The 55,656-nt window shown below is 72.5% G+C and carries 56 protein-coding genes (1 of these 56 only partly in view); 23 read left to right on the top strand and 33 right to left on the bottom strand.

Going from position 1 to position 55,656, the window contains the following annotated elements; all coding sequences use genetic code 11:
* The first annotated feature begins 363 nt into the window (after positions 1-363).
* The 6 genes from U5C87_RS08960 to U5C87_RS08935 all read left to right on the top strand — a co-directional run bounded on the left by U5C87_RS08960 (position 364) and on the right by U5C87_RS08935 (position 8,642).
* The gene (locus U5C87_RS08960) at positions 364-1,302 is read left to right on the top strand and encodes a DUF559 domain-containing protein (RefSeq protein WP_330476237.1); all 939 of its coding nucleotides are present in this window, start codon (positions 364-366) and stop codon (positions 1,300-1,302) included.
* A gap of 627 nt (positions 1,303-1,929) precedes the next feature.
* A complete protein-coding gene (locus tag U5C87_RS08955) occupies positions 1,930-4,548 on the top strand; it encodes an ATP-dependent Clp protease ATP-binding subunit (RefSeq protein WP_330476236.1) in 2,619 nt (872 codons plus the stop codon).
* A 186-nt stretch (positions 4,549-4,734) separates the two neighbouring features.
* Complete coding sequence (locus tag U5C87_RS08950) at positions 4,735-5,529, top strand: ABC transporter ATP-binding protein (protein WP_443082112.1); 795 nt, start codon at positions 4,735-4,737, stop codon at positions 5,527-5,529.
* Positions 5,526-6,857: an FtsX-like permease family protein gene (locus U5C87_RS08945; protein ID WP_330476235.1), complete on the top strand. Its 1,332-nt coding sequence runs from the start codon at positions 5,526-5,528 to the stop codon at positions 6,855-6,857. Before U5C87_RS08950 ends, U5C87_RS08945 begins: the two co-directional genes overlap by 4 nt.
* Positions 6,858-6,879: 22 nt before the next feature.
* A complete protein-coding gene (locus U5C87_RS08940; protein WP_330476234.1) occupies positions 6,880-8,139 on the top strand; it encodes an LCP family protein in 1,260 nt (419 codons plus the stop codon).
* Entirely contained in the window at positions 8,136-8,642 is a 507-nt protein-coding gene (locus U5C87_RS08935; protein ID WP_030195706.1) for an amino-acid N-acetyltransferase, read from the top strand. Before U5C87_RS08940 ends, U5C87_RS08935 begins: the two co-directional genes overlap by 4 nt.
* 226 nt (positions 8,643-8,868) lie before the next feature.
* Here the strand turns inward: U5C87_RS08935 and U5C87_RS08930 are convergent, their stop codons facing one another.
* Genes U5C87_RS08930 through U5C87_RS08920 form a run of 3 tightly spaced genes read right to left on the bottom strand, consistent with a single transcriptional unit; the run spans position 8,869 to position 11,412 of the window.
* On the bottom strand, positions 8,869-9,810 hold the full coding sequence (locus tag U5C87_RS08930; RefSeq protein WP_330476233.1) for an ABC transporter ATP-binding protein: 942 nt from the start codon (positions 9,808-9,810) through the stop codon (positions 8,869-8,871).
* Positions 9,807-10,610, bottom strand: a complete 804-nt coding sequence (locus U5C87_RS08925) for an ABC transporter permease (RefSeq protein WP_330476675.1) — start codon at positions 10,608-10,610, stop codon at positions 9,807-9,809. The genes U5C87_RS08930 and U5C87_RS08925 overlap by 4 nt, the downstream gene beginning before the upstream one ends.
* A 7-nt stretch (positions 10,611-10,617) precedes the next feature.
* The gene (locus U5C87_RS08920; protein WP_330476232.1) at positions 10,618-11,412 is read right to left on the bottom strand and encodes an ABC transporter permease; all 795 of its coding nucleotides are present in this window, start codon (positions 11,410-11,412) and stop codon (positions 10,618-10,620) included.
* 133 nt (positions 11,413-11,545) lie between these two features.
* On the opposite strand from U5C87_RS08920, the gene U5C87_RS08915 reads away from it, so the two are divergent.
* Positions 11,546-11,935: a pyridoxamine 5'-phosphate oxidase family protein gene (locus U5C87_RS08915; protein ID WP_330476231.1), complete on the top strand. Its 390-nt coding sequence runs from the start codon at positions 11,546-11,548 to the stop codon at positions 11,933-11,935.
* 9 nt (positions 11,936-11,944) lie between these two features.
* Here the strand turns inward: U5C87_RS08915 and U5C87_RS08910 are convergent, their stop codons facing one another.
* From U5C87_RS08910 to radA, 3 genes are read right to left on the bottom strand one after another with little or no spacing between them, the layout of a single operon-like run.
* The gene (locus U5C87_RS08910; RefSeq protein ID WP_330476230.1) at positions 11,945-12,838 is read right to left on the bottom strand and encodes an A/G-specific adenine glycosylase; all 894 of its coding nucleotides are present in this window, start codon (positions 12,836-12,838) and stop codon (positions 11,945-11,947) included.
* 26 nt (positions 12,839-12,864) lie between these two features.
* On the bottom strand, positions 12,865-13,941 hold the full coding sequence (gene disA / locus U5C87_RS08905) for a DNA integrity scanning diadenylate cyclase DisA (protein ID WP_188960130.1): 1,077 nt from the start codon (positions 13,939-13,941) through the stop codon (positions 12,865-12,867).
* Positions 13,942-13,996: 55 nt separating this feature from the next.
* A complete protein-coding gene (radA, locus tag U5C87_RS08900) occupies positions 13,997-15,412 on the bottom strand; it encodes a DNA repair protein RadA (protein WP_330476229.1) in 1,416 nt (471 codons plus the stop codon).
* A gap of 72 nt (positions 15,413-15,484) precedes the next feature.
* Here radA and U5C87_RS08895 point away from each other — a divergent pair, with 72 nt between their 5' ends.
* Together U5C87_RS08895 and U5C87_RS08890 are read left to right on the top strand one after the other, a co-directional pair.
* The gene (locus tag U5C87_RS08895; RefSeq protein WP_330476228.1) at positions 15,485-15,706 is read left to right on the top strand and encodes a hypothetical protein; all 222 of its coding nucleotides are present in this window, start codon (positions 15,485-15,487) and stop codon (positions 15,704-15,706) included.
* A gap of 198 nt (positions 15,707-15,904) precedes the next feature.
* Positions 15,905-16,234, top strand: coding sequence for a histone-like nucleoid-structuring protein Lsr2 (locus tag U5C87_RS08890; RefSeq protein ID WP_330476227.1), 330 nt, complete (start codon positions 15,905-15,907; stop codon positions 16,232-16,234).
* A gap of 112 nt (positions 16,235-16,346) precedes the next feature.
* Here U5C87_RS08890 and ligD (U5C87_RS08885) read toward each other — a convergent pair whose 3' ends face one another.
* Together ligD (U5C87_RS08885) and ligD (U5C87_RS08880) are read right to left on the bottom strand one after the other, a co-directional pair.
* The gene (ligD, locus tag U5C87_RS08885) at positions 16,347-17,231 is read right to left on the bottom strand and encodes a non-homologous end-joining DNA ligase (protein WP_330476226.1); all 885 of its coding nucleotides are present in this window, start codon (positions 17,229-17,231) and stop codon (positions 16,347-16,349) included.
* A complete protein-coding gene (gene ligD, locus U5C87_RS08880) occupies positions 17,231-18,178 on the bottom strand; it encodes a non-homologous end-joining DNA ligase (protein WP_330476225.1) in 948 nt (315 codons plus the stop codon). The genes ligD (U5C87_RS08885) and ligD (U5C87_RS08880) overlap by 1 nt, the downstream gene beginning before the upstream one ends.
* 18 nt (positions 18,179-18,196) lie before the next feature.
* Here ligD (U5C87_RS08880) and ku point away from each other — a divergent pair, with 18 nt between their 5' ends.
* The 3 genes from ku (at position 18,197) to U5C87_RS08865 (ending at position 21,440) form a co-directional block, all read left to right on the top strand.
* Positions 18,197-19,162 (top strand): non-homologous end joining protein Ku, encoded by a 966-nt coding sequence (gene ku / locus U5C87_RS08875; protein WP_330476224.1) that lies wholly within the window; start codon positions 18,197-18,199, stop codon positions 19,160-19,162.
* An 85-nt stretch (positions 19,163-19,247) separates the two neighbouring features.
* On the top strand, positions 19,248-20,474 hold the full coding sequence (locus U5C87_RS08870; RefSeq protein ID WP_330476223.1) for an acetyl-CoA hydrolase/transferase family protein: 1,227 nt from the start codon (positions 19,248-19,250) through the stop codon (positions 20,472-20,474).
* Positions 20,475-20,708: 234 nt separating this feature from the next.
* Complete coding sequence (locus U5C87_RS08865) at positions 20,709-21,440, top strand: SDR family oxidoreductase (protein WP_330476222.1); 732 nt, start codon at positions 20,709-20,711, stop codon at positions 21,438-21,440.
* A 12-nt stretch (positions 21,441-21,452) separates the two neighbouring features.
* Here the strand turns inward: U5C87_RS08865 and U5C87_RS08860 are convergent, their stop codons facing one another.
* The 5 genes from U5C87_RS08860 to U5C87_RS08840 all read right to left on the bottom strand — a co-directional run bounded on the left by U5C87_RS08860 (position 21,453) and on the right by U5C87_RS08840 (position 25,444).
* Complete coding sequence (locus U5C87_RS08860) at positions 21,453-22,250, bottom strand: sugar phosphate isomerase/epimerase family protein (RefSeq protein WP_330476221.1); 798 nt, start codon at positions 22,248-22,250, stop codon at positions 21,453-21,455.
* 70 nt (positions 22,251-22,320) lie between these two features.
* A complete protein-coding gene (locus tag U5C87_RS08855; protein ID WP_330476220.1) occupies positions 22,321-23,250 on the bottom strand; it encodes a Ppx/GppA phosphatase family protein in 930 nt (309 codons plus the stop codon).
* Between the two features lie 76 nt (positions 23,251-23,326).
* Positions 23,327-24,061, bottom strand: coding sequence for an ABC transporter permease (locus U5C87_RS08850; RefSeq protein ID WP_330476219.1), 735 nt, complete (start codon positions 24,059-24,061; stop codon positions 23,327-23,329).
* Positions 24,058-24,819, bottom strand: coding sequence for an ABC transporter ATP-binding protein (locus U5C87_RS08845; RefSeq protein WP_330476218.1), 762 nt, complete (start codon positions 24,817-24,819; stop codon positions 24,058-24,060). Before U5C87_RS08845 ends, U5C87_RS08850 begins: the two co-directional genes overlap by 4 nt.
* A gap of 10 nt (positions 24,820-24,829) precedes the next feature.
* Positions 24,830-25,444 (bottom strand): TetR/AcrR family transcriptional regulator, encoded by a 615-nt coding sequence (locus U5C87_RS08840; protein WP_330476217.1) that lies wholly within the window; start codon positions 25,442-25,444, stop codon positions 24,830-24,832.
* 149 nt (positions 25,445-25,593) lie between these two features.
* Between U5C87_RS08840 and U5C87_RS08835 the strand changes: the two genes are divergently transcribed.
* Positions 25,594-25,953 carry an SPW repeat protein gene (locus U5C87_RS08835; RefSeq protein ID WP_030195631.1) on the top strand — a complete coding sequence of 120 codons (360 nt, stop codon included), beginning with the start codon at positions 25,594-25,596 and terminating at the stop codon, positions 25,951-25,953.
* 99 nt (positions 25,954-26,052) lie between these two features.
* On the opposite strand, the gene U5C87_RS08830 is transcribed toward U5C87_RS08835, so the two are convergent.
* Positions 26,053-27,357 carry an ankyrin repeat domain-containing protein gene (locus tag U5C87_RS08830; RefSeq protein ID WP_330476216.1) on the bottom strand — a complete coding sequence of 435 codons (1,305 nt, stop codon included), beginning with the start codon at positions 27,355-27,357 and terminating at the stop codon, positions 26,053-26,055.
* A 261-nt stretch (positions 27,358-27,618) separates the two neighbouring features.
* Here U5C87_RS08830 and U5C87_RS08825 point away from each other — a divergent pair, with 261 nt between their 5' ends.
* The 3 genes from U5C87_RS08825 to U5C87_RS08815 all read left to right on the top strand — a co-directional run bounded on the left by U5C87_RS08825 (position 27,619) and on the right by U5C87_RS08815 (position 30,430).
* Entirely contained in the window at positions 27,619-28,419 is an 801-nt protein-coding gene (locus U5C87_RS08825) for a hypothetical protein (RefSeq protein ID WP_330476215.1), read from the top strand.
* A 7-nt stretch (positions 28,420-28,426) separates the two neighbouring features.
* Positions 28,427-29,116, top strand: coding sequence for a class I SAM-dependent methyltransferase (locus U5C87_RS08820; protein ID WP_330476214.1), 690 nt, complete (start codon positions 28,427-28,429; stop codon positions 29,114-29,116).
* 210 nt (positions 29,117-29,326) lie between these two features.
* Positions 29,327-30,430 (top strand): flavin-containing monooxygenase, encoded by a 1,104-nt coding sequence (locus U5C87_RS08815; protein ID WP_330476213.1) that lies wholly within the window; start codon positions 29,327-29,329, stop codon positions 30,428-30,430.
* 46 nt (positions 30,431-30,476) lie between these two features.
* Here U5C87_RS08815 and U5C87_RS08810 read toward each other — a convergent pair whose 3' ends face one another.
* The 6 genes from U5C87_RS08810 to U5C87_RS08785 all read right to left on the bottom strand — a co-directional run bounded on the left by U5C87_RS08810 (position 30,477) and on the right by U5C87_RS08785 (position 37,363).
* Positions 30,477-32,105, bottom strand: a complete 1,629-nt coding sequence (locus U5C87_RS08810; RefSeq protein WP_330476212.1) for a helix-turn-helix transcriptional regulator — start codon at positions 32,103-32,105, stop codon at positions 30,477-30,479.
* A 146-nt stretch (positions 32,106-32,251) separates the two neighbouring features.
* Entirely contained in the window at positions 32,252-33,136 is an 885-nt protein-coding gene (gene nadC / locus U5C87_RS08805; RefSeq protein ID WP_330476211.1) for a carboxylating nicotinate-nucleotide diphosphorylase, read from the bottom strand.
* Positions 33,133-34,980 (bottom strand): L-aspartate oxidase, encoded by a 1,848-nt coding sequence (locus U5C87_RS08800; protein ID WP_330476210.1) that lies wholly within the window; start codon positions 34,978-34,980, stop codon positions 33,133-33,135. Before U5C87_RS08800 ends, nadC begins: the two co-directional genes overlap by 4 nt.
* Positions 34,981-34,992: 12 nt before the next feature.
* On the bottom strand, positions 34,993-35,451 hold the full coding sequence (panD, locus tag U5C87_RS08795; protein ID WP_330476209.1) for an aspartate 1-decarboxylase: 459 nt from the start codon (positions 35,449-35,451) through the stop codon (positions 34,993-34,995).
* A 65-nt stretch (positions 35,452-35,516) separates the two neighbouring features.
* The gene (panC, locus tag U5C87_RS08790; protein WP_443082111.1) at positions 35,517-36,458 is read right to left on the bottom strand and encodes a pantoate--beta-alanine ligase; all 942 of its coding nucleotides are present in this window, start codon (positions 36,456-36,458) and stop codon (positions 35,517-35,519) included.
* Positions 36,455-37,363 carry a Rossmann-like and DUF2520 domain-containing protein gene (locus U5C87_RS08785; RefSeq protein ID WP_030195589.1) on the bottom strand — a complete coding sequence of 303 codons (909 nt, stop codon included), beginning with the start codon at positions 37,361-37,363 and terminating at the stop codon, positions 36,455-36,457. Before U5C87_RS08785 ends, panC begins: the two co-directional genes overlap by 4 nt.
* Before the next feature lie 23 nt (positions 37,364-37,386).
* On the opposite strand from U5C87_RS08785, the gene U5C87_RS08780 reads away from it, so the two are divergent.
* Both U5C87_RS08780 and U5C87_RS08775 read left to right on the top strand, forming a co-directional pair.
* On the top strand, positions 37,387-38,379 hold the full coding sequence (locus U5C87_RS08780) for an SAM-dependent methyltransferase (RefSeq protein ID WP_330476208.1): 993 nt from the start codon (positions 37,387-37,389) through the stop codon (positions 38,377-38,379).
* A 5-nt stretch (positions 38,380-38,384) separates the two neighbouring features.
* Entirely contained in the window at positions 38,385-38,918 is a 534-nt protein-coding gene (locus U5C87_RS08775; protein WP_330476207.1) for a copper resistance CopC family protein, read from the top strand.
* 10 nt (positions 38,919-38,928) lie between these two features.
* Here the strand turns inward: U5C87_RS08775 and U5C87_RS08770 are convergent, their stop codons facing one another.
* Entirely contained in the window at positions 38,929-39,321 is a 393-nt protein-coding gene (locus U5C87_RS08770) for a VOC family protein (protein WP_330476206.1), read from the bottom strand.
* A gap of 246 nt (positions 39,322-39,567) precedes the next feature.
* Between U5C87_RS08770 and U5C87_RS08765 the strand changes: the two genes are divergently transcribed.
* Positions 39,568-40,671, top strand: coding sequence for an NADH-quinone oxidoreductase subunit D (locus tag U5C87_RS08765; protein WP_330476673.1), 1,104 nt, complete (start codon positions 39,568-39,570; stop codon positions 40,669-40,671).
* A gap of 8 nt (positions 40,672-40,679) precedes the next feature.
* Positions 40,680-40,904, top strand: a complete 225-nt coding sequence (locus U5C87_RS08760; protein ID WP_330476205.1) for a hypothetical protein — start codon at positions 40,680-40,682, stop codon at positions 40,902-40,904.
* 145 nt (positions 40,905-41,049) lie between these two features.
* On the opposite strand, the gene U5C87_RS08755 is transcribed toward U5C87_RS08760, so the two are convergent.
* The 10 genes from U5C87_RS08755 to U5C87_RS08710 all read right to left on the bottom strand — a co-directional run bounded on the left by U5C87_RS08755 (position 41,050) and on the right by U5C87_RS08710 (position 51,712).
* Positions 41,050-41,535, bottom strand: a complete 486-nt coding sequence (locus U5C87_RS08755; RefSeq protein ID WP_330476204.1) for a DUF3180 domain-containing protein — start codon at positions 41,533-41,535, stop codon at positions 41,050-41,052.
* Positions 41,532-42,419: a 2-amino-4-hydroxy-6-hydroxymethyldihydropteridine diphosphokinase gene (gene folK / locus U5C87_RS08750; RefSeq protein WP_330476203.1), complete on the bottom strand. Its 888-nt coding sequence runs from the start codon at positions 42,417-42,419 to the stop codon at positions 41,532-41,534. The genes U5C87_RS08755 and folK overlap by 4 nt, the downstream gene beginning before the upstream one ends.
* 84 nt (positions 42,420-42,503) lie before the next feature.
* Positions 42,504-43,397: a dihydropteroate synthase gene (folP, locus tag U5C87_RS08745; RefSeq protein ID WP_443082110.1), complete on the bottom strand. Its 894-nt coding sequence runs from the start codon at positions 43,395-43,397 to the stop codon at positions 42,504-42,506.
* A gap of 91 nt (positions 43,398-43,488) precedes the next feature.
* Positions 43,489-44,061 carry a GTP cyclohydrolase I FolE gene (gene folE, locus U5C87_RS08740; protein ID WP_030195565.1) on the bottom strand — a complete coding sequence of 191 codons (573 nt, stop codon included), beginning with the start codon at positions 44,059-44,061 and terminating at the stop codon, positions 43,489-43,491.
* Positions 44,062-44,064: 3 nt separating this feature from the next.
* Positions 44,065-46,176 (bottom strand): ATP-dependent zinc metalloprotease FtsH, encoded by a 2,112-nt coding sequence (ftsH, locus tag U5C87_RS08735; protein WP_330476202.1) that lies wholly within the window; start codon positions 46,174-46,176, stop codon positions 44,065-44,067.
* 165 nt (positions 46,177-46,341) lie between these two features.
* Positions 46,342-47,166: a DUF1028 domain-containing protein gene (locus U5C87_RS08730; protein WP_330476201.1), complete on the bottom strand. Its 825-nt coding sequence runs from the start codon at positions 47,164-47,166 to the stop codon at positions 46,342-46,344.
* Positions 47,167-47,180: 14 nt separating this feature from the next.
* On the bottom strand, positions 47,181-47,732 hold the full coding sequence (hpt, locus tag U5C87_RS08725; RefSeq protein WP_030195553.1) for a hypoxanthine phosphoribosyltransferase: 552 nt from the start codon (positions 47,730-47,732) through the stop codon (positions 47,181-47,183).
* Between the two features lie 119 nt (positions 47,733-47,851).
* The gene (tilS, locus tag U5C87_RS08720; protein WP_330476200.1) at positions 47,852-48,850 is read right to left on the bottom strand and encodes a tRNA lysidine(34) synthetase TilS; all 999 of its coding nucleotides are present in this window, start codon (positions 48,848-48,850) and stop codon (positions 47,852-47,854) included.
* 21 nt (positions 48,851-48,871) lie between these two features.
* The gene (locus tag U5C87_RS08715) at positions 48,872-49,978 is read right to left on the bottom strand and encodes a zinc-dependent metalloprotease (RefSeq protein ID WP_030195548.1); all 1,107 of its coding nucleotides are present in this window, start codon (positions 49,976-49,978) and stop codon (positions 48,872-48,874) included.
* 123 nt (positions 49,979-50,101) lie between these two features.
* Positions 50,102-51,712: a D-alanyl-D-alanine carboxypeptidase/D-alanyl-D-alanine-endopeptidase gene (locus U5C87_RS08710; RefSeq protein WP_330476199.1), complete on the bottom strand. Its 1,611-nt coding sequence runs from the start codon at positions 51,710-51,712 to the stop codon at positions 50,102-50,104.
* Positions 51,713-51,866: 154 nt separating this feature from the next.
* On the opposite strand from U5C87_RS08710, the gene U5C87_RS08705 reads away from it, so the two are divergent.
* On the top strand, positions 51,867-52,385 hold the full coding sequence (locus U5C87_RS08705) for an inorganic diphosphatase (RefSeq protein ID WP_020145122.1): 519 nt from the start codon (positions 51,867-51,869) through the stop codon (positions 52,383-52,385).
* Between the two features lie 32 nt (positions 52,386-52,417).
* Here the strand turns inward: U5C87_RS08705 and U5C87_RS08700 are convergent, their stop codons facing one another.
* On the bottom strand, positions 52,418-53,374 hold the full coding sequence (locus U5C87_RS08700) for a serine/threonine-protein kinase (protein ID WP_330476198.1): 957 nt from the start codon (positions 53,372-53,374) through the stop codon (positions 52,418-52,420).
* Between the two features lie 62 nt (positions 53,375-53,436).
* Here U5C87_RS08700 and U5C87_RS08695 point away from each other — a divergent pair, with 62 nt between their 5' ends.
* Together U5C87_RS08695 and U5C87_RS08690 are read left to right on the top strand one after the other, a co-directional pair.
* Positions 53,437-54,003, top strand: coding sequence for an RNA polymerase sigma factor (locus U5C87_RS08695; RefSeq protein WP_330476197.1), 567 nt, complete (start codon positions 53,437-53,439; stop codon positions 54,001-54,003).
* A gap of 209 nt (positions 54,004-54,212) precedes the next feature.
* Positions 54,213-55,055: a hypothetical protein gene (locus U5C87_RS08690; RefSeq protein ID WP_330476196.1), complete on the top strand. Its 843-nt coding sequence runs from the start codon at positions 54,213-54,215 to the stop codon at positions 55,053-55,055.
* A 143-nt stretch (positions 55,056-55,198) separates the two neighbouring features.
* On the opposite strand, the gene U5C87_RS08685 is transcribed toward U5C87_RS08690, so the two are convergent.
* On the bottom strand, positions 55,199-55,656 hold the 3' portion of the coding sequence (locus tag U5C87_RS08685; RefSeq protein ID WP_330476195.1) for an MFS transporter. Its footprint extends 1,009 nt past the window's final position; 458 of the gene's 1,467 nt are visible here — the last part of the coding sequence; the start codon falls outside the window, past its right edge — the gene reads right to left on this strand; the stop codon is at positions 55,199-55,201.

The raw sequence follows: 55,656 nt of genomic DNA, 5'->3' as shown, positions 1-55,656 counted from the left end.
CGCCTGATACGGCGGCGGGCAGGTGGGTCGATACGGGCGAACCGGGCCACACGGCATACGCACGCCGTATGCCGTGTGGCGAGCGCAGGCTCGACGCCCCCCGCCCGCGACCCCGCGCTCCTCCGCCCGGGCGGAGAGATCGAGGCCCGGGCACCCCCAGCCACCTCGGCTTCTCCGCCCGGGCGGACAAATCCGCCCCCTGCACGCGCCCCACCCCGGCTTCTCCGCCGCGGCGCAGTAGTTGAGGCGTGAGCACCCCGAACCACCACGAGAAGTCCGCCCTGGCGTAGAAGGGCAGGCACCAGGACGGCGCACTGTGGATGACCGCGACGCGGAGAGGTCCGCGTGTTCCACAGTGGCGCAATGGAGTTCGACGCCACCAAGCCGAGCGACAGCCCATTCCTACGCGCGGACGAGGCCGGGGACCATCTGAGCGACTGGCGCTTCCGCCGGGCGCATCGGGCGCTCTTCCGCGGGGTCTACGTCGCGGCCCAGACCCCGGTGACCCACCGACTACTCGCGGAGGGAGCGCTGCTGCTGGCCGAACCGGGGAGCTATCTCTCGCACCACACGGCGGCGCGCCTGTGGGGCGGCGTGGTGCCGGATCACCCCGACGTCCACGTGACCTATCCGCGCATGCGAGCCCAATGTTTCGGCATCGCTGCCCATCGGCCCAAGGCGCGACAGCACGTCGTGCGGTGGAGGGGGCTGCCCGTGACCGGCCCGATCCAGACCTTCCTCGACATGAGCCACCTGCTCGGACTCGTCGACCTCGTCATCCTCGGTGACTCCTTGGGCCGGCGCAAACGCTTCACGCCCGACCACCTCGTCACCCTTGCCGAGAAGCACAGCGGTCCGCACTCGAGGCTGGCTCGGCGCGCGGCGCGGCTCGTTCGCGCCGGCGTCGACTCGGCGATGGAGACGAAGCTGCGCCTCCTCATCGTCCTGGCAGGGCTGCCGGAACCGGAGGTCGACCACCGGGTGCACGACAGCGACGGGACACTGCTCCGGCGTTACGACCTCGCCTACCTGGCTCACCGACTGATCATCGAGTACGACGGACGCCACCACGCGGAGTCAGAGGAGCAGTGGCACCACGACATCGACCGCGACGAGGAGCTCGACGACGGTGGCGTGCGGCGTCTGGTGATCGTGTCCAAGGACATCCACAGCACGCCGGCGCGAACGCTCGGACGCATCACCCGCGCCATGCGGCAACGGGGCATGACCGTGCCTCCTCTCAAGGACGAGTGGCGCCGTCATTTCGCCGACCGAGCAGGCGACCTCGCGCTGCCTGCATGACGACGCGCCTCCCCGGTTCAGCCGCCACCTCGACAACTCCGCCCCGGCGAAGAAACCGAGGGCCTCACGAGGCCAGGCACCGCAACAACTCCGCCCCGGCGAAGAATCCGAGGCCTTAGGAAACCAGGCACCGCAACAGCTCCGCCCCGGCGAAGAAACCGAGGCCTTAGGAAACCAGGCACCGCAACAGCTCCGCCCCGGCGAAGAAACCGAGGCCTCAGGAGGCCAGGCACCCCAACAACTCCGCCCCGGCGAAGAAGGTGGGCCCTGCCGTGCGATCCGCAACCGACAACTTCGCCCGGGCGGAGAAACCGAGGTTGGGGAGGCGGAATCACCACGACAACTCCGCCCCGGCGGACGAAGAGCGTCCTGGCGCGAGCAGGCGGCGCGCCCCTGCTCGCGACCCCGCGTCGCCGGTCCGGGGTATGCCTTTGGGTAGGCCCCGCGCCGCCGCCGTCCCCTCGGGACCGGGCAAGATGTCCGCTCACGGCGAACAGAGGCGGAACCTGAGCCGATCACGCTCAGGATGGGGAACAGGACGCGCACGCCTCGCGTTGGTCGGGGTGTGCTCGTCCACAGCGGGCACGGATAGCATCGAGATGTCTCTCGATCAGTCAGGAGAAGAACATGTTCGAACGGTTCACCGACAGGGCCCGAAGGGTGGTTGTCCTCGCGCAGGAGGAAGCACGCCTGCTCAACCACAACTACATCGGGACCGAGCACATCCTCCTGGGTCTGATCCACGAAGGCGAAGGCGTCGCCGCGAAGGCCCTCGAATCGCTCGACATCTCGCTCGAAGCGGTCCGGGCCCAGGTCCAGGAGATCATCGGCCAGGGGCAGCAGGCCCCGACCGGCCACATCCCCTTCACGCCCCGCGCGAAGAAGGTTCTCGAGTACTCGCTCCGCGAGGCACTCCAGCTCGGCCACAGCTACATCGGCACCGAGCACATCCTGCTCGGTCTGATCCGCGAGGGCGAGGGCGTCGCCGCCCAGGTCCTCGTCAAGCTCGGCGCGGAGCTGAACAAGGTCCGCCAGCAGGTCATCCAGCTGCTCTCCGGCTACCAGGGTGGCCAGAGCGGCGAGAAGGCCGGCGCCGGCGTCGGCCAGGGCCAGGCAGAGGGCACGCCCGCGGGCTCCCTCGTGCTCGACCAGTTCGGTCGCAACCTCACGCAGGCGGCCCGCGAGGGCAAGCTCGACCCGGTCATCGGGCGTGAGAAGGAGATCGAGCGGGTCATGCAGGTGCTGTCCCGCCGCACGAAGAACAACCCCGTCCTCATCGGTGAGCCCGGCGTCGGCAAGACCGCCGTCGTCGAGGGCCTCGCCCAGGACATCGTCAAGGGCGAGGTGCCCGAGACGCTCAAGGACAAGCAGCTCTACACCCTCGACCTCGGCTCGCTCGTGGCCGGCAGCCGCTACCGCGGTGACTTCGAGGAGCGGCTGAAGAAGGTCCTCAAGGAGATCCGCACCCGCGGCGACATCATCATCTTCATCGACGAGATCCACACGCTCGTCGGTGCGGGTGCCGCCGAGGGCGCCATCGACGCCGCGTCGATCCTCAAGCCGATGCTCGCCCGCGGTGAGCTGCAGACGATCGGTGCGACGACGCTCGACGAGTACCGCAAGCACATCGAGAAAGACTCGGCCCTCGAGCGGCGCTTCCAGCCGATCCAGGTGCAGGAGCCGACGCTGCCGCACGCCATCGAGATCCTCAAGGGTCTGCGTGACCGCTACGAGGCGCACCACCGCGTGACGATCACCGACGGCGCGCTCGTCGCGGCGGCCAACATGGCCGACCGCTACGTCAACGACCGCTTCCTGCCCGACAAGGCGATCGACCTCATCGACGAGGCGGGCGCGCGACTGCGCATCCGCCGGATGACGGCTCCGCCGGACCTGCGCGAGTTCGACGAGAAGATCGCGGCCCTCGTGCGCGAGAAGGAGTCGGCCATCGACGGCCAGGACTTCGAGCGCGCGGCCCGCGTCCGCGACGACGAGAAGCGCCTCCGCCAGGAGAAGGCTGCCCGTGAGGCCCAGTGGAAGTCGGGCGACATGGACGTCGTGGCCGAGGTCGACGAGGAGCTCATCGCCGAGGTCCTGGCTGCGAGCACCGGCATCCCGGTGTTCAAGCTGACCGAGGAGGAGTCCAGCCGCCTGCTCCACATGGAGGACGAGCTGCACAAGCGCATCGTCGGCATGGACGACGCCGTCAAGGCGCTGTCCCAGGCGATCCGCCGCACCCGTGCCGGCCTGAAGGACCCGCGCCGCCCCGGTGGCTCGTTCATCTTCGCCGGCCCCACCGGTGTCGGTAAGACCGAGCTCGCCAAGACGCTCGCCGAGTTCCTCTTCGGCAGCGAGGACGCGCTGATCCAGCTCGACATGTCCGAGTACTCCGAGAAGCACACGGTGAGCCGCCTGTTCGGTTCGCCTCCCGGCTACGTCGGCTACGAGGAGGGCGGCCAGCTCACCGAGAAGGTGCGCCGCAAGCCGTTCTCCGTCGTGCTCTTCGACGAGGTCGAGAAGGCCCACCCGGAGATCTTCAACTCGCTGCTGCAGGTCCTCGAGGACGGCCGCCTCACCGACTCCCAGGGTCGGATGGTCGACTTCAAGAACACCGTCATCATCATGACGACCAACCTCGGCACGAGGGACATCTCCAAGGCCAACATGGGCTTCTCGGCCGGACCCGACAGCCGCTCGGACTACGAGCGGATGAAGGCGAAGGTCACCGACGAGCTCAAGCAGCACTTCCGGCCCGAGTTCCTCAACCGCGTCGACGACACCATCGTGTTCCCGCACCTCAACAAGGCGGAGATCACGCAGATCGTCGACCTCGAGATCGCCAAGCTCGACAAGCGGCTCAAGGACAAGGACATGGGCATCGAGCTCACGCCCGCGGCCAAGGACCTGCTCGCCAAAAAGGGCTACGACCCCGTGCTCGGTGCGCGCCCGCTGCGCCGCACCATCCAGCGCGAGATCGAGGACGCCCTGTCGGAGAAGATCCTCTTCGCCGAGTTCGGCTCCGGTCAGTACATCAAGATCGACACCGAGGGCGAGGGCAAGGAGGAGAAGTTCACCTTCTCCGACATGGCCCACCCGGACGCCGCGCACCGTCCGGCCGACGACCTCCCGGAGCTTCCCGAGGGCGCTGCCCTCGACGAGGCGCTCGGGGTCAACATCACCACCGGACCGTCCGTGCCCGACGACCAGGTCTACCCCGACGCGGGGCTGACCGGCACGGAGCGCTGAGCGCCGCGGAGCGCATCGACTGAAGGGGTCGGGGACACACGTCCCCGGCCCCTTCGGCGTACGTGGCCGGCCCCCGCCGTCGTAGCGACGTCATGGTGCCGTCATACCGAGGTCGTATGCCGTCCGCTCCGGAGGGCGACCACGGCCCGATGCGGGGCCGCACCCTCCCCGGCGACGCTGGGTGCCATGAGCCACCACGACCCCACGGCGACAGCCGCCCCCGCCCCTGATCCCACCCGCGATCCCGCTCAGGATCCCGCCCGCGACCTCGTCGCCCGCGACCTCGTCATGACCTACGGCCGCTCGGGCCGCTCGAGCGCGGCCGCTCCCCCGGCCCTGGGCGGCGTCGACGTGACGGTGCGCGCCGGGGAGAGCCTGGCCGTCATGGGCCCGTCGGGCTCAGGCAAGACGACCCTGCTGCACGTCCTCGCCGGCATCCTGCGCCCGACGGGTGGCCAGGTGCTGTGGCGCGGCCGCGACATCGCGCGGATGTCGGACCGCGAGCGCACCGTGCTGCGCCGCCGGGACTTCGGCTTCGTCTTCCAGCAGGGCATGCTCCTGCCCGAGCTGCCGGCGATCGAGAACGTCGCGCTGCCGCTCATGCTCGACGGCGTCTCCCGCTCGGAGGCCTCGGGCCGGGCCGCTGCCCTCTTCGCCCCGCTCGGTCTCGCGGGCCTGGAGAAGCGACGCCCCGGTGAGCTCTCGGGCGGCCAGGCGCAGCGCGTCGCCATCGCCCGCGCCCTGGTCGCGCGGCCCGGCGTCGTCTTCGCGGACGAGCCGACGGGCGCCCTCGACCAGACGACGAGCGCCGAGGTCATGCAGCACCTGACCCAGCTCGCGGCCCACACCGGCGCCTCGCTCGTCGTCGTCACGCACGACGAGAACGTCGCCCGGTGGTGCCACGGGGTGCTCCGGGTGCGTGACGGCAGGATCGCGACCGGAACCGTTGCGGCACAGGCGAGCCCAGGCGGCGCTCGATGAGGGCCGCGACCGTTCTGTGGTGGCGCCTGCGACGGGCCGGGGCCGCCGACAACCGCGTGCCGGGCGTCCTCGCCGTCGTCTCTTTCGCCGTCGCGACGGCGGCGCTGCTCGTCTGCGTCGCCGGACTGGCTGCCTTCGAGGCCCGCAACCCGACGCCGCCCGGTGGCCTCGACGGGCCCCTGACCGACGAGGCAGCGCTCGGCAACCTCTACGTGACCCTCGCCTGGGTCGCGACGACGTGCATGGTCATCCCGATCCTCACCCTCGGCGGGGTCGCCGCCCGCCTCGCCATCGCGCGCCGCGACCAGCGGCTCGCGGCGCTGCGCCTGGCCGGCGCCACGTCGGGCCAGGTGACGCTCATGACGCTCGCCGAGGCCGCGGCGCAGGCCCTCGTCGGCGCGCTGTGCGGACTCGTGCTCTACCTCGCCGTCCTGCCGCTCGTGGCGCGCCTGAGCTTCCAGGGGCGGCCGTTCGAGCTGCGTGAGCTCGTGCTCCCGCTGGGGCAGGTCCTCGCCGTCGTCGCGGCCGTCGTCGTGGTCTCGATCCTGTCGGGCGCGTCCAGCCTGGCGCGCGTGGCCATCAGCCCGCTCGGCGTCGCGGCCCGCACGAGCCCGAAGCGGCTCAGCGTCCTGCGCCTGCTCGTCGCCGTGGCCGCCGGTGCGGCGTGGGTGCTCGTCATCACCCCGATGAAGGAGCCGCAGCGGATGACCATCGTCGTCGTGCTCGGCGCGGTGATCCTCGCCGTCAACGCCGTCGGCCCCTGGGTCGTCATGGTGGCCGGTCGCATCGCCGCCCGCCTCGCGCCCACCGCGGCCACGCTGCTCGCCGCCCGCCGCATCGCCGACGACCCGAAGAGCACGTGGCGCGCGGTCGGGGCGCTGGGCCTCGCCGTCGTCGTCGTCGGCTTCACGAGCCTGGCGCAGGTCGACGAGCCGCGGACTCCGCTCGAGGCCTACCTCGCCGACGACCTCGGCACGGGCGCGCTCGTCACGCTCGTCATCATCACCATCGTCGGGGCCACCTCGACGGGGGTCGTGCAGGCCGCCCGCGTGCTCGACCAGCGCGAGCAGTACCGCGCCCTCGCGCTCGCCGGCACGAGTGAGGGCTCGCTGCACCGGGCCCGCGCCCTCGAGGTCGCGCTGCCGCTCGCCATGACGGTCGTGCTGTCGGCGGGGTTCGTCCTCGTGCTCATGCTGCCCTTCACCAACGCCATCGACACCGCGCTCGTCGTGCGCTTCGTCGTCACGTCGATGGTCGCCGGAGCGGTCGTGCTGGCCTCCGTGCTGGCGTCGCGTTCCCTCGTGCGGACGGCCTCCCGCGTCGCCTGAACCGGTCGTCTACGGTGGGGCGGTGACCTCCCAGCACCGCCCCACCGACCCCGTGCAGCAGCGCACGAGCCCGTCCGGCAGGCGCACCGCGCGCCGGACCCGCAGGTCGACGGCAGCGCGCTCCCTGTGCGTGGTCGCGGCCGCCGGCGTCGCCCTCGCCGGGTGCTCGACGGACGCCCCGAGCCCGTCGGGGTCGTCCGGGTCGTCGGGTTCCATCTCCGACGGGGGCGCCCCCGGGTCGGCGACGCCGTCCTCGGGCGTCCGGGTCACGGGAGCGCCTGCACCCCTCGCCACGCTCGTCTCGAAGGTCTATGCCGGGGGCGACCTCACGCATACGTCCTCTCCCTCCGCGGCGGCTGCGCTCAAGGCACGCAAGAGCGTGAGCGGCCCGGTGACGGCCACGGCCAAGGTCGGCTCGTGGATGGGCACGCCGGTGGCCGTCGTCACCACGGGCGACGACGTGACCCTCGCCGTCGGGCCGACGTGGAAGGTCGTCGGCGGTTGGTGGCCCTCGCTCGGAGTCACGAAGCCCAGCCTCGGGGGCGGCCCCCGCTGGGTGCTCGCCATCGGCTCCGACGGCCGAAAGGGCCAGCCCCTCGAGCGCACCCGCGCCGACGTGCTCCAGGTCATCGGCATCGACGGCAAGGGTGGCGGCGGCGTCATGGGCATGGCCCGCGACCTGTGGGTGCCGCTGTCGACCGGGGGCAAGGGCAAGATCAACTCGGCCATGGTCGCCGGGGGCCCCAAGGCGCAGGTCAGCACCGTCAAGCAGGTCACCGGTCTCCCGGTCGAGGGCTACGTCGTCCTCGGCTTCACGGGGTTCAAGAAGATCGTCGACGAGCAGGGCGGCATCCCCATCGTCATCCCCAAGACCGTGGTCGCGTCGCACGCCAAGAACATGGTCATCAAGGCCGGCGCGCAGACCCTGTCCGGGGCCGAGGCGCTCGCCTACGCGCGCGAGCGGAAGACGTTGCCCGACGGGGACTTCGGGCGCTCCCGCCACCAGGGCGAGGTCATCCTCGCCGCCGCGGTCAAGGCCAAGCTCGCCGGGCCGATCGCCATCCCGGCCGCTCTCACCAGCTTCAGCAAGGTCGGCAAGAGCAACCTCACGGCCGAGCAGATCCTCACCTTCACCGCCGGCCTGCACCAGCTGAGCCCGCTCAAGGTCGGGCGCGGTGTCGCCAAGGGCGCGTTCGGGTGGGCCGGCAAGCAGTCGATCGTCATCCTCGGCGCCGAAGCCCGCAGCCTCTTCGCCGAGTTCCGCGACGGGAACCTCTCGTGAGCGACGGGCAGCCGGTCATCCGGCGGGCGCGCACCGCCGACGTCCGCGCGATCCGCGCCCTCGTGGCACCGCTGGCCGAGCGACGGGTGCTCGTCAGCAAGGAGGCGGTGACCTACTTCGAGAGCCTCCAGGAGTTCCGGGTCGCCGATCTTGACGGTCGCGTCGTCGGCTGCGGCGCCCTGCACGTCATGTGGGAGGACCTCGCCGAGATCCGCACTCTCGCCGTCGCCCCCGACCAGCTCGGCACCGGCCTCGGTGGCCGCCTGCTCGAGGCGCTCGTGGAGGACGCGCGCGAGATCGGCGTCGAGCGACTCTTCTGCCTGACCTTCGAGACCGACTTCTTCGTCCGGCACGGGTTCGAGGTCATCGAGGGGCAGGCCGTCCCGATGGACGTCTACGCCGAGCTGCTGCGCTCCTACGACGAGGGCGTCGCCGAGTTCCTCGACCTCGAGCGGGTCAAGCCCAACACCCTCGGCAACACCCGGATGCTCCGCACCCTCTGACCCCTCCCCCCACACTCGAGTGGCCGCCCCGCCCCACCAGCCACACGGCGGACGGCATACGCGTGGGGCGGGTGAGGTCACGCGGCGACTCGACTGCGCCCAACGGCTCCCACCCCACCACTCGAGTGGCCGCCCCGCCCCACCAGCCACACAGCGGACGGCATACGCGTGGGGCGGGTGAGGTCAGGAGGCCACTCGACGGGTCAAGGGGTAGGGGGTCGGCGGGTCAGCCGCGGCCGGAGGCGGCGTAGATGCGCCGGACGACGTCCTCGATGTCGGGCTCCTCGATCGTCAGGTCGCGCACCTCGTGGCGCGACGAGACGTGGGCGAGCACGGCCGCGACCGTCGTCGACTCGGCGTCGAACGAGAGGCGCTGACGCAGGCCGCCCGACTCACTCTCGACGAGGGTCGCACCGGGCACGTCGTGCAGGTCCGGAGTCGGCGTGGCGAGGTCGATGACGAGCATGCGCTGCGCCCCGACGGTGCCGGCGAGACCCGGCAGCGTGCCGTCGAAGGCGAGGCGTCCGCGGTCGACGACGAGCACGCGGTCGCAGAGCCGCTCGATGTCGCCCATGTCGTGCGTCGTGAGCAGCAGCGTCGTGCCCCGCTCCCGACGCTCGGCCACGAGGAACTCGCGCAGCCGCTGCTTCGACAGCACGTCCAGGCCGATGGTCGGCTCGTCGAGGATGAGCAGCTCCGGCGAGTGGAGCAGGGCGGCGGCGATCTCGGCGCGCATCCGCTGGCCCAGCGAGAGCGAGCGCACCGGGGTGCCGAGCTGGGGGCCCATCTCGAGCTGGTCGACGAGCAGGTCGGTGCGGGCCCGGGTCGTCGGCTCGTCCATGCGGTGGATGGCGCCGAGGATGGCGAACGAGTCGCGCAGCGGCAGGTCCCACCACAGCTGCGAGCGCTGGCCGAAGACGACGCCGACGCGCCGGGCGACCTCGACCCGCTGGCGCATGGGGTCCAGCCCGCAGGTGCGCACGTGGCCCGACGTCGGCTTGAGGATGCCGGTCAGCATCTTGATCGTCGTCGACTTGCCGGCGCCGTTGGCACCGATGTAGCCGACGGCCTCGCCCGGCTCGACCGAGAAGGTCATGCGGTCGACGGCGCGGGTCTTCTTGAAGTCACGCACGAGCTCGCGCGTCTCGATGACGGTGGGGGCGCTCATCCGCCGGCTCCTTGGTAGTGACGGGTCCCGAGCCTCCAGCAGAGGCCGGCGGTGCCCCACGCGAGCAGGGCCGCGAGGGGCGTGCACCAGGCCAGCCAGGGCGGCGCGAGGTGGTCACCCGGCAGGCCGAGGATGGCCACGGCCGGGATGTAGGCGACGAAGGCGGTCGGGATGACGAACGTCCAGAAGATCCGCAGCGGATCGGGGAAGACCTGCTGGCTCTGCTGGGCGGCATACGACCCGCCGTAGGTGAAGGCATTGGTGAACTCCGCACCGTCCACGAGGAAGAACTGCAGGCCGCCGGCGGCCGTGAAGAGCGCGGAGAAGATCGCGGTGCCGCTGACGACCGTCAGCACGATGAGGGCCACCGTCCCGACGGACCACGCGATGTCGGCCGTCGTCAACGCGACGGTGAGCGCGACCAGGGCGACCGTCAGGCGACCCACCCGCCGCAGCGACAGGTCGCTCGTCATGAGCTGGGCGAGCAGCGGCAGGGGGCGCACGTAGAACGCGTCGACCTGACCCGCCCGGATGTAGCGCGGGAGCTGGTCGAGGTGGCCGACGAACATGTCCGCGAGGGAGAAGGCGAGGTTGGACAGGGCGAAAACGAGCAGGGCTGCGGTGAAGTCGAGCCCGCCAAGCACGTCGACGTTGTGGAAGATCACCCACACCTCGGCGAACTCCGCGAGACCGACGCCGACGGTCCCGAGGATGTCGGTGACGAACGACGTGCGGTACTGCATCTGCGCGCGGGCGCGCGAGGCGAGCAGCACCCGGTAGGGGCGCAGCCGCTCGGACATGGTCACCTCATCCACCCTGCACCTCCAGACGACGGCGGCCGGCCCGAAGCACGAGCTGACCCAGACCGAGGAGCGCGACGGCCCAGAAGACCTGCACGGCGACGGCCGATGCGATGTCGGCTCCGACGACGCGGCCGGCGAGGATGTCGATGGGGTTCTGCAGCATCGACGGGAACGGCGACCAGTGGGCGATGGTCCGCAGCCACTCGGGGAACCACGGCACCGGCAGGTAGAGCCCGCACAGCAGGCCGCCGGTGATCATCCACAGCAGCGTGATGCCCCGGATCTCGACGAGCCAGAACGCGAGCAGGTTGATGACGAAGTTGCCGGCGAACGCGACGACGACCGCCAGCACCACCGAGACGGCGCCCGACACCCAGCTCAGCGCCGACGGCGGCGGCGCCATGTCGAAGAGCAGCGCCCCGAGCAGGATGGCGGGCAGACCACGACCGATGAGGTTGATGCCGGCGCGGCCGAGATCGCCTGCCAGATAAGCGAGCTGGGGGTTGATCGGCCTCAGGAAGTCGACGGCGATGTCGCCCGTGCGCACCCGGTCCTTGACCTCGGCGAAGCCCCACAGGTTGACGGTGCCGAGCAGCGCCTGGCCCCACCAGACGAACGCGATCGCCGTGGGCGCGTCGTAGCCTCCGATGGCGGTGCCGGCCGAGGCGAGCGCCGCGAGCAGGATCGAGGCACGGATGAAGCCGAAGACCGAGTTCGTCGTCGTGCCGGCCAGCAGCGCCAGCCGGTAGGTCGAGTGGCGGCGGAAGCCGGCCCGGACGAGTAGCCAGAAGGTCTTCACGGTGCGTCGAGACCCCCTTCGGACCGGCGTGCCCGGCAGATGGCACGAGGGGCGACGTTACAAGTCGTCAGCCCTCGCGGCAACCCTCGACGCGCCGGTCTCGTGACCGCCGGCTGTCCTCTACCGTGGGGCCGTGGCCCGATCCCCCCGCGACCTGTCCCCCGAGGCGCTCGAGTTCATGGCCGTGCGCCACCTCGCGACGCTGACCACGCTGCGCCCCGACGGGTCACCGCACGTCGTCCCGGTCGGCTTCACGTGGGACCCCGAGACCTCCGTCGCCCGGGTCATCACGAGCCGCGAGAGCCGCAAGGCCCGCAACGCCCTCGCCGGCTGCGAGGCCGTGCTGTGCCAGGTCGACGGCCGCTACTGGCTGTCGCTCCAGGGCACCGCCCGGATCCTCGACGACGCAGCGTCCGTCTCCGACGCCGAGCAGCGGTATGCCGCCCGCTACCGCGAGCCGCGCCCCAACCCCGAGCGCGTGGTGATCGCGATCGACGTGCGGTCCGTGCTCGGCAACGTCTGAACGGCAGCGTCAGGCGGGCAGTCGGAAGCGGTCGCCCTCGAGCGGCTCGACGAGACCGTCCGCGACGAGCGAGTCGAGGCAGCGCATGACCTGGGCCCGGTCGTCGGCCGAGTCCTGCAGGCGCGTCAGGGGCAGGTCCGCGTGGGCGTCGCGCAGCCGGCGCAACAGCTCGCCGCGCACCTGCCGGTCGGTCCCGTGCCAGCTCTGGCCGCGACGCGGTGGTCCGTCGTAGGCCGGACGGCCCGCGACGTTCCAGGCGCAGAGGTCGGCGACGGGGCACTCGTCGCACCGGGGTCCCCGGGCCACGCAGACGAGGGCGCCGAGCTCCATGACGGCGACGTTCCAGGTGTTGGCCGTCTCGCGGTCGGTCGGCATCGAGTCGGCGGCGAGCTGCGCCTCGGCGCGGTTGAGGGTGAGGTTGGGGTAGGCCTTGGCCTCGAGGGTCCGGGCCAGGACCCGCCGGACGTTCGTGTCGACGACGACCTCGGGGATGCCGAAGGCGAAGCACGAGACGGCCGCCGCCGTGTAGGCGCCCACCCCGGGCAGGGCCAGCAGCTCCTGCGGGGTCCCGGGCACCTCGCCGCCGTGGCGCTCGACCATCGCCGTCGCCGCCTCGTGCAGGCGAAGCGCGCGACGGGGGTAGCCGAGCCGCCCCCACGCGCGCACGGCCTCGCCGGGTGCGGCCGCCGCCAGGTGACCCGGCGTGGGCCAGCGCTCCATCCACTCGCGCCAGATCGGCTCGACCCGGGCGAGCGGGGTCTGCTGCGACATCACCTCGGAGAGGAAGACGCCCCACGCGGTGGCATCGGGCGCGCGCCACGGCAGCTGCTTGCGCCCTGCCTCGGCGTACCAGTCGTTGACGCGCTCGTGGAGCAGCGACAGCGGGACCTCGCGGGACGGCATACGACAGAGAGAGTGCGTGACGTCGCTCAGACGTAGCGCTCGAGGATGCTCGACTCGGCCAGTCGCGAGAGGCCCTCACGCACGGCGCGAGCCCGCCCCTCGCCGACGCCCTCGACGAGCATGAGGTCCTCGATGCCGGCCGCGAGCAGGCGCTGGAGCGACTCGAAGTGGTTGACGAGACGGTCGACGATCGCCGTGGGCAGGCGCGGCACCTTGGTCAGCAGCCGGTAGCCCTGCGGCGAGACCGGGACGTCGAGGCTGTCGCCGACGACGGAGAAGCCGACCGCCCGCGCCCCGGCTGCGAGGTCGAGCAGCTCGACGGAGTTGAGCGACTGGAGGTTCTCGAGCGCGTCGTCGACGTCGAGCCCGGACTTGGTCGCGGGGAGGTAGTCGCGGATGACGAGCTCACGGTCGTTGCCGAGCCCGCCCACGAGCTCCTCGAGCTGGAGGCTGAGCAGGCGGCCGTCGGTGCCGAGCTCGACGACGTAGTCCTGGATCTCGGCCGAGATGCGCCGGACCATCTCGAGGCGCTGGAGCACCGCGGTGACGTCGCGCACCGTGACGAGGTCCTCGATCTCGAGCGCGGACAGCGTGCCGGTCACCTCGTCGAGGCGGGCCTTGTAGCGCTCGAGGGTCTGCAGCGCCTGGTCGGCGCGGGACAGGGTGGTCGGCGAGCCCTCGATGACGTGCCGGAGGTCGCCGACGTAGAGCGCGACGACGCCCATGGACTGGCTCACGGAGATGACGGGGAAGCCGGTCTGCTTGGCCACGCGCTCGGCGGTGCGGTGCCGGGTGCCGGACTCGGTGGTCTCGATGCGCGAGTCAGGCACGAGCTGAGTGGCGGCGCGCAGGATGCGGGTGCCCTCACGGTCGAGGACGACGGCGCCGTCCATCTTGCACAGCTCGCGCACGCGGGTCGCCGAGAACTCCATGTCGAGCACGAAGCCGCCCGTGCAGATGGAGTCCACGACCCGGTCGAAGCCGAGCACGATGAGGGCACCGGTGCGTCCGCGCAGGATCCGTTCGAGGCTGTCGCGCAGCTCCGTGCCGGGGGCTACAGCGGCGAGGGCCGCGCGGAGCAGCAGCTCGTCGTTCCGGTCCATCACTTCCCTGTTCGCAATGGGGGCGCCGAGCGCGTCCAGCCCGGTCGCTCGCAGTCTAGACGGTGCCGACGGCAGCCGCGCTCGTTGACCGGCCACCGGCGAGGCGACCCATGGCCTCGATGGCGCGCGGCACGTCGGCGACCTCGACGGCGCGGATGCCGTCGGGCACCTGGGAGCCGGACAGGCTCCCGGCAGGCACGAGCGCGTGCCGGAAACCGAGGCGTGCCGCCTCGGCGAGACGGCGGTCCAGGCCGGTCACCCGGCGCACCTCGCCGGCCAGCCCGACCTCGCCGAAGGCGACGACGTCGGTGGCGAGGGGCCGGTCGACGACGGACGAGGCGACGGCGCAGACGATGGCGAGGTCGGCCGCCGGCTCGGTGATGCGCACCCCGCCGACCGTGGCCGCGAAGATGTCGCGCGAGCCGACCGGGGCCCCGGCCCGTTTGTCGAGCACCGCGATGATCATGGCCAGGCGCGACGCGTCGAGGCCGCTCGAGGTGCGGCGCGGCGACGGCAGGGTCGAGGGGGCCACGAGCGCCTGCACCTCGGCGACGAGGGGGCGCCGACCCTCGAGGGTGACGGTGACGCACGTGCCGGGGACCGCGTGGTCGCGGGTGGAGAGGAACAGCCCGCTGGGGTCGGTGAGGCCGGTGATGCCCGAGTCGGACAGCTCGAAGCAGCCGACCTCGTCGGTGGGACCGAAGCGGTTCTTGACGGCGCGCACGAGCCGCAGCCCCGAGTGGCGATCGCCCTCGAACTGGATGACGACGTCGACGAGGTGCTCGAGCAGCCGGGGACCGGCGATCGAGCCGTCCTTGGTGACGTGCCCGACGAGCAGCACAGCCAGGCCCCGGGCCTTGGCCGCCGCGATGAGACTGCCGGTGACCTCCCGCACCTGCGTGACGTTGCCCGCCTGCCCCTCGACGTCGGCGCTGGCGATCGTCTGCACGGAGTCGACGACGAGCAGCCCGGGAGACCGCGCCTCGACGTGGCCGAGCACGGTCGCGAGGTCGGTCTCGGCGGCGAGGTAGAGGGTGTCGGCCATCGCCGAGATGCGCTCGGCGCGCGTGCGTACCTGGGCGGCGGACTCCTCGCCGCTGATGTAGAGCACCTCGGAGCCGGACCGAGCCGCGCGCGCCGCGACGTCGAGCAGCAGCGTCGACTTGCCGACCCCGGGCTCACCGGCGACGAGCACCACGCCTCCGGGCACGAGCCCGCCGCCCAGGACCCGGTCGAACTCGGCGACGCCGGTCGGGCGGGCGGCGGCCCTGGTCAGGTCGACGTCGGCGATGCGCTGGGCAGGCGTGACGACCGTGGCCGCGGTCGTGCGCGCAGCCGTGGGCCCGCCCGTCTCGGCGACGGTGCCCCACGCCTGGCACTCACCGCAGCGGCCCACCCACTTGGCGGTGGTCCACCCGCACTCGGCGCAGCGGAAGCCGGGGGTGCGTCGCGTCGTCGTCCTCGTAACCATGGGCACGACCGTACGGCGCGGGTGCGACAGCGCTCGGCGGGGCGGGCCGTGCGTCCGTGAGAAAATGGCGCCATGGAATCGGTTCTGCCCTATGTGCTCGCCATCGTCCCGACGGTCGGCGTGGGCACGCTCTTCTACTTCGTCATCAAGAGCATCCTCGAGGGAGACCGTCGCGAGCGCCTCGCCCAGGCGCAGTGGGAGGCAGAGCACGACCGCCGCGCTGCCGCGGAGGTCACCGCGCAAGAGGACCGAGGCACCGACCCGGCTTCTCCCGCGCCGACGAAAGAGCACTGACCGCAGGCGCCTTCATCCGGCGCCGACGACCATTCGGACAAAAACCCGAGACGCCCCGGTCGGACACAATCCAATACCGATCGACGCCATTGTTTTGGATGGAAATGCATTCTCGGGCTGATGGCGCTAAATTGATCTCGCCCGCGAGTCCCACATTCGCGATAACCCCTCCCGAAACCAATTCTCAGATGGAGAGACATGGCTCAGCGTGTCGAAGTGGTGTTGATCGATGACATCGACGGCGGTAATGCCGCAGAGACGGTGACTTTCGCCCTGGACGGCGTCACCTACGAAATCGACCTGAACGACAAGAATGCCCGCAAGCTCCGTGACGACTTCGCGACGTGGACCGGTCACGCCCGTCGCGCGGGCACGGCCAAGGCCGGCTCCCGCCGTCGCGCCTCGGGTGCGGCCAAGCGCACCGACCTGGGCGCCGTCCGCGAGTGGGCGCGCGCCAACGGCCACGAGGTCTCGGACCGCGGCCGCATCTCGGCCGACGTCCAGGCGGCCTACGACAAGGCGCACTGACCGAGCGGTCCGCACGAAGCGGTCAGCACGAGAGGGAGGGCCCGGCACATCACAGGTGCCGGGCCCTCCCGCGTCCCCCTACCCCGTTGCCGCCGCCTCAACCAACGATCCCTCAGCCAGTGATCGACTCGGCGAGGTCGCCGTCGCGCGCCACCCGCTCGAGCACCTCGTCGGCCGTCAGCTGCTCGAGCACACCGCCGTCGGCCCCCGACTCGATCTCGTCCCACGACCGGGGCGCCGCGACCGTCGGTCGCTCTCGCCCGCGCAGCGAGTACGGACACACCGTCGTCTTGGCGGCGACGTTCTGGCTCCAGTCGAGGAAGATCTTGCCGGGCCTCAGCTCCTTGGCCATCTTCCACACGACGAGGTCGGGGTGGGCCTTGGTCAGCTCCTGCGCGAGCTGCTGGACGGTGTCGCGGATCTCGTCGCTCGTGTGTGCGCCGGGCAGGACGGCATACAGCTGGAGTCCCTTGCTGCCACTGGTCACCGGGGTCGTGTCGAGGCCGATGCCACTGAGCCGTTCGCGCACGATGAGGGCGACGCGCGCGCACTCGTGCAGTCCCGTCCCGGGGCCGGGGTCGAGGTCGATGACGAGCCGGTCGGGGTTGAGCAGCTCGGCGTCGCGCCCCTCCCCCGCGTAGCGCCACTGGTGCACGTGCAGCTCGAGGGAGTTGAGGTTGGCGAAGTACGTCAGTCCCGCGAGGTCGTCGATGAGCGGGAAGACCGGGTCGCGGCCGGCGCGGCGGATCCACGCGGGCGTGCCTGCGGGGATGTTCTTCTCGAAGAACTGCATGTCACCGACACCGTGCGGGAAGCGGATTCGCGTCACGGCACGGTCGCGCAGGTGCGGCAGGATGACCGGCGCGATGCGGGCGTAGTAGTCGAGCACCTGCGCCTTGGTCGTGCCGGTCCGCGGGTACATCACCTTCTCGAGGCTGGACAGCTTCATCCGCCGGCCGTCGACCTCGACGGTGACCTTCGTGGGCTGGTATGCCATCACTCACCGTCCGCGTGGTCGTCGACGTCCCCGGGGGTGAGGTCACCGCGCAGGCCCTTGTATGCCGGCTGGCGCAGTCTCCCCTGACCGCCCAGTCCCAGCGACTGCACGTCGGCCACGAGGACCGGGTGGACCCACGTGGCACCGGCCGAGTCCTCGGCGGGCACGTCTGTGGCGAAAGGGGATTCGGCGGACGTCAGGGACTCGAGGTCCTGCAGGAGCGCCTGGCCGGTCTTGCCGGCGAGGCCGGATCCCACTCGTCCGAGGTAGCGCAGCCCGCCAGGCCCCGGCACGCCGACGAGCACGGCTCCGAGACGGCGCGACACGGTGCCGGTGGACTCGGGGCGCCAGCCGCCGATGACGACCGAGACCGTGCCGCGGTGCGGTGACTTGAGCCAGTGGGGCGAGCGCAGCCCGGGGACGTAGACCGAGTCGACGCGCTTGGACACGATCCCCTCGAGGCCCTGCTCCTTGGTCGCGGCGTGCAGCGTCACGCCGTCGGAGAACGTCGGCGGTGTCTGCCAGCGCGGCCCGGCGAGCTCGAGCCGCTCGAGGGTCGCGCGCCGGTCGCTCCAGGCGCGGGGCAGCAGCTCGACGCCGTAGAGGCGCAGCAGGTCGAAGGTCATGAGGGTGACGGGCGCGGCCTCGGCGAGCATCGCCGCGCGGCGCGCGTCGGTGACGTGGAAGCGCTCGGCCATCGCCGCGAAGGACGGCACGCCGTCACGCATCGAGACGATCTCGCCGTCGAGGAGCATGTCCGCGTACTCGTCGGCCAGCCCGCGCAGCTCCGGGAAGGCGACCGTGACGTCGCGTTCGGTGCGGGTGAAGAGGCGCAGCCCGCCGTCCGTCACGTCGGCCAGGACACGCATACCGTCCCACTTCACCTCGTGCTGCCAGCGGTCGCCGACCGGAATGGTCGTCGTAGCCGTCGCGAGCATGGGGCGCATGGGTGCATTCTTGTTCCCATGCGAGCCATCTGGAAAGGCGCCGTGTCGTTCGGCCTCGTCAATGTGCCGGTCCGACTCTTCTCGGCGACGGAGAACCACGACGTGCAGTTCCGGCAGGTTCACGAGAAGGACGGCGGCCGCATCAAGTACCAACGCGTCTGCTCGATCGACGGCGAGGAGGTCCCCTACTCCGACATCGCCAAGGGATATGAGGCTGCCGACGGACAGATGGTCGTGCTGACCGACGAGGATCTCAAGAGTCTTCCGACGCGGTCGACCAAGGAGATCTCCATCGAGAAGTTCGTGCCGTCCGAACAGATCGACCCGTTGCTTTTCGACAAGAGCTACTACCTCGAGCCCGACAAGACCGGGCTCAAGCCCTATGTGCTGCTCCGCGACGCGCTCGAGAAGGCCGACCGGATGGCGCTCGTCACCGTCTCGGTGCGCACCCGGATGACCCTCGCCGTGCTCCGCGTCCGTGACGGCGTCATCGTGCTCCAGACGCTGCTCTGGGCCGACGAGGTGCGCACGCCGGAGTTCGAGTCGCTCTCGGAGGAGACGCACGCGACGGCCAAGGAGCTCGCGATGGCCTCCTCGCTCGTCGACTCGCTGTCGGGCGACTACGAGCCGGACGAGTTCGAGGACGACTACGCCGAGGCCGTGACCCAGCTCGTCGCGACGAAGATCGAGGGCGGCGAGCTCACCGAGACGCCCGAGGCCAAGGGCGAGGAGACCGAGGTCGTCGACCTGCTCGCGGCCCTGCAGCGCAGCGTCGACAAGGCCAAGGCCGCCAAGACGGGCGGCTCGCCGAGCGACTCCGGATCGTCGGACGAGGGCGCGGCGAAGAAGACGGCGTCCAAGCCTGCACCCAAGACCACGGCCAAGAAGGCGACGACGAAGACCGCCGCGAAGAAGGCCACGGCGAAGAAGACCACGGCCAAGAAGTCGACGACGAAGAAGGCGGCGACCAAGAAGGCGAGCTGACCCCAGCGCTCCCCGCGGCCGGCGACGTTCGTCACGTCGACGGCATACGCCCTCTTTCGGGCACCTGCTGCGCAAGGATGAGAGCGTGCGGACGGCGACGATCGACGAGCTCACCCAGCGGCTGCGGACCCTGCCCGAGAACCCCCGTGTCGTCATCAGCGGCAACATGGCGGTCCCGTGGGAGGCGGTCCGAGCTCTCGACGCCGCGCAGCCGACCTACGTGCTCCACGCGCTCAACGCGCCCGCGGGGCTGCCAACGCGCGAGGGCGTGACGGTCGAGACGTGCTTCGTCGGTCCGGGTATGCGGCGTCACCCGCGCCTGAGCTACGTGCCCTCGCGCCTCTCCCTCGTCCCGCTGCTCTTCGGCCGCGCCCTGCCGCCCGACGCCGTGCTGCTGCACTGCGCACCGCCGCGCCACGGCCAGGTCAGCATGGGCCTCGAGGTCAACGTGCTGCCCGCGGCGCTCGAGGCGTGCCGCGCCCGCGGCGGCCTCGTCGTCGCGGTCGTCAACCCGCAGATGCCCTACACGTTCGGCGACGCCGAGGTGCCGCTCGACCACATCGACCTCATGGTCGAGGTCGACTCGCCCATGGCCTCGCACGCCGCCGTCCCGCCCGACCCCGAGAGCCGCCTCATCGGCGAGCGCGTCGCGGCCATGGTCAAGGACGGCGCGACGATGCAGCTCGGCATCGGCGCGGTGCCGGACGCCACGCTCGCCGGACTGACGTCGCGGCGCGGCATCCGGATGTGGACCGAGATGTTCTCCGACGGCGTGCTCGCGCTCGACGCGGCCGGTGCGCTCGACCCCGACCAGCCGTTGGTCACCTCGTTCTGCTTCGGATCGGCCGAGCTCTACCAGTGGCTCGACGGCAACCCGCGCGTGCGGATGATGCGCACCGAGAAGACGAACGACCCCGGGCTCATCGCCTCGCAGCGGCAGATGACGTCGGTCAACACGGCCCTCGAGGTCGACCTCTTCGGGCAGGCGAACGCCTCGCGCATCAACGCCCGCATCCACTCCGGCTTCGGTGGCCAGACCGACTTCATCGTCGGCGCCCTGCACTCCCCCGGAGGCCAGTCGTTCATCGCGCTGCGCTCGTGGCACCCCAAGGCCGACGTGTCGACGATCGTGCCCCTGCTCGACGAGCCCGTGACGAGCTTCCAGCAGAGCGCCATCGTCACCGAGCACGGTGTGGCGCCGCTCTGGGGACGCAGCGAGAAGGACCAGTGCCGCGACATCATCGAGCAGTGCGCGCACCCGCGCGTCCGTGACGACCTCTGGGAGGAGGCGCAGGCCCTCGGCCTCGCCTGAGCAGCACCACCGATCGCGTATGCCGTCTCCGACCTTCTCGTCGAGTGGCCCCGCCGTCACACCGCCGACCCCCACCACCCCGTCGAGTGGCCCCGTCGTCACACGACTCGGTGGCTCGAGCCTGTGACGCGTGGGGCGGCGAGGCCACTCGAGGGTCTTGGTGGCGGCCCAGCGTGTGACACGGGGGCGGGGAGGCCACTCGAGTGGGTCGGGTGGGGCTCGTAGGGTGGCGTCATGAGTGAGCAATCGCGCCCCGTGGCCGTGGTGACCGGTGGCACCCGTGGGATCGGGCTGGCCGTCGCCCGCGACCTCGCAGACACCCATCACCTCGTCATCGGCGGGCGCAGCACGGACACCGTGGCCGAGATCGTCGCGTCGCTCCCCTCCGCCGAGGGGCTGGTGGCCGACCTCGCGGACTGCTCCCCCGGCGGGTCGCTCGAGACCGCCCTCGACGCGCTCGTGCCCCGTCTCCCCCGGGTCGATGTGCTCGTCCACTCGGCCGGGATCCTCCGCAGCGGGACCGTGGCCGACTCGCCCGTGCAGGACTGGGCCGACTCGATGACGGTCAACGTCGTCGCCGTCGCGGCCGTCACCCGGGCCCTGCTGCCGGCGCTGCGCGCCGACCACGGCCTCGTCATCACCGTCAACTCCGGCTCGGGCCTGACGGCGACGCCGGCCTCGGGCGCCTACTGCGCCTCGAAGTTCGCGCTCCGTGCATTCAGCGACTCGCTGCGCCAGGAGGAGCGCGAGCACGGTGTCCGCGTCACCTCGCTGCACCCGGGCCGGGTCGACACCGACATGCAGCACGAGCTCGTCGCGTTCGAGGGCGCCGACTACGACGCGGGCGCCTACCTCGACGTGGCCTCGGTCGTCCGAGCCGCCCGTCTGGCCATCGACGCCGGCCCGGACGCGAGCGTCGACATGGTCTCTGTGCGTCCCCGCGGCTGGCGCCCGTCCACCGACTGAGCGCCTCGGAGCTCAGATGCGGCTGGCCCCGCGGGTCGGCACGAGCGCGAGCCGGGCGAAGGCCAGCGCCTCGGCGAGGTCGACCTCACGCTGCTCGCGCCCGACCTTGCGGGTCGAGACCTCGACGACGACCTCGCCGTCCCAGCCCGAGTCCGCCAGGTGCTCGAGCACGGCCGCGCACGGCTGCCCGCCGCGGCCCGGGACGAGGTGCTCGTCGAGGAACGACCCGAGCCCGTCGGCGAGGTGCAGGTGCGCGAGCCGGTCACCGAGCCCCTGCGCCATCTCGAGGGCGTCAGAGCCGGCCGTCGCCGTGTGCGACAGGTCGAGGGTCACGTTGTCGTAGGCCTGGCCCACCGGGTCCCAGTGCGGCAGGTAGGCCAGGACGTCACGCCGGGCCGTGCGCCAGGGGTACATGTTCTCGACGGCCAGTCTGATGCCCGACTCGTGCTCACGCAGCGCGACCCCGTCGACGAAGCCCGCGGCATACTCCCGCTGCCAGCGGAAGGGCGGGTGCAGCACGACGGTGCGCGCGCCCACCTCGAGGGCGAGGTCGATGGAGCGGTCGACCTTGCCCCAGGGGTCGGTGCCCCAGACGCGCTGGGTCAGCAGCAGCGTGGGCGCGTGCACCGAGACGATCGGCAGCCCGTGCAGCTCGGACAGGGCGCGCAGCGCGCCGGCCTCCTGCGTCACGGGGTCGGTCCAGACCATGACCTCGATGGCGTCGTAGCCGAGCCGCGCCGCGGTCGCGAAGGCGGTCGCGGCGTTGTCGGGGTAGAGCGAGGCGGTCGAGAGCCCGACCCGGATGGTCATGCGGCCATTGTGCGCCACCGCCGGGCGCCTGCCGCGGGCCGGGCCACGCCGTGGTCCGATGTCTCTCGGGTCACGAGGTGAGGTGGTCGAGGCGCCGGAGGATGAGGCCCTCGCGCAGCGCCCAGGGGCAGATGTCGAGCTGCTCGACCTGCAGCAGGTCGAGGGCGGCCTCGGCCACGAGCGCGCCGGCATACAGCTGGCGGGCCCGACCCTCGGAGACGCCGGGTAGCTCGGATCGGGCAGCGCTGTCGAGGGGTCCGACGCGGGCGACGATCTCGCGGAGGTCGTCGCGGGTCAGGGTGCGCGGCACGAACGGCCCGTCGGCGCGGGGCGCCGCTCCGGCGATCCGGGCGAGCGAGCGCATCGTCTTCGAGGCGCCGACGGCGCGGTCGGCCGGCCCGGAGGTCAGCAGCGGTCGCACGTGCTCGGCCAGGGTCGAGCGCACCAGCGAGCGCAGCTCGCGCGCAGCCGCCTCGGTCGGCGGGTGGTCGTGGAGGTGCTCGCGGGTCAGCCGCCCCGCGCCGAGCGGGAGGCTGAGGGCGACGTCGGGCTCCTCGTCGAGGCCGGTCGCGAGCTCGAGCGAGCCCCCGCCGATGTCGACGACGAGCAGCCGCCCGTTCGACCAGCCGAACCAGCGGCGCACGGCGAGGAAGGTCATTCGGGCCTCGTCAGGGCCGCTCAGCGCCTCGAGCTCGACGCCCGTCTCGGCGCGCACCCGCTCGATGACGGCGTCGCCGTTGGGCGACTCGCGCAGCGCCGACGTCGCGAAGGCGAAGAGGTCGCCGACGCCCTGGTCCTCGGCCACATCGAGGCACTCGCGGATGAAGGCGACGAGCCGGTCGGCCGTCTCGTCGCTGACCCGGCCGTCCGCCTCGAGGCTCTCGGACAGGCGCAGCTCGATCTTGTGCGAGAAGGCAGGCAGCGGCTGCGCGCCGGGGTGTGCGTCGACGACGAGGAGGTGGACCGTGTTGGACCCGATGTCGATGACGCCCAGGCGCATGCCCCAACCCTAGTCACGCCTCCCTCCCCGAACGCGGCGTTCGGTCGGGTGGAGCGGGGCGGAGGGGCGTATGCCGTCAGGCGGAGCGGCGGCTCAACGTGAGCGAGGCGAGGGCTAGGGCTCCGGCGATGAAGGCCGCGACGATCCCGAGGTCACCCAGGACCGCGGTGACGGGGTCGGGGTTGCCGGCGATCGCCTTCATCGCGTCGACGGCGTAGGACAGGGGCAGCACGTTGCTCACCCACTCGAGCACGGTGGGCATCTGGTCGCGAGGGACGAGCAGCCCGCACAGCAGGAACTGCGGCAGCAGGAACGCCGGCATGAACTGCACCGCCTGGAACTCGGTGCGCGCGAAGCCGCTCGCGAGCAGCCCGAGAGCCGTGCCGAGCACGGCATCGAAGACGGCCACGACGACGAGCAGCCACAGCGGTCCGGCGACGTCGAGACCACAGATCCAGACGGCGAATCCCGTTGCGATCAGTGCCTGCACGGTAGAGAGCGCACCGAACGCCGCGGCATACCCCATCATGAAGTCGCCCTTGCCCATGGGCGTCGTCAGGAGACGCTCGAGGGTGCCGGACTGGCGTTCGCGCAAGGTCGCGACGGAGGTCACGATGAACATGACGACCATCGGGAAGACGCCGAGCAGGGCCGGCCCGATGGCGTCGAAGACGGGTGTGCCGTCGTAGATCCAGGCGAGCAGGCCGAGCAGCACGCAGGGCACGACGATGATGAGGGCGATGGTCCGGCGGTCGGTGCGGACCTGGCGCAGCACGCGGCCCGAGGTGGCGACGGTCAGTGCGCCGTTCACGAGGCGCTCCTTCCCCCGGACCTGGCGGTCTCGGCGTCGATGAGGGCGAGGAAGGCGGCGTCGGCGTCGACCGCGCCGGTGCGCTCGAGCAGCTCGGCCGGGGTGAGGTCGGCGAGGACGCGCCCCTCACGCAGGAGCACGAGCCGGTCGCAGCGGGTGGCCTCGTCCATGACGTGGCTCGAGACGACGAGCGAGTGGCCTCGGTCGGCGAGGTGACGGAACAGGTCCCACAGGTCACGTCGCAGCACCGGGTCGAGCCCGACCGTGGGCTCGTCGAGGACGAGCAGGCTGGGACGGCCGACGAGCGCGGCGGCGAGCGAGACGCGGGACTCCTGCCCGCCCGAGAGGTCCTGCACCAGCTGCTCCGCGTAGGTCACGAGGTCGATCTCGGCGAGCGTGCGGTCGACGGCCTCGCGCAGCTCGGCGCCGCGCAGGCCGATGACCCGGCCGAAGTAGGCGACGTTGTCGCGGACGCTGAGGTCGGCGTAGACGCTGGGGCTCTGGGTGACGTAGCCGACGCGGTCGCGCAGCACGGGAGAGCCCGCGGGATGGCCGAGGACGGTGACGGTGCCGGACTCGATGATCTGCACCCCGACGATGCAGCGCATGAGCGTGGACTTGCCCGAGCCCGAGGGACCGAGCAGTCCCACGACCTGGCCGCCGGGGATCTCGAGGTCGATCCCTGGGATGACCCGGTGCTTGCCCCGCACGACCTGCAGGCCGCTCACGACGACCGCCGGCCCACTGTTATTCATCATGTGATGAAATCTACTCCGGCGCGACCGGCCCGTCCACCAGATAGCCCTGGAGGACCGGACCCAGTCGCTCGACGAGATCAGCCCGCGTCGCCTCCGCCAGACCCGGCACCCGCACGACGTAGCGCGCGATGACGACTCCGATCATCTGCGAGGCCGCGAGCGCACCGCGCAGCTGCGCGTCCTCGGCGCCGGCCGAGGCTGCGAGGCGCCCGAAGACCTCACGCCCGAGGAACTCGCGCAGCATCCGCGCCGCCTCCTCGCTCGTCATCGCCGAGCGCACGAGGGCGACGAGGGCCTCGCGCCGCTCGGGCGGCTCCCAGACGGTCAGGAAGGTCTCGACGAGCCGCCAGCCGAGCCGCTCCCGACCGCCCTCGAGGACGCGTTCGATGAGCTCGGCGGGGTTGACGGGCACGGCCATCGTCTCGGCGAAGAGCGCCGCCTTGCCGTCGAAGTAGTGGTGCACCAGAGCCGGGTCGACACCGGCCTCACGGGCGATGCCACGCATGCTCGTCTTGTCGTATCCCTTGGCAGCAAAGGACTTTCGTGCCGCCTCGACGATCGCGGCGCGCGTGTCCACCCCGCCCGGTCGACGGCCTCGCGCCCTCACGACGTCGTGCGCAGTCATGGGGACACCGTATGCCGCCCGCCGCGCCCTCCGCGCACGCGCGGCGCGGACCGGCGACCGTTGACCACGGCCGGACCGCGTCCGACAATCGAGATGTCCGGTCCGCCAGAAGGATCGACGGACCCGTGTGAAAGAGGGTCGATGCGACCATGAACCGATGGACGCATCCGCAAGATGCACTGCCTCTGATCGCCGGCATCTATGCGGCGTTGTCGCCGATCTGGACGACAACCACCACGCGGGCCACGACGACGATGATCGTCCTCGGCGCCATCGCGGCGCTGGCAGCGATCGCGGAGCTCGTCCGGCCCGACCTCATCCCCCTCGAGGGCTTCACGGCCCTCATCGGCGTGGCGTTCATCGTCGCGCCGTGGGTCATGGGGTTCAGCAGCACCCGACCGATGGCGTGGACGGCGTGGATCGTCGGCGCCGTCACGTTCCTCGTCGGCGCCGCTGACCTCCAGGTCACCCGTATGCACCACCGCGACGGCACCGCCACGTCGCACTGACGGTGTGCGGGACCCGGGCCGGCCTCCCACAGCCGGCCCGGACCTCCCTCGACCTCCTTTGGCCTGCTTGACCTGTCTTGCGCGACGGCCCCCGGCGGCTCAGCCGTACGTGGTGGTGACCGGCTCGAGCACCTGCTCGGCCTCCCGGGCACGTGCCCATCGGGCCCACTCGAGGGGTCGGGTCCGGTGCGTGTCGTCGCGCGCCTCCGGGTCCGCGCCGGCCCCCAGCAGCGCCCGGACGAGCTCCACGTCGTCCATGAAGGCCGCCTGGTGCAGCGCCGTGCGGCCGTCGTGGCGGGCCTCGACGTCCGCCCCCGCGGCCACCACCGAGCGGACGGCGTCGGGGGTGGAGGCCCGGTGGATCGGCGGTAGCTCAGTGGGCGACCCGGCCCAGGCGCCGGGATCAGGCTCCCGCCCGTCGAGGCCGTGGCGGGCGAACAGGTCGAGCCGGGCGTGGAACCCGTGCGACACGGCCCAGCGCAGCTGACGGTCGATCATCTCGTCGACGGTCTCACCCGCCGTTCCGGTCCGGCGGGTCCAGACCTCGGAGGCCGGCCGGCCGAGGCCGTGCTCGAGGAGCAGCTCGAGATGGCTGTCGTCGCGGTTGAACATCCGGTTGTAGAGCGTCTGGCGGTCGTTGGGGTCGGCCCCGCGGTCGAGGAGCAGCTCGGCGAGCTCGTGCCAGTCCGGGTGCCTCGGCTGACGACCACGCCCGCCCTCGCCCTCACCGAAGACGCCGGTGAGAGCGGTGAAGGGCGTCGCGAGGCCGTGCCACAGGTAGCCGCTGTCGGGGTCGGCACCGGCGTCGAGCAACGTTCGCGCCGCACCGACCGGGTCCCGTTGCGGGACGCGGGAGTAGACGACGTAGAGCAGCGGCGACCAGCGGAACGGGCCCGCCTCGCGCGTCGCCGTCGCGGGATCGGCCGCGATGTGCCTCCGCAGGGCGCCGACGTCACCCGCGGCGGCCGCGACGGCGACGTCACGGTCGACGAGGCCGGGCTCCTCGTCGAGCAGCTGCTCGGCCCGCGCCCAGCGGGCGGGCTCGTCACGCCCCGTGTACGTCAGGCAGGCCAGGGCAGCCACCAGCGACGCCGGATCAGCCTGTGCTGCAGCGAACTCGTCATCGCCGACGGGGTCGAGGGCAGCCATGTCTCGCGACAGGTCCTGCGACGTGCGGAGGTGGGCGAGCAGCCTCGGCCAGCTCGGGAAGCCGTACGTCCGGGCGACGACGAGCTGGGCGTCCGAGAGCGCGAAGACCGTCCGGTCCTCGGGAGGGCACTCGGGATGGTGCAGCGACACCCGCTCGAGCGCTCCGGGGTCGCCGGACCGGACCGCGCGCTGGAGACGTCGCGCAGCGCGGCGCAGGTGCTCGAGGTCGGGGTCGGCGGGCAGGGACAGGGCCATGACGGCCTCCTCTCGTCGTGCCCGCGTGCGCTGGTCGGGCCGAAAGGAGGTCGGACCGCATGCCGTTCTCTCCCAGGAGGGCTGAGCCCCTTCCCGCGCACCGGAGGCGACCTGGACGCCACCGCCACGCTACGCCGGCGTGGGCGCTGACGGAAGCACCCGGCATACGCAGGCAGTCCTCCCGGGCCACGACGTGGACGACGTGCCCACGACGTGGGCGTCGCGAGCGCGGCGGAAACGTCGGCGGCATAGGGTGAGCCGGTGGCTGAAGCACCTCTGGACCTCCCCCGCGTGTGGGTCGAGTTCACCGACCCCGCCGACGCGAACCAGCGCTACCGCTGCGACCTCACGTGGCTGACGAGCAGCTGGACGTGCATCTTCGGCAGCGGCTGCCAGGGCATCTACGCCGGCCGGCCCGACGACGGCTGCTGCACCCTCGGCGCGCACTTCACCGAGAAGGACGACTGGAAGCGTGTCGAGAAGGCCGTCCAGGAGCTCGGCGAGGACGAGTGGGAGTACCACTCCGTCGGCCGCGCCACCGGCAGCAAGGACGACTGGACCGAGAAGGAGGACGGTGCGCGCAAGACGAAGGTCGTCGACGGCGCCTGCATCTTCCTCAACCGCCCCGGCTTCCCGGCGGGCGCCGGCTGCGCCCTCCACCAGCACGCCGTCCTGACGGGCGTCGAGCCGCACACCCTGAAGCCCGACGTGTGCTGGCAGCTGCCGATCCGCCGCACCTTCCGCACCGTCGAGCTGCCCGACGACACGAGCTACCTCGAGGTGACGATCACCGAGTACGACCGGCGCGGCTGGGGCCCCGGCGGCCACGACCTCGACTGGTACTGCTCGGGCAACTCCGAGGCGCACGTCGGGCGCGAGCCCGTCTACCGCTCCAACGCACCCGAGCTCACCGAGCTCATGGGGCCGCTCGCCTACGCCGAGCTGGCGATCCGCGCCGAGGCGCACCTGGCCCAGGTCAAGGCCGTCCGGGCACGCGGCGTGCGCAAGCTCCTGCCGCTGCTCGTGCACCCGGCCACCATCGAGGCCCAGCGGGGCAGGTGAGGCGACGATGAGCGAGCTCATCCCGTCCCCCAACATCTGGGAGGCGCCCGACGTCTACGAGGTCGAGAACCGCGGTGTCGACCGCGGGCACGTCATCGAGGACGCGATGCGTTCGGTGCTCGACTGGTCGGGCCGCGACGTCCTCGACGTCGGATGCGGCACGGGCTACCACCTGCCGTTCTTCGCGGCCGACGCGCGGTCGGTCGTCGGTGTCGAGCCGCACCCACCGCTGGCCGCCCTTGCGGCACAACGCATCTCGGGTATGCCGTCCGTCTCGGTCCGCGAGGAGGGCGCGGCCGCGATCGGGGTGTCCGACGACTCCTTCGACGTGGCGCACGCGCGGTGGGCGTACTTCTTCGGGCCGGGCTGCGAGCCGGGCCTGGCCGAGCTCGAGCGCGTCATGCGACCGGGCGGCGCGGCCTTCGTCATCGACAACGACGCGACGCGGTCGACGTTCGGCCAGTGGTTCCGGCGGGCGCTGCCCTCCTACGACCCTCGCGCGGTCGAGCGCTTCTGGCAGCGCCAGGGCTGGGAGCGCGAGCGGCTCGACATCCGCTGGGACTTCGACTCGCGCGAGGACTTCGAGGCCGTCGTCGCCATCGAGTTCGCGCCGGAGCACGCCGACCTCATCCTCGCCGAGCACCCTGACGCCACCGGCGTCGACTACGCCGTCAACCTCTGGCACCACCGCTACTGACGCTCCGCGGGTGCGTGGCCCCTCCGTGGGTTGCTGCACCGTCCGGTCGGTGCGCCGCGCGGGTCGACCCGCAACTCGCGGAGCGGCCGGTCGTGGTCATTTCGACCCATCCGCGGGCCGGCGCAGATGGGCATCCCGGCCGACGCGGCTCTCCCGGCTGGCTTCCTACCGTTGCAGCACGACATCGGCAGCGGACCACGGGAGGACACCATGGAAACCATCGAGACCGTCATCATCGGCGCAGGCCAGGCCGGCCTCGCCACGGCGCGCGAGCTCACCAGCCGCGGCCACGAGTGCGTCGTGCTCGAGCGCAACCAGGCCGTCGGTGACGGCTGGCGACAGCAGTACGACTCGCTCCGCCTCTACTCCCCCGCCCGCCACGACGGCCTGCCGGGTCTGGCCTTTCCCGGCGACCCGCGGTCATTCCCCGGCAAGGACGATGTCGCCGCCTACCTGCAGTCGTATGCCGGCCACTTCGGCCTGCCGGTCCGCCTCGGCGTGCGCGTGGAGCGACTCGCAGCTGCGGCCGACGGGGACGGCTTCGTCGTCACGACCGACACGGGCGAGATCGCGTGCCGCAACGTCGTCGTGGCGACGGGCACCTTCGGGCGGTCACCGCACGTGCCGGCGTTCGCGGCGGACCTCGACCCGTCGGTCCTGCAGCTGCACTCGAGCGAGTACCGCCGGCCGAGCCAGCTGCGGGAGGGGCCGGTCCTCGTCGTCGGCGCCTCGCACTCCGGGTGCGACATCGCCTACGAGCTGGCACAGTCCCGTCCGACCGTGCTGGCGGGCCGCGACTGCGGCCAGCTGCCGGTGCGCTGGGACACCAAGGCCGTGCACGTCGTCTTCCCCGTCCTGCTCTTCGCGTGGCGGCACGTGCTGACGCGGCGAACTCCCATGGGACGCAAGATGATGGGCGAGATCCGTCACCACGGCGGACCGATGCTGCGCGTCAAGCGCGAGGACCTCGCGGCGCGCGGCGTCGAGCGCCGCACCCAGCGCGTCGTCGGCGCCACCGACGGTCGACCCACTCTCGAGGACGGGACGGCCCTCGACGTCGCCAACGTCGTCTGGGCCACCGGCTTCGCTCAGCGCTTCGACTGGGTCGACCTCCCGGTCATCGGCGAGGACGGCTGGCCGCGGGAGTTCCGAGGCGTCTCCAGCGACGTTCCCGGCCTCTACTTCTGCGGCCTCGCCTTCCAGTACGCGTTCGCCTCGATGGTGCTGCCGGGCGTCGGGCGCGACGCCGCCCACGTCGCGCAGCACGTCCTCCGGCGCAGCGCCGCCAGGACAGCGCAGCCGGCCCCGGCCTGACGCGCGGTCACAGCCGTTCGTGACACCAGGACGTCACAACGGGACGTCACAGCAGGTCGTGCTCGAAGGCGAAGGCAGCCGCAGCCGTGCGGCTGCTCACGCCGAGCTTGCCGAAGATGTTGCTGAGGTGCCGGGCCACGGTGCGGTCGCTCAGCACTAGCCCGGACGCGATCTGCGCGTTGCTCTGGCCGGCGGCCACGAGCCGGAGGACCTCGATCTCCCTCTCGCTCAAGCCCGCCGGCCGCGACGGCGGACCGACCGCCTGGTCGACCGCCTCGACGTCGGGCCGCGCTCCGACGGTCACGAAGACCTGGCGCGCCGACGCCAGCGCCCGCCGACCGGACTCGGCGTCCCCGAGGGCGAGGAGGGCGCGCCCGGTCGCGGCCTGGGCGAGCGCGGCGTCGTACGGCACGTCAAGGCGGAGCCAGCCCTGCTGCGCCCGCCGCAGGTAGGGCAGGGCGCCAGCAGGGTCGTCAGCGGTGAGCTCGACGAGGCCCCACGCATACGCCGCCCGTGCCGCGAGCACGTCGGAACCGAAGGACCGGGCGTGCTCGTCCAGCTCGCCGGCGCACGTGCGTGCGGCCTCCACGTCGCCGGTGGCGAGGAGCACCACGACGGCGCCGGGCAGCACCCGGGTGCGGGCCACGGCCGTGCGCGTCTCGACGAGCAGCCGCCGGACGGCGCCGAGCGCGGCGGCCTGCGAGCCGCGGGCCAGCCACAGCAGGGCCGAGCCCGGCTGCGGGTCGAAGCCGTGCTCGGCGCTCGTCTCGTAGGCCGCCTCGGCGCGGACCCTGTCGCCGCGCAGACGGTGGAGGTCGCCGAGCTCGCACGCCGCCAGGCCGACCGCCGGCAGCGCCCCCGCCAGCCGATAGCGGTCGATGGCTGCCGTCAGCTCCTCCACGGCCTCGTCCCACGCACCGCGGGCCACCATCACCTGGCCGCGGTGCAGGGCGCACTGTCCGGTGAAGGTGACGAGCCCGGGCTGCTCCTCGCACCAGCGCTGGAGCACCTGCGTCCACTCCTCGACGCGGCGCAGGTCGGACACCTCCTGGCAGCCCTCGACGGCGGTGCAGTAGACGTTGCCGAGCAGGACCGGCTCGAGAGTGCGACTCGTCGCCTCGAGCATCGACTCGTCGAGCAGCGAGACGCCGGCGGGGATCCGGCCGCCGGAGATCGCCATCCGGCCCTGCGCACAGAGCCCGACCGCGAGCAGGCCGGGGTCACCGTGCCGGCGCGCCGCCTCGGTGGCGCGCTCGGCACAGTCCCGGGCGGCCACGAAGTCACCGCGGCCGAGGTGCTCGAACATCCGCGAGAAGGTGAGGTAGCCCGCGTCGAGGCTTCCGTCGGGCAGGTGCGCGGCGAGCCGTTCGCCACGGGCGAGCCATCCCGAGGCCGCCGCGTGGTCGCTCCTCATCCGCAGCACCATCGACAGGTGGAACGCGCACCGGACCGCCCTGGCCACGTCACTCGCGGCGAGGTTGGCCTCGAAGGCGCGCTCGTAGCGGTCGACCGCGTCGGCAGGACGGCCGAGCAGCTGCGCGGCGGACCCGGCGGACTCGAGGTCGGCGGCCGTCAGGCCGTCGGGGTCGAGCGAGGACCACCGTTCGAGGGCCGCGGCCCACTCGCCGCGCTCGAACTCGGCTCTCGCGCGGACCAGCTCGTCGACGACGCCCACGGCACCCTCCTCGCTGGCAGGCTACGCCCACCAGCGGCCCGGCCACCGACGATCGAGGGGCCACCCGTGGCCTCTCGACGGGCGAGAGAGGGCCACACCTGGCCTCTCGACGGTTGGGAGGGGGCCAGACGTGGCCTCTCGACGGGTCAGTCGGTGAGGTCGAGGGCGATGTCGACGATGGGCGAGCTGTGGGTCAGGCCGCCGACGGAGACGAAGTCGACGCCGGTGCCGGCGTAGTCCCGGACCACCTCGAGCGTGAGCCCGCCCGTGGCCTCGATCTCGACGGGTTCGCCTGCGGCGCGTAGCAGCCCGACCGTCTCACCCAGCACGTCGACCGACATGTTGTCGCACATGATGAAGCGCGCGCCGGCGTCGTAGGCCTCCTGCGCCTCGGCCGGCGTCGTCACCTCGACCTGCACGTCGACGTCGGGGAAGCGCTCGCGCACCAGGGCATACGCCGCCGCCACCGAACCGGCAGCGAGCTTGTGGTTGTCCTTGATCATCGCGACGTCGTAGAGACCCATGCGCTTGTTGGTGCCGCCGCCGCACCGGACGGCGTACTTCTCGAGCCAGCGCAGGCCGGGCGTCGTCTTGCGCGTGTCGAGGACCATCGTCGACGTGCCCTCGAGTGCGTCGGCCCAGCGCCGGGTGTGCGTCGCCACTCCCGACAACCGGCTGAGGATGTTGAGGATGGTGCGCTCGGCGACGAGGATCACCTGCGTCGGACCCGTGAGCCGGGCGATGACGTCGCCGCGCTCGAGACGGGCACCGTCGTCGTTGACGACCTCCACCGTCGGCACCACGCGGCCGATGCGCTCCGCGACGGCCGCCAGGACGAGCTCGACGACCGGCACGCCGGCCACGACGCCCGGTGCCCGCGCGACGATCTCGGCCGTGCGCGTCTGGTCGGCGGGGATCGTCGCCAGCGTCGTGACGTCGACGTCGTCGGGACCGAGGTCCTCGCGCAGCGCCACCGTGACGAGCTCACGCGCCCACTCGCGCGGGAAGCCGCTCAGCCCGTCGCCACTCACTGCGTCTCCTTCGTGTCGTCCACCGTCTGGTCCACCGATTGCGTATGCCGTGCAAGGGGTTTCGTGGTCACCGTGCCCTCCGCGCGGGCCTTGTCGAGGACGTCCAGCGGCGTCGACGCTCCGGAGCCGTCGAGGTCGAGACCGTCGAGGTTCGACGGCGGCACCGGCACGACCGTCGCCTCGAGCACGCCGGACCCGGAGCGTCGGAGGTGCACGTGGTGAAGGAAGTGCGCGTCGTCGCGGGCCGGGAAGTCCTCGCGCACGTGACCGCCACGTGTCTCGTCACGCAAGGCGGCGGCATACGTCAGCGCGCGTCCGAGGTGGAGCAGGTTGGTCGTCTCCCAGCTCTTGGGACCACCCTGCTTGTCGGCGTCGTCGTCGACCGCCCGGGCCGCGAGCCCGGCCAGGGTCTGCTCGGTCGCGGCGAGCGAGGCCGCCGAGCGCACCGTGCCCGAGCCGGCGGTCATGGCGCGCTGCACGTCGAGCCGCCGCTTGCCGCGGATCAGCTCGGGCTGACCGGCCGGCGCGACGGGCGTCGCCTCGGGGAGCTCACCGGCGGCGAGGCGCGTCGTGAGGTCGTCGGCGATGCGGCGGGCGAAGACGAGGCCCTCGAGGAGGGAGTTGGAGGCGAGGCGGTTGGCACCGTGGACGCCCGTGCACGAGGTCTCGCCGCACGCGTAGAGGCCCTCGAGCGAGGAGCGCCCGCGCAGGTCGGTGCGCACGCCGCCGCTCGCGTAGTGCTGGGCCGGCGCGACCGGAAGCAGCTGCGTGGCCGGGTCGAAGCCGAGCTCGCGACAGCGCTGGACGATCGAGGGGAAGCGCTGCTCGAGGAACTCCGCGCCGAGGTGGCGGCAGTCGAGGTAGACGTGGTCGGTGCCGGTCTCGCGCATCCGGGCGATGATGGCGCGGGCCACGACGTCGCGCGGCGCCAGGTCGGCGAGCGGGTGCTGGCCCTGCATGAAGCGCTCACCCGCCTCGTCGACGAGGAAGGCTCCTTCACCGCGCACCGCCTCGGAGATGAGCGGCTGCTGTCCGCGCGAGCCCTCGCCGAGCCAGAGGACGGTGGGGTGGAACTGGACGAACTCGAGGTCGGCGAGCACGGCGCCTGCCCGGAGCGCGGCCGCCATGCCGTCACCGGTGGCGACGGACGGGTTGGTCGTCGAGGCGTAGATCTGGCCGAGGCCGCCGGTCGCGAGCACGACGGCACGGGCGTGCGCCGCCCCGACGCCGTCGACCTGGCCCTCGCCGATGACGTGCAGCGTCACGCCGCAGACACGCTCGTCGGCGTCGGTGAGCAGGTCGACGACGAGCGCGTGCTCGATGACCTCGATGCCGGGGTCGTCGCGCACCCGGTCGAGCGCGGCGATGAGGGCGCGGCTGATCTCGCGCCCCGTCGCGTCGCCGCCCGCGTGCAGGATGCGGTCGCGGTGGTGGCCGCCCTCGCGGGTCAGCGACAGGCCGCCGGTGTCGCCGCGGTCGAACTCGGCCCCGAGGGCGATGAGGTCCCAGACGGCGTCGGTGCCCTCGCGCACGAGCGCCTCGACGGCGTCGACGTCACAGAGCCCGACGCCGGCGACGAGCGTGTCGTGGATGTGCTCCGCCGGGCTGTCCTCCGGCGACATGACGGCGGCGATGCCTCCCTGCGCCCAGGCGGTCGAGCCCTCGTCGAGCACCGTCTTGGTCACGAGCAGCACCCGGTCGACCCGTCGGCGCAGGCGCAGCGCGGTCGTGAGGCCGGCGATGCCCGAGCCGACGACGATGACGTCGGCCGTGGCCGTCCAGCCGGGCGCGGGCGCGCGCAGCCGCCGGGGGACGGTCACCTCGGGGAGCCCGCTCTGCGGCATACGACTGGCCTCTCAGTCCTGGGTCTGGTGCTGGTGCTCGTGCTGGTACTCGTGCTGGCGCTCGGTGACGGCCGAGGTCATCAGGCCGAAGCCGTCGGGCACGTCCCCTGCATCGTGCCCCACCTCGACCGCCCGGTTGTGCTCGTCGACGAAGACGACCCTCGGCTCGAAGGTGCGCGCCTCGGCATCGTCCATGGCGGCGTACGCGATGATGATGACCGTGTCACCGGGCGAGATGAGCCGGGCGGCCGCGCCGTTGATGCAGACGATGCCGGTGCCCCGCTCGCCCTCGATGGCGTAGGTCGTCAGGCGGTTGCCGTTGTCGACGTCGACGACGTCGACCTGCTGGCCGGGCCACAGGTCGGCCGCGTCGAGCAGGTCGCGGTCGATCGTCAGCGACCCGACGTAGTGCAGGTCGGCCTGCGTGACCGTCGCACGGTGGATCTTCGAGTGGAGCATGAAACGCTGCACGGTGCGTCTTCCTCGATGGATGTGGGGGCGTGAACCGCCCTGCGGGAGAAGGGGACCCGGTCCCCTCAGGACTGCGTGAACGTCTCGAGCGCGCCACCGCCGGGACCGACGAGGACGGGCAGGTTGTCGATGAGACGGGTCGTACCCACTCGACCGGCGACGGCGAGCAGCGCCTCACCGCGGTACCACTCCGGGACGTCCTCGAGGGTGTCCGGGTGCACGAGCACGAGGTAGTCGACGAGCGCCAGCGGCTCACGGACGAGCACGGCCCGGGCCGCGCGACGGACCGCGGACGGGCCCTCGGCAGCCGCTGCCGCACCGGCCCGCAGCGCCGCCGAGAGGCACAGGGCCGTCTCCCGGTCGGACGCCGTGAGGTAGGTGTTGCGGCTCGACATCGCCAGGCCGTCGGCCTCGCGCACGGTGGGGACGGCCACGACCTGCACCGGGAAGTCGAGGTCGCGGCACATGCGCCGGATGAGCAGCAGCTGCTGAGCGTCCTTCTGCCCGAAGTACGCCGCGCTGCAGCGGGTCAGGTGCATGAGCTTGCCGACGACGGTGAGCATGCCGTCGAAGTGCCCCGGCCGGGACTGGCCCTCGAGCACGTCACCGAGGGGCCCCGCCGACACGCGCACCCCGGGGTCGCCCTCGGGGTAGACGACGTCGGGCGTCGGCGCGAAGACGAGGTCGACCCCCGCCGCGGTGCAGATCTCGAGGTCGGCGTCGAACGTGCGCGGGTAGCGCGAGAGGTCCTCCTTGGGCCCGAACTGGAGCGGGTTGAGGAAGATCGTCACGACGACGTGGCGGTGGGCCTTGCGGGCCTGGTGGATGAGGGTCGCGTGGCCCTCGTGCAGGGCCCCCATCGTCATGACGACGGCGACGTCGCCGTCGTCGAGCGCCGAGCGGGCCTCGCGCAGCTCCTCACGGGTGCGCACCACCACCGGCGTGACAGGTGGGGTGGCGGGCGGGGTGACGGGATGGGTGACGGTCGGTGCGGTCGTGTCGGTCACGGTTGGTCCTCCTCGTGCGCGAGCAGCTCGAGCAGCGGGTCGGCGTCGGACGCGCGGAGGCGACCGCTGAGCAGGGCCCGCTGCGCCGTCGCGCGGGCCAGGGCGAGATAGGTCGGCCGGATGTCCGGGGCGACCTTGCGCAGCATCGCGACGTGCCCGGCAACGGTACCGGCATCGCCGCGGGCCACCGGACCGGTGAGGGCTGCGTCACCCCGCTGGAGCGTGTTGGCGAGCGCCGCGGAGAGCAGCGGCTCGAGGACGCGCGCCGGGTCGTCGACCCCGGCCTCGCCGAGCAGCTGCATCGACTGGGCGACGAGGGTGACGAGGTGGTTCGACCCGTGGGCGAGGGCTGCATGGTAGGTGACGCGGTCCTCCTCGGCGATCCACACCGGGTCGCCGCCCATCTCGATGACGAGCGCCTCGCCGAGGGGACGGGCGAGGTCGAGGGTCGTCACGCCGAAGCAGCAGTCGTGGAGGCGCTCGAGGTCGAGCTCCGTGCCCGTGAACGTCATGGCCGGGTGGATCGCGAGCGGCACGATGTCGCTGTCGGCGGCGGCCTCGAAGACCGAGATCCCGTGGGCGCCGGACGTGTGCATGACCAGCTGCCCGGGGGTGAAGGTGCCCGTGGCGCTGAGGCCGCGGACGAGGTCGGCGAGGGCGTCGTCCGGCACGGCGAGCACGACGAGGTGCGCGCCGGCGACGACCTCCGGGATCGGCTTGACCGGCACGCCCGGCAGCAGCGTCGCGGCCCGCTCGAGGCTCTCCTCGCTGACCGCGGAGACACCGGTGACCACGTGGCCGGCGCGGGCCAGTGCAGCTCCGAGGACGGCTCCGACGCGCCCGGCGCCCACGACGCCGACGTCGAAGCGCGCAGGACGCTCGTGCGGGGTGCTCACCCACGGCACGCTATCGCCTACAGTCGGCAGGCGTGGATCCCGTTCCCTGGCGCGAGGCGTGGCACGAGGCGTTGTATGCCGTGGGCCGGGGTTTCTACGTCACGCGCGGCGGGCCGGCGGCGCACTTCACGACAGCCGCCCACGGAGCCACGGGGGCGAGGCTAGCGCGGGCGCTGCTCGCGCTCCCCGACCACCCGGTTCGGGTCGTCGTCGACGTCGGCGCCGGGCGGGGCGAACTCGCGACCCACCTCGTGGACGCCATGGACCCGACCAGCCCCGGCGGCACGCGCACCCCGCAGGCGACCCGCGTCGTCGCCGTCGACGTCGTGGACCGGCCGGCCGGTCTCGACCCCCGCGTCGAGTGGCTCCGCTCCCCCGGTGGCGCAGGCCTGCCGCCCGAGCTGACCGGCCTGGGCGACGCCCTCGTCATCGCCCACGAGTGGCTCGACGTCGTCCCCTGCACCGTCGCGGAGGTCGACGCCGACGGCACGGCACGCGAGGTCCTCGTCGACCCCGACACGGGTGCGGAGTCGCTCGGCGCCCCGCTGTCCGGGCAGGACCGGGAGTGGGCCGACGCGCACTGGCCCACGACCACCCCCGGCGACCGCATCGAGGTGGGCCGCGCCCGCGACGAGGCCTGGGCCGACCTGGTCTCGCGCGTCGACTCGGGCACGCTCGTCGCCGTGGACTACGGCCACACGGCGACCGGGCGTCCTGCCGGGGGGACGCTCACGGCATACGCGAGCGGGCAGCTGACCACGCCCGTGCCCGACGGCTCGTGCGACCTCACCGCGCACGTCGCCGTGGACAGCCTCGATGCCGACGTCGTGCGTCCCCAGCGCGAGGCGCTGCAGGCCCTCGGCCTGACCGGCGCCACCCCGCCGCACGCGCTCGCGGGCGCCGATCCGCTCGCCTACCTCGCGGGGCTCGAGCACGCGAGCACCGAGGCGCAGCTGCTGCACCGCGACGGTTTCGGGGGCTTCTGGTGGGCGGTGAAACGCGTCCGCGGGCACGACGTAACCTGAACGTCATGCGTCGTCTCGCCTCCGCACTGCTCGCCCTCGGCCTGCTCGTGGCCGCCCCCGCGGCGGCCTTCGCCCACGACGCGCTCGAGCGCACCAACCCCGCGGACGGCACCACCGTCACGAAGCTGCCCGACGCGGTCGTGCTCACCTTCTCCGAGACGCCGCTCGCCCTCGGCGCCCAGGTCGTGGTCACCGGCCCGTCCGGCCCGGTGTCGTCCGGCACGCCGACGATCTCCGGCCGCGACGTCAAGCAGGCCATCGCGCCGACGGCGCCCGGGGGCGACTACACGGTCTCCTACCGGATCACCTCGGACGACGGGCACCCCGTTACGGGCACGTTCTCCTTCCACGCGACGGTCGGCCTCGACGGCTCGACCGCCACCGCCGGCGCGACGGTGCACGTCAAGCCGGTCTCGGCCGCCGACGACGGCCAGGGCTCGCTCTTCGTGCCCATCCTGCTCACCGTCATCGGGACGCTCGTGCTCCTGGCGATCGGTGGCTACCTCGTGCTGCGCGGCCGCGAGGCCGACCGCTCCTGAGGCCCTCCCCTCAGCCACCCTCCAGCGGCTGGTTGAGGAACCACCGGTGGCCGAACGGGTCGTGGAAGACCGCGAGCCGGCCGATCGGCGGGTTGTCCTCCGGAGCACGGTCGATCGTCGCGCCGCCCTCCTGCACCCGGCGGCAGCGCGCGTCGACGTCGGGCACCGTGAGGTGCAGCGTCACGGCGTTGCCGCGGCCCGGCAGGGGCGGCGCGACGCCGGCGCTCTCGAACTCGTCGGACATCATCCAGCGGGCGCCGTCGACGGCCAGCTCGCAGTGCCCGACGCGGCCGTCGTCCATGACCATGGGCGGGGTGGTGACCACGGCGCCGAGGTGCTCGCCGTACCACTCGATCGCGGCCCTCGAGTCGGCCACGCAGATGTACGGGGTCAGCTCGCTCATGACGCCTCCACTCGTCTCGCCGCTTCTCTGCGGTCCTCTGCGGCCGGCACTGGTCCGCAGTGGTCCGCACGACGCTACGCCGCGTGACGGGCACGAGGGCGCTCACGGCATACTCGATCGCATGACCGACGTAGGGTCGAGCCTGTGAGCGGCACGAGCGCAGTCGACGGCACACGACCGTCCACCCCCGACGAGGGGCGCGCCCTGACCGTCGGCATCGGCGCGGGCGGGCTCGCGACCGCCGACATGGTGCTCAACATCGGCCCGCAGCACCCGGCCACGCACGGCGTGCTGCGCCTGCGCATCGTCGTCGACGGCGAGCGCATCGTCAGCGCCGAGCCGATCGTCGGCTACATGCACCGCGGCGCCGAGAAGCTCTTCGAGGTGCGCGACTACCGCCAGATCATCGTGCTCGCCAACCGCCACGACTGGCTCAGCGCCTTCTCCAACGAGCTCGGGGTCGTGCTCGGCGTCGAGCAGATGCTCGGCATGGAGGTGCCCGAGCGGGCCGTCTGGGCGCGCACCGCGCTGGCCGAGCTCAACCGCGTGCTCAACCACCTGATGTTCCTCGGCAGCTACCCCCTCGAGCTCGGCGCGATCACGCCGGTCTTCCACGCGTTCCGCGAGCGCGAGGAGCTCCAGGCGGTCATGGAGGAGGTCTCGGGCGGGCGCATGCACTACATGTTCAACCGCGTCGGCGGCCTCAAGGAGGACCTCCCGGCCGGGTGGATGGGGCGCGTCGACAAGGCGATCGCCAACGTGCGCAAGCGACTTCCCGACCTCGAGCGGCTCATCGTCGGCAACGAGATCCTCGAGGCGCGCACCCGCGGTGTCGGGGTGCTCCCGCTCTCGACGGTCGAGTCCTACGGCGTCTCCGGGCCGATCGCGCGGGCCAGCGGCCTCGACGTCGACCTGCGCCGCGACGCGCCCTACCTCGCCTACGGCGAGCTCTTCGGCGACAAGGGTCCCGGCCGCGTCGTGACGCGCACCGCGGGCGACTGCCTCGCTCGCCTCGAGGTGCTGCTCGAGCAGGTGCACGTCTCGCTCGACCTCGCGCAGGCCTGCCTCGACCGGCTCGTGCAGCTGCCCCAGGGCCCGATCAACGTCAAGCTGCCCAAGGTGCTCAAGGTCCCCGAGGGCGGGATCTACTGCGCCACCGAGAACCCTCTCGGCTTCAACGGCTACTACCTCGTCTCGCGCGGGGAGAAGACGCCGTGGCGGCTCAAGCTGCGCTCGGCGTCGTTCAACAACGTGTCGGTGCTGAGCGAGATGCTCCCGGGCCAGCTCATCGCCGACATGGTCGCGATCCTGGGGTCGATGTTCTTCGTCGTCGGGGACGTCGACAAGTGAGGGGGCGTATGCCGTCTGCCCGGGTCTCGCGGGAGAACCTCGTGCGCGGCGTGGCCGTCGCCCTCATCACCGGCGTGGTCACGCTCGCTGCGGCCTGCTCCGACGAGGACACCGTCGACACGATCCCCCCGCCGTGGCCCACGCGCACGACGAAGCCGGACGGTCCGCCGCAGCCGCCGACGAGCTCGACGACGATCCCGACGTCGACGGTGAGCGTCGCCGGCACCACCTGAGCCGACTCCCGGCCTCCGGCCCGGCCCGGGCCGGGTTGCACGCCCCGGTCCGCGGTGGTTGGTGCTGCGGATGAGGCGCCAGATGGTCCTGCGCCCGGTGGGGTGATCACCCCACCGGGCGCAGGACCATCACGCACGTCACCGGTCAGCGTGGAGCGCCGGCGTCCTCGTCGTCCTCGTCGTCGCGCGGTCGCAGCCGGCACCAGGCCTGCACGACCATGCCCGCGGCCGCGAGGAGCAGCGCGACGACCGCGTGCAGCACGAAGAGCCAGATGCGGCTGCGCTGCGAGTCGACGTCCCCGTCGGGCAGCAGGACGAGCGCGTTCGCGGCATACCACCCGACGAGCACCGCCCCGGTGAGGGCGCCCGCCTGGCCCAGCACGAGCGTGCGGGCGGCGCGCAGCGGCGTGATCGCGGGGTCGGGTCGGCCGTCACGGACCTTGCGCACCTGCCAGCCGGCGAGGAGCAGCCCGCCGCCGAGGAAGACCATGGCCGCTGCCCCGATCCAGCCGGGCTCGGGGACGGGACTGCCGCCCGAGGAGAGCCAGCGCAGCACGAGCCACGCGACCACCGTCATGGCCAGTCCCGCGAGCACGAGCGTCGTGACGCGAATGCCGGAGTGGGGTCTCACTGGTGCTCCCATCGGGGACCGGGGCGCACGCCGGACCGGTCGAGGCCCGCGAGCACCTCGTCGACCCGTCGGATGCCGGCCGCGCCCTCGCCCAGCCGCAGGGTCGCGCGGGGGTCGGCGTCGAGCCACGGCACGAGGACGAAGGCCCGCTCGTGCGCGCGCGGGTGCGGCAGCATCAGCTCCGGGACCTCCGCGGTGACCTCGCGGTGGCCGCCGGGCGTGCCGTACTGGATGAGGTCGAGGTCGAGCGTCCTGGCGCCCCAGCGGACCTTGCGGGTGCGGCCGTGATCGGCCTCGATGCGGTGCAGCTCGGACAGCAGGTCCGTGGGGTGCAGCAACGAGCGCGCGGTGACGACGGCGTTGAGGTACTCCGGCTGGTCGGGACCGCCCACCGGGTCGGTTGCCACGATGTCGGACACGGCCGTCACCGTCAGCCCCGGCAGCGCCGTGAGCGCCGCGACCGCGTCGGTCAGGGTCTGGCCCCGGTCGCCGAGGTTGCTGCCGAGCGCGATGACGACGTGGGCAGCGTTGGTGCGGGTGAGGTGCACCTGGACGTCGGTGAACGGATGACCCACGGGTGCCTCCGGCTTGTGCACGACCACCTCGACGGTGTGGACGAGGTCGTGGCGCAGCACGTCGTCGGCGATGACCTCCCCCAGACGCTCGATGAGGTCGAACGACGGCCCGGTGATGCGGGCGACGACGTCGGCGGCCACCTCCGCGTAGTTGACGGTGGCGGCGAGGGCGTCGGTGCGGCCGGCCGGCTCGAGGTCCAGCCTCATCGTCACGTCGACGAGGAACGTCTGGCCGTCGCGCTTCTCGCTCTCGAGCACTCCGTGGTGGCCGCAGGCGGTCACGCCCTGCAGCACGATGCGGTCGGGCATCAGTGGGGATCCTTCACGAGGTCGTCGGTGGTCGTCGATGGTGGTCGGGTGGTGGGTGGCCGGCCGGCAGGTGGCCGGGCTCGGTCAGTCGGAGAGCTCCTCAGGGGCGTGCTCGAGCGCCGCCTGCACGACGCTGAGCGCACGCACGGTCGAGGCGACGTCGTGGACGCGCACGCACCACAGGCCTGCCATGGCGGCCATGACCGACGTCGCGGTCGTCTCGACGTCGCGGTCCGGGGCGGGACGCGGGGCGTCGCCCTCGTCCCGGCCGAGCCGACCGAGGAAGGTCTTGCGGGAGGCGCCGAGCAGGATCGGCTGGTCCAGCTCGTGCAGGGCCGGGAGGTCGGCCATGAGGGCCCAGTTGTGGTCGGCGTTCTTGGCGAAGCCGAGGCCGGGGTCGAGCACGAGGCGCTCCTCGTCGATGCCGCCCTCGAGCAGCGCGTCACGCCGCTGCGCCAGCTCTCGGATCACGTCCTCGACGACGTCGTCGTAGATGGCCCGCGACTGCATCTCGGTGCTGTGCCCCCGCCAGTGCATGGCGATGAACGGCAGCCGGTCGGAGGCCACCCACGGCACCATCTCGGGGTCGGCCAGGCCGCCCGAGACGTCGTTGACGATGCTCGCGCCCGCGTCGACCGCCGCCCGGGCGACCGAGGCGCGCATCGTGTCGACGGACACGACGGCCCCATCGGCCGCGAGGGCCGTCACGACGGGGACGACCCGGCGCAGCTCCTCCTCGACCGACGGACGCTCGGCGCCCGGCCGCGTCGACTCGCCGCCGACGTCGACGATGTCGGCGCCGGCCGCGACGACCTCACGGCCGTGCGCGATCGCGGCGTCCTGCTCGAACCACTGCCCGCCGTCGGAGAACGAGTCGGGAGTGACGTTGACGACGCCCATGACGAGCGTGCGGTCGCGCACCGACAGGAGCGCGGTGGCATCGGGCGTGGTCCGCTTGCGGGGAGCTGGCGCAGTCATGGGCGCCATTGTGTCGCGGCCGACGTCGCGCAGGGAGCCGGGCGCGTCCGGGACGTCAGGTGGGCGCCGAGGTGGGTGGAGGGTTCGCCGCTCACTTGTTGCCCTCGAGCATCAGCGCCATGGCCTCTGCTCGAGTGGCCGGGTCGCGCAGCTGGCCGCGCACCGCCGAGGTGATCGTGCTGGCGCCGGGCTTGCGGATGCCGCGCATCGACATGCACAGGTGCTCGGCCTGGACCACGACGATGACGCCCTGCACGTCGAGGTGCTCGACGAGCGCGTCGGCGATCTGGGTCGTGAGGCGCTCCTGCACCTGGGGGCGCCGGGCGAAGACCTCGACGAGCCGGGCGAGCTTGGACAGGCCGGTGACCCGGCCGTCCTTGCTCGGGATGTAGCCGACGTGCGCCACCCCGTGGAAGGGCACGAGGTGGTGCTCGCACGTGCTGTAGAGCTCGATGTCCCGCACGATGACGAGCTCCTGGTGGTCGATCTCGAACGTCGTGCCGAGCACGTCCGCCGCCGTCATGTCGAGTCCGGCGTAGATCTCGCTGAAGGAGCGGGCCACCCGGCCCGGGGTGTCGAGCAGGCCCTCGCGGTCGGGGTCCTCACCGATGGCGAGGAGCAGCTCCCGCACGGCCGCCTCGGCGCGCGGCTGGTCGATCGTCACGCGTCAGCTCTTCTCGTCGGGGTTGACGGGGCGGTCGTCCGGCACCTCGACGATCTTTTCGGCGGGGTGCTCGTCGGCGAGCGGGTGCGCACCGACGGAGGCAGCCTCGTCGATCTGGCTCTCGATGTGCTTGTCGGCCGGCACCGGGGGCGGCAGGTGGCCGTTCTGGCCGGAGCCGTTCTGGCCGTTCTGCGCGGCAATCTCGGCCGGCGTCAGCACCGGCGGACGGTCGCTCAGCTGGCGCGTCTGCGACGAGAGCCAGGTGGGGCGCTCGGGCTGCTTGACGACCGGCTTGAACAGCTCGGCGAGCTCGTGGACGTTGAGCGTCTCCTTCTCGAGCAGCTCGAGGACGAGGTGGTCGAGCAGGTCGCGGTTGGCGTTGAGGGCGGAGTACGCCTCGTCGTGGGCCGCGTCGATGAGGGCACGGACCTCCTCGTCGACGATCCGGGCGATCTCCTCGGAGTAGTCGCGCTGGTGGCCCATGTCGCGGCCGAGGAAGACCTCGCCGGTGCTCTGGCCGAGCTTGATGGCGCCGATGCGCTCGGACATGCCGAACTCGGTGACCATCTTGCGGGCCATGCCCGTGGCCTTCTCGATGTCGTTGCTGGCACCGGTGGTCGGCTCGTGGAAGACGATCTCCTCGGCGACGCGGCCACCGAGGGCGTACGCGAGCTGGTCGAGGATCTCGTTGCGCGTCGTGGAGTACTTGTCGTCGATCGGCATGACCATCGTGTAGCCGAGGGCACGGCCACGCGGGAGGATCGTCACCTTGGTCACCGGGTCGGTGTGGTTGAGCGCCGCGGCGACGAGGGCGTGACCACCCTCGTGGTAGGCCGTGATCTTGCGCTCCTTGGCCGACATGATGCGGGTGCGCTTCTGCGGGCCGGCGATGACGCGGTCGATGGCCTCGTCGAGGGCCTCGTTGTCGATGACCTTCTTGTCGCTGCGGGCCGTCAGCAGGGCGGCCTCGTTGAGGACGTTGGCGAGGTCGGCACCGGTGAAGCCGGGCGTGCGGCGCGCGACGGCGAGCAGGTCGACGTCGGCCGTGACGGGCTTGCCCTGGGCGTGCACCTCGAGGATGCGGTGGCGGCCGATCATGTCGGGCGCGTCGACGGCGATCTGGCGGTCGAAGCGGCCGGGACGCAGCAGCGCGGGGTCGAGGATGTCGGGGCGGTTGGTCGCCGCGATGAGGATGACGTTGGTCTTGACGTCGAAGCCGTCCATCTCGACGAGCAGCTGGTTGAGGGTCTGCTCGCGCTCGTCGTGGCCGCCGCCCATGCCGGCGCCGCGGTGGCGGCCGACGGCGTCGATCTCGTCGACGAAGACGATGGCCGGGGCGTTGGCCTTGGCCTGCTCGAAGAGGTCACGGACACGGCTCGCGCCGACACCGACGAACATCTCGACGAAGTCCGATCCGGAGATCGAGTAGAACGGCACGCCGGCCTCACCCGCGACCGCGCGGGCGAGCAGCGTCTTGCCGGTGCCGGGCTGGCCGTAGAGCAGCACGCCCTTGGGGATCTTGGCGCCGACGGCGAGGAACTTCGCGGGCTCCTGGAGGAACTCCTTGATCTCCTGGAGCTCCTCGATGGCCTCGTCGCAGCCGGCGACGTCGGCGAAGGTGACCTTCGGGGTGTCCTTGGTCGCGAGCTTGGCGCGGGACTTGCCGAACTGCATGACGCGGTTGCCGCCGCCCTGCATCTGGCCCATGAGGAACCAGAAGAGCGCGAGGATCACGATGATCGGCAGGATCGAGAAGAGGAGCGAGCCGAACCAGCTCGGCTGGTCGATCTGGTCGTCGACGCCCTGGGCCGGCGGCTTGGCGTTGAGCGCCGCGACGACCTGGCCGCCGCGCGCGTCGACGTAGAAGGCGTAGACCGTCTTCGCGTCCTTCACCGTGCCGTCGGGCGACGTGTAGGGCTTCTTGAGGGTCAGCTCCATGCGCTCGTTGTTGAGCAGCTTGGCCGACTCGACGTTGCCGTCGTTGATCTGCGTCATCGCAGCCGACGTGTCGATCCGGGGCGGGCCGGACTCGGAGAACATCATGCCGAAGACGAGCGCGCTGATGAGGACCAAGATCCACAGCAGTGGTGTGCGCAGAATCCGCTTAGCGTCCATGTACGTGCGGGACCTGTCGGGGCCCCGGTCCTCCTGCTCGTCCGGTGAGTTTGTCCACCGGCACAACGTCCGGTGGTCTACCAGTGTTCCGCATGCGGCACGCCGGTGACCAACCCGTCCGTCGAGGGTCGGCGCCGGGGTGCCCGGTCGGCGTGGCGTCGCGGGTCAGGCGGTGGCGGCGCGGAGGGCCTCGAGGACGCGCCGGTCGATCCCGTCGGGGCTCAGGCGCGCCTCGTAGTTGGCGTTTCCGGCCCAGTCGGCGAGCGCCGTCGCGACGTCGGGGTCGGTGAAGCCCAGCCTGGCCAGCCGCTCGCGCACCTCGTCCGCGAGCTCGCCCTCGAGCGCCTGCACGTCCTCGGGCTTGCCGAAGTACATCTCCCAGTCCGAGAGCAGGCGACCGAGCTCGGTCACGGGGTCGGCGTGGTCGTCGACGCGCAGGTCGGCGAGCACCCCGCACGCGTCGTAGCCCGAACCCGGCTCGACGGCATACATGGCTGCGCTCTGGCGGCCACGCGAGTCGCCGCCGGCCGCGTCGCCGGCCACGAGAGCGGCGAGCAGGCGACGCGCGAGCGGCTCCCCCGCCGTGTCGTGCCAGGCGCGCTCCATGGCCTCGACGACCTCGGGCCCGGTCAGGATGTTGCCCTGGATCGCGTATGCCGTGTCGCCGTCGTCGCGTGCCACGCCGCCGGCCCACGCGTTGCACTCCGAACCCGTGAACGTCGCGGCCGAGCCGAGGCCGACGACGCCGACCTGACGGGTCTCGCGGCCCTCGTCGAGCGCCGTCGCGGCGGCGAGCGCCTCGTCGGCCGGCTCCCCGGCGGCCAGGCGGCCGAGCAGCTCCTCGAGGTAGGCGACGCGCGCGAAGGACTGGGTCGCGACGGCGCCGACGCCGAGGCGTGCGCCGGGCACGACGGCACCGACGGCGAGGAACTTGCTCGCGACGGCGATGCCGTGCGCCTCACCCTGGCGGGCGACGATCGAGAAGGTCACGGTGACCCGTCCTGTCAGGCGTAGACGTGCGGGGCGAGGGTGCCGACGCAGCGCAGGTTGCGGTACTTCTCGGCGTAGTCGAGGCCGTAGCCGACGACGAACTCGTTGGGGATGTCGAAGCCGACGTACTTGACGGGGATGTCGACCTTGACGACGTCGGGCTTGCGCAGGAGCGTGCAGATCTCGACCGAGGCCGGGTTGCGCGACTCGAGGTTGGACTTGATCCACGAGAGCGTCAGGCCGGAGTCGATGATGTCCTCGACGATGAGCACGTGGCGCCCGCTGATGTCGGTGTCGAGGTCCTTGAGGATGCGCACGACGCCGGAGCTCTTGGTGCCGGAGCCGTAGGACGAGACCGCCATCCAGTCCATCGGGGCCGTTCCGGGCAGCGCCCGCATGAGGTCGGCCATGACGACGACGGCACCCTTGAGGACACCGACGAGCAGGAAGTCCTTGCCCTCGTAGTCCTTCCAGATGTCGGCGGCGAGCTCGGCGAGCCGGGCCTGGATCTGCTCCTCGGTGTAGAGGACCTTGGCCAGGTCGTCTCCCATGTGCTCGTGGTCCACGAAGGCTCCTCCATGTGGTGCGGGGTGCTGCGGGGGCATGCGGTGCGGGACCCATTCAACCGCACCCGGCGACGGGCCTCACACCACGCAGTCGGGCGTCGGCGGCGAGGCGTCGGCGCTCAGGCGTTGGCGGTCTCGCGGAGCGGGCTGAAGACGATGGCCCCGCCGGTGCGCGCCACGGCGATGCCGCCGGGCACGTGGAGCGGGCCCTGTCCGTGCCACGAGGTCAGCAGGGCGTCGAGCGACTCGACGTGCGCGGCGCTGACGTCGGCGAGCGGCGCGCCGGCCTCGGCGGCGAGCAGCCGCCAGACGCGGGTGCGGATCGCCCGCGGCAGGGACGCGAGGGCGTCGAGGTCGACCCCCTCGCCCTGGGGTCCGGTGGGCAGGTCGGCCCGCGCCCGGATCGCCAACGTCTCGAGGTAGTCGGCGTCCTCGCGCAGCAGGTCGGCACTGCGCGCCAGGGCAGCACCGAAGCCCGGACCGAGGTCGGACTCGAGGGTCGCGAGCAGGCGGCGGGCGCGGACCCGGCGGAACGAGTCGTCGCTGTTGTGCGGGTCGTCCCACGGGTCGATGCCGTAGGCCGCGCAGGCGGCGAGCGTCGTGGCGCGCGGCAGGGCGAGGAGGGGACGGACGAAGCGGTCGCGGCGCACCGGCATACCGCTGAGCGACCGGGCGCCCGAGCCACGGGACAGGCCGAGGAGCACCTGCTCGGCCTGGTCGTCACGCGTGTGGCCGATGAGGACCATGGACGCGCCCACGCGGTCGGCAGCCGCCTCGATGGCGGCGTAGCGCGCCGAGCGGGCATCGGCCTCGAGGCCGGCGCCGCTCGTGCGGACCTCGGCGCGGACGACCTCGACGGGGTCGAGCCCCATCTCGCGGCACAGGGCGGCCGCCTCCTCCGCGACCACGGCGGAGCGCTCCTGCAGGCCGTGGTCGACGACGACGGCACCACCGCGGACGCCGGCCCGCGGCGCCTCGAAGGCGAGCGCGGCGGCGAGCGCCACCGAGTCGGGGCCACCCGAGCAGGCGACGAGCACGACGCCGCCCTCGGGCACGTCGGCGAGGTGCTCGCGCACGGCGAGGCGGGTGGCGGCGACGGCGGGATCGGGACCGGGCATGTCTGCGGAACCTCGCATCGCTCAGCCGTGGACCCGGCGCACCCAGGCGTCGGGCTCGAGGATCTCGGCGGCTCGGGGCAACGTGTCGGGCGAGGACCAGACGGCGTTGAAGCCGTCGCGGCCCACCTGGTCGGTGACCGCGCGGACGAAGACGGCGCCGTCGCGGTACTGCCGCATCTTGGCCTCGAGGCCGAGCAGCTTGCGCAGCAGCCGGTCGACCCCGACCGAGCTGTTGCGGCGCTGGTCGAACTTGCGCCGGATCTCGTCGACGCTCGGGATGACCCGGGGCCCGACGGCGTCCATGACGACGTCGGCGTGGCCCTCGAGCAGCGACATGACGGCGGTCAGCTCGGCGATCTGCGCCTTCTGCTCGGGCGTCGCGAAGAGCTGGCCGACACCCTCGCCGGAGCTGAGCACCTGGGGCAGGTTCTTCGTCAGCTGCTCGAAGCGCTTCGAGAGGTCCTCGGGGGTGGGGGCGAGGTCGACGGCGAGGGCCTGGGTGCGGGAGACCATGTGGTCGCGCAGCCAGGGCACCGCGGTGAACTGCACCCGGTGGGTCTCCTCGTGCATGGCGACCCAGCGGCGGAAGTCGGTCGGGTCGACGCCCATGCGCCGCTCGGCCGCGACGATGTTGGGGGCCACGAGCAGCAGGCGCGGCGTGCCGCCGGGCGCGAGGTCGTACTGCCCCAGCACCTTGCTCGAGAGGAAGGCGAGCAGGCCACCCATCTCGGCGCCGGTCACCTTGCCGCCGATCGCGGCCGCCGTGGCGCTCGTCGGGGACTTCTTCGTCGCGTTGAGCTTGTCGACGACGGGGTCGAGCATCGACCGGAACGAGTCGACGTTGGCGCTGATCCAGCCCGCACGGTCGACGACGAGCGGGTCGGGTGCACCGGCGGGGGCCGTGAGCGCGCTGGTCTCGGCGACGGGGCCGACGGCCGACGCTGCGGCCGCCCGCAGGTCGGCCACGATGGCGGCGGCCTCGTCGCTCGAGACCTGGGGCCCGGGGTTGACGATGGCGCGCCCGGTCCGCTTGGCGAACTCGTAGTCGACGGACGCGGCCGGAGCACCACCACCCGAGCGCTCAGGACGGCGGGCGTCCGCGGGGGTCGGGTGGGTCGTGTCGGTCATGCCAGCCCTTTCCGTGCCGTGACGATGTCGACGTCGCGCGAGGTGTCTGGAGGGCCAGGACCCGCTCACGGAAAGGTCACGAACGTCGTCGCTGACCCGGTCCCCGAACGGCCTCTCGGCCCGTCAGCGACACCCGCACGAGGCGAGCGTCGCCACCAGACGGTCCAACGCCGCCCGAGCGTCGTTGGTTCCCACTCCGGCGACCATACCCACGAAGACGATGAGCCGACCGTCGTCGTCGACGACGCTTCCGGCGAGCGCGTTGGCGCCCGTCAGGGTGCCGGTCTTGGCGCGCGCGCGGCCCGCCGCGTCGTGGTCCGGGCCGGTGAACCGGCCCGCCAGGGTGCCGGTCAGGCCACCGATGGGCAGCCCGTCGAGGGCGCGGCGCAGCACCGGGTGCTTGCCGTCGTAGCCGAGCACGAGCACGTCGGACAGCAGCGAGGCACGCACGCGGTTCTCGCGCGAGAGCCCGCTCGCGTCGGAGAGGGTGACGCCCGTCGTGTCGAGCCCGAGCGCGGCCACCTGCGACACGACCCACGTGCCGACGGCCGCGAAGTCGGTGGCCGAGCCGGAGCGGTAGGCCGCCTGGCGGGCGAGGATCTCGGTCAGCGCGTTGTCGCTGTCGGTCAGGGCCAGGGCCAGCTGCTCGCGCACGGGCGCCGACGTGACGCTGCCGAGGACGGCACCCGGGCCCTGGGTGGGGACGCCCGCCGTGGCCGAGGGCGTGGCCGTGCCGGAGCCGTCGCCGGAGCCGTCGCCCGAGGTCGCGCCGTCGTCGGGTGTCGCCGTGTCCGATCCCGAGGTGGTCGGCGTCGGTCCTGTCGTCGGTGTCGGCATCGGCGAGCCGGCGACACCGGGCGCCCGGCCACGCGCCGCCACCGTCACGTCGACGCCACGGGCCTCGAGCAGGCGGGTGAAGGCCGTCCGCACCGCGAGCACGGGGTCGGCAGGGCCGGGCGCGCCGCCCCGGGCCCGCTGGCTCGACAGGCCGAGCATGGCGACCGCGCCGGTGATGCCCGAGCTGCGGAACGTCGAGCCCCACGTCGGGGCGGTCGTCGGGCCGTCGGCATACGTCTCGTCGACGTAGAGCGTGACGGCGCGCGTGCCGCGGGCGTCCAGCGCCGAGGCGACCTGGTCGGCGAGGTCGCCCAGACCGGCGTGGCCGGCGACGGCCTGCGGGTCGCCCTTGCCCGGGGCGAGCAGCGAGTCGCCGCCCGCGACGAGGACGATCTGGTCGGGCGTGTCGCCCTCGCGCACCACGGTCCGCAACGTCGCGTCGGGCGCGAACGTCCGGCCGATGGCGGCGGCCGACAGCAGCTTGGTGGTCGAGGCCGGGATGCGCAGCTCGTCACCGCGCTGGTCGAGCAGCACCTCCCCGCTCTGGCCGTCGCGCACGACGAGGGCCGAGTCGCGCAGGGCCGGCATGGCCCGGACCGCGGCGAGGGCCCGGTCGATGCCGTCGGCCGAGGGGGCGGCGGTCTCGCCGGCCAGCGCCGGCAGCGGCGCCTCGACCGAGGTCGGCAGCGTCGGCTGCTCCACGAGCGGCAGCGTGCGCTTCGCGACGTACTCGGTCGGGGCGGGCGGCGGCAGTGGACGCAGCGTCAGCGGACCGGGCGCGGCGTCGGCGACGTCGAGCACGGCATACCCCAGCAGGATGGTCACGAGCGACCCCACGACGGCCGCGCCGTAGGTGTGGCGGGGGGCGCGGCGTCCGGGCCTCGACTCTCGTGCCATGCCTGCCCACCCCCGTCCGTCGTCCGTGCTGTTTCGCGCAAGGCCGGTCCTTGCTGACACACTGTCGCGGACGATTCTGTCAGCCGCAGGCGAGTGCTCCGGCACGCGCGCCGCACCAGAGACAGCACCCGAAGACCGTGAAGAAGGGGAAGACGTGGAGTTCGACGTCACCATCGAGATCCCGCGCGGACAGCGCAACAAGTACGAGGTCGACCACGAGACGGGTCGCATCCGCCTCGACCGCTACCTCTTCACGCCGATGGCCTACCCCGCCGACTACGGCTACATCGAGGACTCGCTCGGCGAGGACGGCGACCCCCTGGACGCCCTCGTGCTGCTGCCCGAGCCGGTCTTCCCGGGCGTCGTCGTCGAGGCCCGCCCGATCGGCGTCTTCCACATGACCGACGAGGCCGGTGGCGACGACAAGGTGCTCTGCGTGCCGGTCGACCCGCGCACCGCCGACGTCCAGGACATCTCCGACGTCAGCACGTTCACGCTCGACGAGATCCAGCACTTCTTCGAGCGCTACAAGGACCTCGAGCCCGGCAAGCACGTCGAGGGCTCCGACTGGGGCAACCGCGAGGCCGCCGAGAAGATCATCGGCGAGGCCTTCGACCGCGCCAAGGAGCAGGGCACGTCGACGGCTCGCTGGGCCATGCCGCAGGGGCACTGAGCCCGCACGACCGCTGCCGACCCTCCGTCACCTCACCCGAGGAGGCGGAGGGTCAGCCATGTCGCGAGCGTGAAGACCGTGAAGGTCGCCGCGGCGAGGCCCGCGAGCGCGCCCCCGCCCCACGTCGTGGCGGGCGCCGCGCCCGGCCCCTCGCTCTCGAGCCGATGGCGTATGCCGTCCAGCCGGTCCGCGAGCTCGAGCGCGGTCCGTGGTCGGCGGGCCGGGTCGTGGGCCAGCGCCGAGCGGAGCAGCTCGTCGAGCTCGCGCGGGGTGCCGGCGACCGGACCGACCGCCGCGGGTGAGAGCTTGGGGTCACGGGTGGCGATGCTCAGCAGGCCGCCGTCGACGGCATACGGCGCCGTCCCGGTGAGCAGCGCGTAGGTGACGGCCGCGGCGGCGTAGACGTCGGCGCGCTCGTCGAATCCTTTGGCGCCGTAGGCCTGCTCGGGCGCCATGTAGGCCGGCGTGCCGGCTGTGACGGTGAGCCCCGAGGACTCGGCGAGGGCCTTGGCCATGCCGAGGTCGGCGATGACGACGTGGTCGCGGCCGTCGCGCTGGGTCAGCAGCAGGTTGCCCGGCTTGACGTCGCGGTGGACGACGCCGTGCTCGTGCAGCACGTGCAGCCCGCGTGCCGCGTCGGCCCCGATCGCCAGGGCCCGCAATGGATCCCGCGCCTCGTCGGAGGCGACGACCGCTTTGAGCACGTCGGCGACGGTGCCGCCGTCGACGTAGTCCATGACGAAGTAGGGGCGACCGTCCGGGAGCTCGCCGAGGTCGTGGACGCGCACGACCCGGTCGTCCGACAGGCGGCGCAGGAGCCTGGCCTCGGCGAGGAAGCGCTGGCGGATGTCGAGGTCGGCGCTCCAGTTGTCGGCGAGTACCTTGACCGCCACCGGGACGGCGAGGTCGGGGTCGTGCGCGAGCCAGACCGTCGCGAACGCACCGGCGCCCAGACGGTGCCGGAGCTGGTATCGACCGATAGCCTCCATCGCGTCATCATGGCCCATCCGTTCGCGCGGGTGGCCGACCGGTCAGGGGAACGGAGCAGACGGTGCTGCAGGACGAGGTGTCCGAGGCCGACACGCTGGAGCGGCTGAGGCTGGCCGCGCTCGACGGGGACCCGCACGCGGTCGACGACCTCATGCGCGCGCTCGAGCCGCTCGTGATGCGGCGCTGCGCCAAGTTCCTCCCCCACCGGGCCGACGCCGAAGAGGCCTGCCAGGACGCGCTCGTGGCGATCGCCACCAAGCTCCGGTCGTACTCCGGCGCGGGCTCGTTCGTCGGCTGGGTGACCGTCATCGCCTCCAACAGCGCCCGCTCGACCTACCGCTCGCTCAAGCGGCGCGGGTCGGAGCAGGCCGTGGCCGTGCTGCCCGAGGCCCTCGACCCGCGCACGACGAGCGTCATGGCCGGGTCACGGGTCGACCTCATGGAGGCGCTCGAGGCAATGGAGGCCGCGAAGCCGCACCTCGTGGAGTCCTTCGTGCTGCGCGACCTGGGGCAGCTGCCCTACGACGAGGTCGCAGAGATCACCGGGGTGCCGCTCGGCACGGCCAAGGCGCGCATCCACGACGCGCGGGCCTTCATGCGCGGGCACCTCGTCGAGCGCCTGGCCTGACACCGGTGGACGGTCGCCGGCAACAAATGGGAGCGCCGGCGCATCTCCATCCGTGAACACACCCACGCCGGAGGGCGCGGGACCACCGGGCACGGGCACCGGAGCACGGGCACCGGAGCACGGGCACCGGGCACCGGGCACCGGGCACCGGGCACCGGGCACGGGCACCCGGCCGACCGGCCCACGCGGGCCGACCACAGGGAGAGACCATGAAGAGCAGGAACACCACCGTCGCCGCCGTGCTCGCAACGGCTGCCGTCGCGGGCGTCGCGGCCGGCGTCCTCATCCACGGGATGACCGGAGCCGGGGCCACCCCGAGCGCCGGCACCGGCCCGAGCACCGGCGTCGGCGGCTCGTCGGCCACGACGGCGGCTCCGCGGACGAGCGGAACCTCCACCGCCGTGACCACCCGGACGGCGCCGCCCGCCTCCGCAGCGGCGCCCGTCACGACGCGCGCCACGACGACGACACCGAGCCCCACGCGTACGCCCTCGTCCCCGTCGTCCGCGTCGTCGCCACGGGCGGCCTTTTCCGAGAAGAGCCTCATGGTCGCCAACGACTACGTGGCCGCCGGCTGGCCCACGGCGCAGCTGCACACCGCCCCGGGCGCGGGGCAGGCGACGATCACGGCGTGCCAGACGAAGAGCCCGGAGGCGCAGTACGGCCTCCGGAAGATGTACTCCGCCCAGGCCGACAGCGGCGACCTCTACGCCGACCAGTACGTGCTCGACTTCCGGGAGACGGCCGACGCGCAGCAGATGGTGTCCGAGGTCCTCGACTGGCGCACCCAGTGCACCGACCCGTCGAACGAGGGGATGAAGGGCGTCGGCTTCCGGGCGTCTTCACCGGTGCAGGTCACCCTCCCGGACGGCTCGGAGGGGCAGCGCTGGACCATGGACTTCGACCAGGACAACCACCTGCTGCGCCAGCTCGTCTCGGTCGTGCGCACCGGGACGCGGGTCTCGGTGAGCGTCGTGTCGACGTCGCCCGAGGCCGCCAAGGTCGTCGATGCGGAGACGCTGGCCGAGCGGTCCGCGGCCCGCCTCGGCTGACACGGCCGACACGGCTGACCCGGCGCTGCGCGGCCTGACCCCGCCCACCCCGAATGCGCGAACGCGGCGTTCGGTCTCGAACACCGGGTTCTGCCGGTGAGTTCGAGACCGAACGCCGCGTTCGGTTCAGGAGGTGGCGGGGGTCAGCTGGCCTCGGTGCCGTCCGCGGCCGCGACGGCGACGCTCTCGCGCGTCGGCTGCGGCTGCGGCTGCGCAACGGACCGCGCCGGGCGGGGGCGCAGCACGAGGGCCGCGACGAGCAGGGCGACGAGGGTGAAGGTGGCCGAGGTGAGGAACGCCGGCTCGACACCGGGGACGAACTGGCCAGGGACCGCCTTGGAGGCGTAGACACTCACGATGGCCGCGAGGCCCACGGCGCCACCGAGTTGCTGCGCGGTCTGGAGCAGGCCCGAGACGGTGCCCGCCTGCGCCCGGTCGACGCCGCCGAGGACGACGACGGTGACGGGCATGAAGACGAGGGCCGCGGAGACGCCGTTGAGCACGAGGGCGCCGAGGAGGTGGCCGGCATACGTGCTCGTCGTCGTGATGCTGCTCAGCCACACGAAGCTCGCCGTCAGCCCGAGCGTGCCCACGAGGAGCA

Source organism: Terrabacter sp. C0L_2 (assembly GCF_036352015.1).
Lineage (GTDB): Bacteria > Actinomycetota > Actinomycetes > Actinomycetales > Dermatophilaceae > Terrabacter > Terrabacter tumescens.
Note: the sequence above shows the minus strand (reverse complement) of the source record. Positions and strands in the feature narration are given on the sequence as shown.

Coding starts and splice junctions, on each gene's coding strand:
- U5C87_RS08960 (WP_330476237.1), top strand. CDS start 364: ATGGAGTTCGACGCCACCAAGCCGAGCGACAGCCCATTCCTACGCGCG.
- U5C87_RS08955 (WP_330476236.1), top strand. CDS start 1,930: ATGTTCGAACGGTTCACCGACAGGGCCCGAAGGGTGGTTGTCCTCGCG.
- U5C87_RS08950 (WP_443082112.1), top strand. CDS start 4,735: ATGAGCCACCACGACCCCACGGCGACAGCCGCCCCCGCCCCTGATCCC.
- U5C87_RS08945 (WP_330476235.1), top strand. CDS start 5,526: ATGAGGGCCGCGACCGTTCTGTGGTGGCGCCTGCGACGGGCCGGGGCC.
- U5C87_RS08930 (WP_330476233.1), bottom strand. CDS start 9,810: ATGAGCGCCCCCACCGTCATCGAGACGCGCGAGCTCGTGCGTGACTTC.
- U5C87_RS08925 (WP_330476675.1), bottom strand. CDS start 10,610: ATGTCCGAGCGGCTGCGCCCCTACCGGGTGCTGCTCGCCTCGCGCGCC.
- U5C87_RS08910 (WP_330476230.1), bottom strand. CDS start 12,838: ATGCCGTCCCGCGAGGTCCCGCTGTCGCTGCTCCACGAGCGCGTCAAC.
- disA (WP_188960130.1), bottom strand. CDS start 13,941: ATGGACCGGAACGACGAGCTGCTGCTCCGCGCGGCCCTCGCCGCTGTA.
- radA (WP_330476229.1), bottom strand. CDS start 15,412: ATGGTTACGAGGACGACGACGCGACGCACCCCCGGCTTCCGCTGCGCC.
- U5C87_RS08895 (WP_330476228.1), top strand. CDS start 15,485: ATGGAATCGGTTCTGCCCTATGTGCTCGCCATCGTCCCGACGGTCGGC.
- U5C87_RS08890 (WP_330476227.1), top strand. CDS start 15,905: ATGGCTCAGCGTGTCGAAGTGGTGTTGATCGATGACATCGACGGCGGT.
- ligD (WP_330476226.1), bottom strand. CDS start 17,231: ATGGCATACCAGCCCACGAAGGTCACCGTCGAGGTCGACGGCCGGCGG.
- ligD (WP_330476225.1), bottom strand. CDS start 18,178: ATGCGCCCCATGCTCGCGACGGCTACGACGACCATTCCGGTCGGCGAC.
- ku (WP_330476224.1), top strand. CDS start 18,197: ATGCGAGCCATCTGGAAAGGCGCCGTGTCGTTCGGCCTCGTCAATGTG.
- U5C87_RS08865 (WP_330476222.1), top strand. CDS start 20,709: ATGAGTGAGCAATCGCGCCCCGTGGCCGTGGTGACCGGTGGCACCCGT.
- U5C87_RS08860 (WP_330476221.1), bottom strand. CDS start 22,250: ATGACCATCCGGGTCGGGCTCTCGACCGCCTCGCTCTACCCCGACAAC.
- U5C87_RS08855 (WP_330476220.1), bottom strand. CDS start 23,250: ATGCGCCTGGGCGTCATCGACATCGGGTCCAACACGGTCCACCTCCTC.
- U5C87_RS08845 (WP_330476218.1), bottom strand. CDS start 24,819: ATGATGAATAACAGTGGGCCGGCGGTCGTCGTGAGCGGCCTGCAGGTC.
- U5C87_RS08840 (WP_330476217.1), bottom strand. CDS start 25,444: ATGACTGCGCACGACGTCGTGAGGGCGCGAGGCCGTCGACCGGGCGGG.
- U5C87_RS08835 (WP_030195631.1), top strand. CDS start 25,594: ATGAACCGATGGACGCATCCGCAAGATGCACTGCCTCTGATCGCCGGC.
- U5C87_RS08830 (WP_330476216.1), bottom strand. CDS start 27,357: ATGGCCCTGTCCCTGCCCGCCGACCCCGACCTCGAGCACCTGCGCCGC.
- U5C87_RS08820 (WP_330476214.1), top strand. CDS start 28,427: ATGAGCGAGCTCATCCCGTCCCCCAACATCTGGGAGGCGCCCGACGTC.
- U5C87_RS08815 (WP_330476213.1), top strand. CDS start 29,327: ATGGAAACCATCGAGACCGTCATCATCGGCGCAGGCCAGGCCGGCCTC.
- U5C87_RS08800 (WP_330476210.1), bottom strand. CDS start 34,980: ATGCCGCAGAGCGGGCTCCCCGAGGTGACCGTCCCCCGGCGGCTGCGC.
- U5C87_RS08775 (WP_330476207.1), top strand. CDS start 38,385: ATGCGTCGTCTCGCCTCCGCACTGCTCGCCCTCGGCCTGCTCGTGGCC.
- U5C87_RS08770 (WP_330476206.1), bottom strand. CDS start 39,321: ATGAGCGAGCTGACCCCGTACATCTGCGTGGCCGACTCGAGGGCCGCG.
- U5C87_RS08765 (WP_330476673.1), top strand. CDS start 39,568: ATGGTGCTCAACATCGGCCCGCAGCACCCGGCCACGCACGGCGTGCTG.
- U5C87_RS08760 (WP_330476205.1), top strand. CDS start 40,680: ATGCCGTCTGCCCGGGTCTCGCGGGAGAACCTCGTGCGCGGCGTGGCC.
- folK (WP_330476203.1), bottom strand. CDS start 42,419: ATGCCCGACCGCATCGTGCTGCAGGGCGTGACCGCCTGCGGCCACCAC.
- folP (WP_443082110.1), bottom strand. CDS start 43,397: ATGACTGCGCCAGCTCCCCGCAAGCGGACCACGCCCGATGCCACCGCG.
- ftsH (WP_330476202.1), bottom strand. CDS start 46,176: ATGGACGCTAAGCGGATTCTGCGCACACCACTGCTGTGGATCTTGGTC.
- tilS (WP_330476200.1), bottom strand. CDS start 48,850: ATGCCCGGTCCCGATCCCGCCGTCGCCGCCACCCGCCTCGCCGTGCGC.
- U5C87_RS08715 (WP_030195548.1), bottom strand. CDS start 49,978: ATGACCGACACGACCCACCCGACCCCCGCGGACGCCCGCCGTCCTGAG.
- U5C87_RS08710 (WP_330476199.1), bottom strand. CDS start 51,712: ATGGCACGAGAGTCGAGGCCCGGACGCCGCGCCCCCCGCCACACCTAC.
- U5C87_RS08700 (WP_330476198.1), bottom strand. CDS start 53,374: ATGGAGGCTATCGGTCGATACCAGCTCCGGCACCGTCTGGGCGCCGGT.
- U5C87_RS08690 (WP_330476196.1), top strand. CDS start 54,213: ATGAAGAGCAGGAACACCACCGTCGCCGCCGTGCTCGCAACGGCTGCC.